Annotated in this window: 52 protein-coding genes and 1 tRNA gene (1 of these 53 cut by a window edge); 22 read left to right on the top strand and 31 right to left on the bottom strand. The window is 61.0% G+C overall.

The window, feature by feature from the left end:
- The first annotated feature begins 146 nt into the window (after window positions 1–146).
- Window positions 147–548, top strand: coding sequence for an integrase core domain-containing protein (locus ACUY2Y_RS06435; RefSeq protein WP_448325290.1), 402 nt, complete (start codon window positions 147–149; stop codon window positions 546–548).
- 70 nt (window positions 549–618) lie between these two features.
- Here ACUY2Y_RS06435 and ACUY2Y_RS06430 read toward each other — a convergent pair whose 3' ends face one another.
- Together ACUY2Y_RS06430 and chrA are read right to left on the bottom strand one after the other, a co-directional pair.
- Window positions 619–1,629, bottom strand: a complete 1,011-nt coding sequence (locus ACUY2Y_RS06430; protein WP_210574118.1) for an LLM class oxidoreductase — start codon at window positions 1,627–1,629, stop codon at window positions 619–621.
- Between the two features lie 9 nt (window positions 1,630–1,638).
- Window positions 1,639–2,838: a chromate efflux transporter gene (chrA, locus tag ACUY2Y_RS06425; protein ID WP_448325289.1), complete on the bottom strand. Its 1,200-nt coding sequence runs from the start codon at window positions 2,836–2,838 to the stop codon at window positions 1,639–1,641.
- A 52-nt stretch (window positions 2,839–2,890) separates the two neighbouring features.
- Here chrA and ACUY2Y_RS06420 point away from each other — a divergent pair, with 52 nt between their 5' ends.
- Together ACUY2Y_RS06420 and ACUY2Y_RS06415 are read left to right on the top strand one after the other, a co-directional pair.
- Window positions 2,891–3,253 carry a hypothetical protein gene (locus tag ACUY2Y_RS06420; RefSeq protein ID WP_448325288.1) on the top strand — a complete coding sequence of 121 codons (363 nt, stop codon included), beginning with the start codon at window positions 2,891–2,893 and terminating at the stop codon, window positions 3,251–3,253.
- A gap of 161 nt (window positions 3,254–3,414) precedes the next feature.
- A complete protein-coding gene (locus ACUY2Y_RS06415) occupies window positions 3,415–3,627 on the top strand; it encodes a hypothetical protein (protein WP_448325287.1) in 213 nt (70 codons plus the stop codon).
- 67 nt (window positions 3,628–3,694) lie between these two features.
- On the opposite strand, the gene ACUY2Y_RS06410 is transcribed toward ACUY2Y_RS06415, so the two are convergent.
- The 3 genes from ACUY2Y_RS06410 to ACUY2Y_RS06400 form a co-directional block, all read right to left on the bottom strand.
- Window positions 3,695–4,267, bottom strand: coding sequence for a hypothetical protein (locus ACUY2Y_RS06410; RefSeq protein ID WP_448325286.1), 573 nt, complete (start codon window positions 4,265–4,267; stop codon window positions 3,695–3,697).
- 84 nt (window positions 4,268–4,351) lie between these two features.
- Window positions 4,352–4,678 carry an antirestriction protein ArdA gene (locus ACUY2Y_RS06405; RefSeq protein ID WP_448325285.1) on the bottom strand — a complete coding sequence of 109 codons (327 nt, stop codon included), beginning with the start codon at window positions 4,676–4,678 and terminating at the stop codon, window positions 4,352–4,354.
- A 45-nt stretch (window positions 4,679–4,723) separates the two neighbouring features.
- Window positions 4,724–4,903: a hypothetical protein gene (locus ACUY2Y_RS06400; protein WP_448325284.1), complete on the bottom strand. Its 180-nt coding sequence runs from the start codon at window positions 4,901–4,903 to the stop codon at window positions 4,724–4,726.
- Window positions 4,904–5,143: 240 nt separating this feature from the next.
- On the opposite strand from ACUY2Y_RS06400, the gene ACUY2Y_RS06395 reads away from it, so the two are divergent.
- The gene (locus ACUY2Y_RS06395) at window positions 5,144–6,100 is read left to right on the top strand and encodes a DUF1963 domain-containing protein (protein WP_448325283.1); all 957 of its coding nucleotides are present in this window, start codon (window positions 5,144–5,146) and stop codon (window positions 6,098–6,100) included.
- Window positions 6,101–6,295: 195 nt separating this feature from the next.
- Here ACUY2Y_RS06395 and ACUY2Y_RS06390 read toward each other — a convergent pair whose 3' ends face one another.
- The gene (locus ACUY2Y_RS06390; RefSeq protein WP_448325282.1) at window positions 6,296–7,522 is read right to left on the bottom strand and encodes a tyrosine-type recombinase/integrase; all 1,227 of its coding nucleotides are present in this window, start codon (window positions 7,520–7,522) and stop codon (window positions 6,296–6,298) included.
- A gap of 56 nt (window positions 7,523–7,578) precedes the next feature.
- Here ACUY2Y_RS06390 and ACUY2Y_RS06385 point away from each other — a divergent pair, with 56 nt between their 5' ends.
- The 5 genes from ACUY2Y_RS06385 (at window position 7,579) to ACUY2Y_RS06365 (ending at window position 14,508) form a co-directional block, all read left to right on the top strand.
- Complete coding sequence (locus tag ACUY2Y_RS06385) at window positions 7,579–7,962, top strand: hypothetical protein (protein ID WP_448325281.1); 384 nt, start codon at window positions 7,579–7,581, stop codon at window positions 7,960–7,962.
- A gap of 161 nt (window positions 7,963–8,123) precedes the next feature.
- Complete coding sequence (locus tag ACUY2Y_RS06380; RefSeq protein WP_448325280.1) at window positions 8,124–8,330, top strand: helix-turn-helix transcriptional regulator; 207 nt, start codon at window positions 8,124–8,126, stop codon at window positions 8,328–8,330.
- Window positions 8,330–10,885, top strand: a complete 2,556-nt coding sequence (locus ACUY2Y_RS06375) for a hypothetical protein (RefSeq protein WP_448325279.1) — start codon at window positions 8,330–8,332, stop codon at window positions 10,883–10,885. Before ACUY2Y_RS06380 ends, ACUY2Y_RS06375 begins: the two co-directional genes overlap by 1 nt.
- A 41-nt stretch (window positions 10,886–10,926) precedes the next feature.
- The gene (locus tag ACUY2Y_RS06370; protein ID WP_448325278.1) at window positions 10,927–11,556 is read left to right on the top strand and encodes a hypothetical protein; all 630 of its coding nucleotides are present in this window, start codon (window positions 10,927–10,929) and stop codon (window positions 11,554–11,556) included.
- Window positions 11,557–12,813: 1,257 nt separating this feature from the next.
- The gene (locus tag ACUY2Y_RS06365; RefSeq protein WP_071569264.1) at window positions 12,814–14,508 is read left to right on the top strand and encodes a hypothetical protein; all 1,695 of its coding nucleotides are present in this window, start codon (window positions 12,814–12,816) and stop codon (window positions 14,506–14,508) included.
- A gap of 718 nt (window positions 14,509–15,226) precedes the next feature.
- On the opposite strand, the gene ACUY2Y_RS06360 is transcribed toward ACUY2Y_RS06365, so the two are convergent.
- The 12 genes from ACUY2Y_RS06360 to ACUY2Y_RS06305 form a co-directional block, all read right to left on the bottom strand.
- Entirely contained in the window at window positions 15,227–15,808 is a 582-nt protein-coding gene (locus tag ACUY2Y_RS06360) for an NADPH-dependent FMN reductase (RefSeq protein WP_448325277.1), read from the bottom strand.
- Window positions 15,809–15,847: 39 nt separating this feature from the next.
- Window positions 15,848–16,123 carry a hypothetical protein gene (locus tag ACUY2Y_RS06355; protein ID WP_070564615.1) on the bottom strand — a complete coding sequence of 92 codons (276 nt, stop codon included), beginning with the start codon at window positions 16,121–16,123 and terminating at the stop codon, window positions 15,848–15,850.
- Window positions 16,104–17,129, bottom strand: a complete 1,026-nt coding sequence (gene nrdF, locus ACUY2Y_RS06350) for a class 1b ribonucleoside-diphosphate reductase subunit beta (protein ID WP_448325276.1) — start codon at window positions 17,127–17,129, stop codon at window positions 16,104–16,106. Before nrdF ends, ACUY2Y_RS06355 begins: the two co-directional genes overlap by 20 nt.
- A gap of 52 nt (window positions 17,130–17,181) precedes the next feature.
- Window positions 17,182–19,377, bottom strand: a complete 2,196-nt coding sequence (nrdE, locus tag ACUY2Y_RS06345; protein WP_448325299.1) for a class 1b ribonucleoside-diphosphate reductase subunit alpha — start codon at window positions 19,375–19,377, stop codon at window positions 17,182–17,184.
- Between the two features lie 50 nt (window positions 19,378–19,427).
- Window positions 19,428–19,865 carry a class Ib ribonucleoside-diphosphate reductase assembly flavoprotein NrdI gene (gene nrdI, locus ACUY2Y_RS06340; RefSeq protein ID WP_302010770.1) on the bottom strand — a complete coding sequence of 146 codons (438 nt, stop codon included), beginning with the start codon at window positions 19,863–19,865 and terminating at the stop codon, window positions 19,428–19,430.
- A 169-nt stretch (window positions 19,866–20,034) separates the two neighbouring features.
- Entirely contained in the window at window positions 20,035–20,715 is a 681-nt protein-coding gene (locus ACUY2Y_RS06335) for a metal-dependent transcriptional regulator (protein ID WP_102239616.1), read from the bottom strand.
- 369 nt (window positions 20,716–21,084) lie between these two features.
- A complete protein-coding gene (locus ACUY2Y_RS06330; RefSeq protein ID WP_070362918.1) occupies window positions 21,085–21,504 on the bottom strand; it encodes a single-stranded DNA-binding protein in 420 nt (139 codons plus the stop codon).
- A 99-nt stretch (window positions 21,505–21,603) separates the two neighbouring features.
- Window positions 21,604–21,747: a hypothetical protein gene (locus ACUY2Y_RS06325; protein WP_448325275.1), complete on the bottom strand. Its 144-nt coding sequence runs from the start codon at window positions 21,745–21,747 to the stop codon at window positions 21,604–21,606.
- 165 nt (window positions 21,748–21,912) lie between these two features.
- Window positions 21,913–22,938: a DUF4192 domain-containing protein gene (locus ACUY2Y_RS06320; RefSeq protein WP_448325274.1), complete on the bottom strand. Its 1,026-nt coding sequence runs from the start codon at window positions 22,936–22,938 to the stop codon at window positions 21,913–21,915.
- A gap of 198 nt (window positions 22,939–23,136) precedes the next feature.
- Window positions 23,137–23,241: an HNH endonuclease gene (locus ACUY2Y_RS06315; protein ID WP_448325273.1), complete on the bottom strand. Its 105-nt coding sequence runs from the start codon at window positions 23,239–23,241 to the stop codon at window positions 23,137–23,139.
- A gap of 293 nt (window positions 23,242–23,534) precedes the next feature.
- Window positions 23,535–23,611 (bottom strand) — tRNA-Met (locus ACUY2Y_RS06310).
- A 130-nt stretch (window positions 23,612–23,741) separates the two neighbouring features.
- Window positions 23,742–26,711, bottom strand: a complete 2,970-nt coding sequence (locus ACUY2Y_RS06305; RefSeq protein ID WP_448325272.1) for a UPF0182 family protein — start codon at window positions 26,709–26,711, stop codon at window positions 23,742–23,744.
- Between the two features lie 86 nt (window positions 26,712–26,797).
- On the opposite strand from ACUY2Y_RS06305, the gene ACUY2Y_RS06300 reads away from it, so the two are divergent.
- Together ACUY2Y_RS06300 and ACUY2Y_RS06295 are read left to right on the top strand one after the other, a co-directional pair.
- Window positions 26,798–27,331, top strand: coding sequence for a PPA1309 family protein (locus tag ACUY2Y_RS06300; protein WP_296148077.1), 534 nt, complete (start codon window positions 26,798–26,800; stop codon window positions 27,329–27,331).
- Between the two features lie 29 nt (window positions 27,332–27,360).
- On the top strand, window positions 27,361–28,059 hold the full coding sequence (locus ACUY2Y_RS06295) for a hypothetical protein (protein ID WP_448325271.1): 699 nt from the start codon (window positions 27,361–27,363) through the stop codon (window positions 28,057–28,059).
- 29 nt (window positions 28,060–28,088) lie between these two features.
- Here ACUY2Y_RS06295 and ACUY2Y_RS06290 read toward each other — a convergent pair whose 3' ends face one another.
- On the bottom strand, window positions 28,089–29,183 hold the full coding sequence (locus ACUY2Y_RS06290; RefSeq protein ID WP_448325270.1) for a YlbL family protein: 1,095 nt from the start codon (window positions 29,181–29,183) through the stop codon (window positions 28,089–28,091).
- A gap of 91 nt (window positions 29,184–29,274) precedes the next feature.
- Between ACUY2Y_RS06290 and ACUY2Y_RS06285 the strand changes: the two genes are divergently transcribed.
- Window positions 29,275–30,735 (top strand): zinc-dependent metalloprotease, encoded by a 1,461-nt coding sequence (locus ACUY2Y_RS06285; RefSeq protein ID WP_448325269.1) that lies wholly within the window; start codon window positions 29,275–29,277, stop codon window positions 30,733–30,735.
- Here the strand turns inward: ACUY2Y_RS06285 and ACUY2Y_RS06280 are convergent.
- Window positions 30,732–31,271, bottom strand: a complete 540-nt coding sequence (locus tag ACUY2Y_RS06280) for a M48 metallopeptidase family protein (protein WP_448325268.1) — start codon at window positions 31,269–31,271, stop codon at window positions 30,732–30,734. The genes ACUY2Y_RS06285 and ACUY2Y_RS06280 overlap by 4 nt on opposite strands.
- Before the next feature lie 50 nt (window positions 31,272–31,321).
- On the opposite strand from ACUY2Y_RS06280, the gene ACUY2Y_RS06275 reads away from it, so the two are divergent.
- Entirely contained in the window at window positions 31,322–32,176 is an 855-nt protein-coding gene (locus ACUY2Y_RS06275) for a hypothetical protein (RefSeq protein WP_448325267.1), read from the top strand.
- Here the strand turns inward: ACUY2Y_RS06275 and ACUY2Y_RS06270 are convergent.
- Genes ACUY2Y_RS06270 through ACUY2Y_RS06240 form a run of 7 tightly spaced genes read right to left on the bottom strand, consistent with a single transcriptional unit; the run spans window position 32,173 to window position 43,714 of the window.
- Window positions 32,173–34,218, bottom strand: coding sequence for an ATP-dependent DNA helicase UvrD2 (locus ACUY2Y_RS06270; RefSeq protein WP_448325266.1), 2,046 nt, complete (start codon window positions 34,216–34,218; stop codon window positions 32,173–32,175). The two genes, ACUY2Y_RS06275 and ACUY2Y_RS06270, sit on opposite strands and share 4 nt — an antisense overlap.
- Before the next feature lie 3 nt (window positions 34,219–34,221).
- The gene (locus tag ACUY2Y_RS06265) at window positions 34,222–35,340 is read right to left on the bottom strand and encodes a potassium channel family protein (RefSeq protein ID WP_448325265.1); all 1,119 of its coding nucleotides are present in this window, start codon (window positions 35,338–35,340) and stop codon (window positions 34,222–34,224) included.
- A 1-nt stretch (window position 35,341) separates the two neighbouring features.
- A complete protein-coding gene (locus ACUY2Y_RS06260; RefSeq protein ID WP_448325298.1) occupies window positions 35,342–38,593 on the bottom strand; it encodes an ATP-dependent helicase in 3,252 nt (1,083 codons plus the stop codon).
- 34 nt (window positions 38,594–38,627) lie between these two features.
- Complete coding sequence (locus ACUY2Y_RS06255) at window positions 38,628–41,780, bottom strand: PD-(D/E)XK nuclease family protein (protein ID WP_448325264.1); 3,153 nt, start codon at window positions 41,778–41,780, stop codon at window positions 38,628–38,630.
- Between the two features lie 3 nt (window positions 41,781–41,783).
- Entirely contained in the window at window positions 41,784–42,515 is a 732-nt protein-coding gene (locus tag ACUY2Y_RS06250; protein WP_448325297.1) for a hypothetical protein, read from the bottom strand.
- Window positions 42,516–42,530: 15 nt separating this feature from the next.
- A complete protein-coding gene (locus ACUY2Y_RS06245) occupies window positions 42,531–43,445 on the bottom strand; it encodes a DUF3152 domain-containing protein (RefSeq protein ID WP_448325296.1) in 915 nt (304 codons plus the stop codon).
- 44 nt (window positions 43,446–43,489) lie between these two features.
- Window positions 43,490–43,714 (bottom strand): DUF3107 domain-containing protein, encoded by a 225-nt coding sequence (locus tag ACUY2Y_RS06240; protein ID WP_210574136.1) that lies wholly within the window; start codon window positions 43,712–43,714, stop codon window positions 43,490–43,492.
- An 89-nt stretch (window positions 43,715–43,803) separates the two neighbouring features.
- Between ACUY2Y_RS06240 and ACUY2Y_RS06235 the strand changes: the two genes are divergently transcribed.
- Together ACUY2Y_RS06235 and ACUY2Y_RS06230 are read left to right on the top strand one after the other, a co-directional pair.
- Window positions 43,804–45,129, top strand: coding sequence for a DEAD/DEAH box helicase (locus ACUY2Y_RS06235; RefSeq protein ID WP_448325263.1), 1,326 nt, complete (start codon window positions 43,804–43,806; stop codon window positions 45,127–45,129).
- Window positions 45,126–46,346, top strand: coding sequence for an Rv3212 family protein (locus ACUY2Y_RS06230; RefSeq protein ID WP_448325262.1), 1,221 nt, complete (start codon window positions 45,126–45,128; stop codon window positions 46,344–46,346). Before ACUY2Y_RS06235 ends, ACUY2Y_RS06230 begins: the two co-directional genes overlap by 4 nt.
- Before the next feature lie 208 nt (window positions 46,347–46,554).
- Here the strand turns inward: ACUY2Y_RS06230 and ACUY2Y_RS06225 are convergent, their stop codons facing one another.
- The gene (locus ACUY2Y_RS06225) at window positions 46,555–47,043 is read right to left on the bottom strand and encodes a hypothetical protein (protein WP_448325261.1); all 489 of its coding nucleotides are present in this window, start codon (window positions 47,041–47,043) and stop codon (window positions 46,555–46,557) included.
- A 562-nt stretch (window positions 47,044–47,605) separates the two neighbouring features.
- On the opposite strand from ACUY2Y_RS06225, the gene ACUY2Y_RS06220 reads away from it, so the two are divergent.
- Window positions 47,606–47,863, top strand: coding sequence for a WhiB family transcriptional regulator (locus ACUY2Y_RS06220; protein ID WP_076599812.1), 258 nt, complete (start codon window positions 47,606–47,608; stop codon window positions 47,861–47,863).
- 111 nt (window positions 47,864–47,974) lie between these two features.
- Window positions 47,975–48,049 (top strand): 50S ribosomal protein bL37, encoded by a 75-nt coding sequence (locus ACUY2Y_RS06215; protein WP_095066802.1) that lies wholly within the window; start codon window positions 47,975–47,977, stop codon window positions 48,047–48,049.
- A gap of 75 nt (window positions 48,050–48,124) precedes the next feature.
- On the opposite strand, the gene ACUY2Y_RS06210 is transcribed toward ACUY2Y_RS06215, so the two are convergent.
- Both ACUY2Y_RS06210 and ACUY2Y_RS06205 read right to left on the bottom strand, forming a co-directional pair.
- The gene (locus ACUY2Y_RS06210) at window positions 48,125–48,379 is read right to left on the bottom strand and encodes an anti-sigma factor (RefSeq protein WP_259900886.1); all 255 of its coding nucleotides are present in this window, start codon (window positions 48,377–48,379) and stop codon (window positions 48,125–48,127) included.
- Window positions 48,379–48,954 carry a sigma-70 family RNA polymerase sigma factor gene (locus tag ACUY2Y_RS06205; protein ID WP_210574141.1) on the bottom strand — a complete coding sequence of 192 codons (576 nt, stop codon included), beginning with the start codon at window positions 48,952–48,954 and terminating at the stop codon, window positions 48,379–48,381. The genes ACUY2Y_RS06210 and ACUY2Y_RS06205 overlap by 1 nt, the downstream gene beginning before the upstream one ends.
- A gap of 45 nt (window positions 48,955–48,999) precedes the next feature.
- Between ACUY2Y_RS06205 and ybaK the strand changes: the two genes are divergently transcribed.
- The gene (gene ybaK, locus ACUY2Y_RS06200; protein ID WP_448325260.1) at window positions 49,000–49,470 is read left to right on the top strand and encodes a Cys-tRNA(Pro) deacylase; all 471 of its coding nucleotides are present in this window, start codon (window positions 49,000–49,002) and stop codon (window positions 49,468–49,470) included.
- Between the two features lie 5 nt (window positions 49,471–49,475).
- On the opposite strand, the gene ACUY2Y_RS06195 is transcribed toward ybaK, so the two are convergent.
- Window positions 49,476–50,168 (bottom strand): SOS response-associated peptidase, encoded by a 693-nt coding sequence (locus tag ACUY2Y_RS06195; protein ID WP_448325259.1) that lies wholly within the window; start codon window positions 50,166–50,168, stop codon window positions 49,476–49,478.
- A 43-nt stretch (window positions 50,169–50,211) separates the two neighbouring features.
- On the opposite strand from ACUY2Y_RS06195, the gene aroA reads away from it, so the two are divergent.
- The 4 genes from aroA to ACUY2Y_RS06175 all read left to right on the top strand — a co-directional run.
- A complete protein-coding gene (gene aroA / locus ACUY2Y_RS06190) occupies window positions 50,212–51,483 on the top strand; it encodes a 3-phosphoshikimate 1-carboxyvinyltransferase (protein WP_448325258.1) in 1,272 nt (423 codons plus the stop codon).
- Window positions 51,476–52,492, top strand: a complete 1,017-nt coding sequence (rsgA, locus tag ACUY2Y_RS06185) for a ribosome small subunit-dependent GTPase A (protein WP_448325257.1) — start codon at window positions 51,476–51,478, stop codon at window positions 52,490–52,492. Before aroA ends, rsgA begins: the two co-directional genes overlap by 8 nt.
- A 195-nt stretch (window positions 52,493–52,687) precedes the next feature.
- The gene (locus ACUY2Y_RS06180; protein WP_448325256.1) at window positions 52,688–52,948 is read left to right on the top strand and encodes an ArsR/SmtB family transcription factor; all 261 of its coding nucleotides are present in this window, start codon (window positions 52,688–52,690) and stop codon (window positions 52,946–52,948) included.
- A protein-coding gene (locus ACUY2Y_RS06175) for an MFS transporter (protein WP_448325255.1) crosses the window boundary here: on the top strand, window positions 52,948–53,415 show its 5' end (the start). The gene runs 666 nt beyond the window's last position; only the first 468 of its 1,134 coding nucleotides appear in the window; the start codon lies at window positions 52,948–52,950; its stop codon lies beyond the right edge, outside the window. The genes ACUY2Y_RS06180 and ACUY2Y_RS06175 overlap by 1 nt, the downstream gene beginning before the upstream one ends.

Below are 53,415 nucleotides of genomic sequence, written 5' to 3'. Positions count from 1 at the left end.
GCTATATTGAAGGAGCGAAAGCCACCGGGTGGAAACAAGCCATCAACCAACTAGCCGTGGCTTACCCCGACCGATTCGCGGACTACTTGTAAACCAAACCCCCGCACACAAAGAATCGGACACTCTCGCTCTTTGCATCCCACAACGTGACTGCGTCGTTTTCACGTCCCTACACCAGCAACGACAACCCCCACATCGAATCGGTATTCCACACATTGAAAGGCCGCACCTACTACCCGCACTCCTTCGCGAACATCACACAAGCCAAACAATGGGTCGAGCACTTCGTCACTGTCTACAACAACCGCCCCCACGGAGGCCTCAACGGATACACTCCCAACGCCGTCCACGACGGCACATGGCGCACCCACCACAAGACCCGCTACGACGCCATCAACAAAGCCCTCGACAAAGGATGGATCACCACACCACCAACCACCGTGCTGAAACCACCCCCACCAACAACCAGCATCATCCGCACAACGACAGCAACACAGCCACAATCGACCACCATCAACACGAACCCAAAAATGTTCACAACCACTTGACAGTGATCGATTGCCGCGGGAACCAAATCTGACCTGGGGTTTTAGGTCCGAGGCCGCGGCCGGGTTGAATCTAGATCCACTCGTCCTCGAGCGCGGGGATGACGTGCCCGATCAGCTCGTCGATCTGCTCCTCGGCGGAACGCTTACTGGAGCGGAAATTGACCATGACGTGGCTAATGCCCACATCGCGCTGCGAGCGCAGCAGCTGGACCAGGGCGTTGCGGCCGAGACGGTAGCCGAAGCTACCGCCGCTGGCGGGGGCGTCCGGGTCCTCGTGCAGGTCGAGCCACAACGATTCGGCGAAGGGCTTGAACGCCGCCGGGGTCCCGGCCACACCTTCGCGGGTGGCCCAGTCGGCCACCGCGGCGTTCCAGTTGCGCACGTTCTGGCGCTGAACCTCCAAGCCCTTGTGGTACATCAGCCAGCCGTGCGCGTGCTCGGCACGCCACTCGAGGGTCTGCTGGCAGGAACCGGTGGCGAGCAGAGGCACCTCGCGGGCCTGGGGTTTGGGCACGACATCGGCTCCACCCATCTTTCCGCCGGACCAGCGGATGGGGGTGTGGGAGGTGTGGGTGGCTCGTCGATAAGTGTCGATTCTTTCGCGGAACTCTTCGTCGCGCTTGCCTTTGTCCTGGCCGAACGCAGGGAACTCCTCGGGGCGATCGCCCGTGGCCACGCCGAAGAGGAAGCGGCCACCGCTGAGCCGGTCGATGGTGCCTGCGCGCTTGGCCATGAGCAGCGGGTGCTGGAACGGCACGACGATCGCCGCGGTGCCCAGGGCGATGGTCTCCGTGTGCGCGGCGAGATAGCTCAGATACATCCACGGGTCGTAGACCTGGCCGACATCGCCGAAGGTTTCGACGCGGAGCGGAATGTCGCGCACCCAGATCGCGGCCACTCCCCCGGCCTCCGCTTTGCGGATGAGGCGCAGCTGGTTGTCCAGACTGTCGACGGGGTTCTCCTCCGCGTCCTCCTCAATGGGGAGGGTCAGGCCGACTGTGAGTTCGCCAGGCTTGAAGGTCTGCTGGAAGCCGGGAAGCTCCCAGTGCGGGGTATCGGAAAGCGAAAACAGCGGGTTCATGCCGCCAGCCTAGAGCACCGCCCAGCCGACGAGCGCCGCGCCGATGACGACCGCCCAGGGCGGGACTTTCCACGAGGTCAGGGCGGCGTAGCAGACCACGGCGATGGACAGAGTGACCACGCCGGTGACCCCGGCGGTGAAGACCGGGGTGTACAGCGCGGCACCGAGAATGCCGACCACCGCGGCATTCGCTCCAGCCAGAGCAGCACCTGCGCGTGGCATCTGGCGGATGCGCTCCCAGAACGGCATCGCGCCAAGTACCAAAAGCGCAGCGGGCAGGAAGATCGCGATGGTCGCGATTGTCGCACCGAGCGCCCAGTTCATGCCCTGCGCGCTGGCGCCGAGGAAGGACGCGAACGTGAACAGCGGGCCTGGCATCGCCTGCGCGGCACCGTAGCCGGCGAGGAAGGTGTCATGGTCGACAAGCCCCGGGCCCACTGTGACCGTCTCGAGCAGCGGGAGCACCACGTGGCCGCCGCCGAACACAAGCGCGCCGGCGCGGTAGAAGGTGTCGAAGATGTCCGCGCCCGTCGTGCCGATCAGCTTTGCCACCAGCGGCAGAACGAACAGCAGCGCGAAGAACAGCACCAGGCAGACGATGCCGAGCGTGCGTGAACCGCTCTCCGCCTGGGGGTCTTCCTCCGGATCCTTCTTGTCGCGCAGGAACGCCAGACCGGCCACAATACCGATCACAATCGCGCCGACCTGAATCAGCGGATGCGGCACCAGCAGCACGAGGACGAGCGCCGCCACCGCGATCGCGGCGTGAATCTTGCCGGTGACCAGGTTCTTCGCCATCCCATAGACTGCCTGCGCGACGACCGCGACAGCCGCAGCCTTCAAGCCGAGAAGCCAACCAGCCTCGCTAATATCACCCAACTGCGCCACGCCGAGTGCGAATGCCACCATGACAAGGACCGACGGCAATGTGAAGCCGACCCACGCCAAGAACATGCCCAGATATCCGGCGCGCTGCAGGCCGATCGCCATCCCCACCTGGCTCGACGCCGGCCCCGGCAGGAATTGGCACAGCGCCACGAGGTCGGCGTACTGCTTGTCGCTAAACCACTTCCGCTTCTCCACGAATTCATCGCGGAAGTACCCCAGGTGCGCCGTCGGACCGCCAAACGAGGTGCAGCCGAGCCGCAGGAAGATGCGGAAGACATCCCGTGGGGATTGTTTGTTCAAATCAGCGCGGGAAGTGGACATGGTCTCAATGTTTACCAGAGCAAACATCTCCCGTCGCGCTAGTCTTTCAACCATGGACCGGGCCGCAACGAGGAGCTACTACGCACAATCGCTTATCGACGATTGCCCCTGCCCCTACTGCCCCTTCTTCCGCGAGAGGGTCGCAGCCGCACACCCTGAACTCGCGGAGCAGCTCAGCGTACTGGGAATCGACATCTCGTACCCCTTCGACCTGCCTCTCCCCCACGAGGAAGACGGCGTGAGCCACTACGACTACGCCACCTACATCGTCATGGGCACCTGGACCGACGCCGATGCTGCTGCGGTGACTGCCTGCGAGCTGGAGACGACTGACTCGCACCCGCGCACGGGCATCGACGCTGAACACTCAGTGATTCTGGCGGGCCCGTTCGCGATTCCCGGCACCGTCGACTGATAGCGAATTGCTTAACGACGTGTTAACGGAAGTGAATCAGAGGAGAATTCTCCGGTCCCCGAATGCGCGCACCTGAAAAAGTTCTTAGTCTTCTATGTGACCAACCTGTTTGTTGGCCGAATCCTATTCACCGCATTTTCCCGTAAGGATCGTTTGAAGCGGTGAAGTTGGGGAAGACCAACTCTGCTGCACAACTGAAGCGCTCGAAGAAGTTCAAGAACCAAGCAAAGAAGGCCATCCTGAGCGGCATCGACGAGCGTACTCGGGTGGATACCTTGCTCTCCAGCGACAAGGAGATGCTTGAGGGCGTAATTGAGGCGCTGGCCGACATCATGGCGGCGGCGAAGGAGATGGGCAAGCTCGACAAAATGTAGATCGGGCAGAAACACGATCCCCGTGAGGTTGAACCTCGCGGGGATCAGTTGCTCCTAGCAGGCGCGGTTAGCGGTGCAGCACGGCGTTGTAGATGACCATGCCCTGTGCATCCTCGCGTGGGAGCTCAATGCGGACTTTGCGCAGGCCCTTGAGCTCGACGTCGAAGTTGGCAGTCTCGCCCAAGCGGATGGTCTTCTCCTGGAGCACCGCACCGTTGCCGATGACCTGGACAGTGCCCTCCTCACGCACCAGTTTAGGGGTGGTTGTGTCCCAGCCAGCACTGAACGTCAGGCGCTTGAACCCGGTGTCGGCGAGGGGGCGCTCGACGTAGGTGTCCTTGTACCCGTGCGCGTCGTACATAGCGATGCTGTCAGGGTACTGCTTGCCGTCAACGGTGACGGTCTTGCCGACGATGACCGCACCGCCGCGCTTGAGCTCGTCAGAGACAAGGTTTTCGGTCTTCGGTTTCACGACGGAGTTCTCGCTGCTGCTGAGCGGGTTCTCGCCCTCACCAGAAGGGTTGACAAGGCCCACGATGGCGCCGATAACGGCAACGAGGGCAACGATGGCTCCGGCGATCTGCGGAATCATGTTCTGGAAGTCACGCAGCAGGCGGTTGATGTCTTGCGGGTTGGGCACGGTGGCGGTCCTTTGCAGTCCTCAAAAGCGATGTTTTCTGACCATTGCTATTAAAACTGCTGGCAGTGCCCTGTGCAACCGGTTCTAGACACGCGCATCGTAAATCCACACGGCACCCGCTGTCATGGCAGGTAGCACGTGGTAGTCCATCTCCAGATCCTTCAGCCACTGCTCATAGTTGAAGTAGCGTTCCTGGCCCTCTGTCATACCGGCTGTGGGCTTAAGCTCGCGGTACTGGCCCCAGCCGTAGTCGGCAAAGCTGCCATATTTGCCCTGGCATGCCGCCTTGAAGCGCGCAATCTCTGGTGGCTCGGCGGCATCAAGCACATCGTAGCACCAGCGCATGCAGGCCAGCCACTGGCTATCGTCGCCCAGCTCCACGTATGCCTTGCCCCACGGAGCAGCATCCATGGGCTGCATCTCGCCGCTGCGTGGCATGTTGTTGGTGTCGAAGCATCACAGCTCGTCATGCGCGCTCTCACGTTCAACCTCGCGCCTGAGGCGCGTGGGTAGGTAGTCGTGCACGCTGTAGATGGTGACGTCTTCGGCGTGTTCGGCGTCGACAGCCTTTACCGCCGATTCCTTATCCAAGACGATCGCGGCATGTGCACCTGAACCCGGTTGGATGATGCACACCGACCAAGGATTCCAGTACCATCATTCCTCGTGGCGCAAACTCATCGGCGACAACGGCGGTGTTCAGTCGGTGTCGCGAAAAGCCAACCGCTAAGACAACGCGGTCATGGAGAACTTCTTCGGGCACGTGAAGACCGAGATGCACGGGCCCGGCCCCTAAATATCTGTTGCAGCATGCTTTCCCCTGAAGGATAATCCCTGATCAAACACTTCATTTCCCCAGAAAAAGGACCATCCTCCATGTCGAGTTTCTCAGCACAGGTTCAAGCGCTCCGATCGATGATCGAGTCCGGAGAGCACATTTCCGAAGACACTGATAGCCTCATCCAACTTGCTAAACCAGGCGTCACCCTTCCCTACTTCACCACCACTCCCACCGAACATGGTTCGTATTTCGGCGGCCGGCCGTATCTTCCGGAAGGTGCGACATGGCCCATCGCAAAGAGCGGCCAGCCACTGCTCCACATCATTCAGCTCAATCTTGCGGATATTATCGGTCATGTGCGTGCGGAGGGCGCGTCGGAAAGCGAAGCAACTCTCGACGGATTGATTCCGGAATCAGGAATTCTTCAGCTCTTTGTCGGCGCTGATCCGCTCTACGGCGGATTCGACGCTGGTTCGCCAGGCGACGGCATGGAAATTCGCTACATCCCTGAGCCTGCGGAAGGCTTTGGCAACCACAGCTTCCCTGGTCCTCATACCGCGGAACCTGCTGTCTTCGATAAAGAGCACGAGGATTATTGCTCCCCATTCAACGAGGATCTTGAGGCGGTTATGAACTCGCCGATTTCCTTGTCGAGTGCAGTTGCAATGATCCCTCCCACTGACCAAGCAGTGTATGAGGCTTGGGAGTCCGAAAAGGACGATGACTTTCTTGATAACGATGACTACTTTGACGAGCTAGTTGAGTTGCGGGCCACAGCCAGAAACCAAAGCGACATCATGCTTGGTGGTTTCCCCGCTTTCACACAAGACCCTACGCAGCCTGATGGGTACGTTCACTTCCTAGAAATCGATTCCACATATGTGGAAGAGAGAGAGCTCCCCTTCGAGATCATGTGGGGTGATTTGGGTGTGGCCCACGTATTCCTCCACCCAGACGCATTGAAGAAAATGCACGCCGGCGAGGCCGTGGTGTACCGCTCCGAAAATACTGGCACGACCGAAGGTGCTGTTTTTTACTGGGACTGCGGCTAGCGGGTTAATTAGCAGAAAAAGACCCCTACCAGCATTTGTGCTGGTAGGGGTCTTAAGTTGGTAGCGGGGGCCAGATTCGAACTGACGACCTCTGGGTTATCGGATTACATTCGAACCTAACTGGTGTTATTCGATTCTGACCATGCAGTTTAGGTGCGTTTTCTATCATTTAGAACCATTTAGAAACATCCAGAATCATACCCCTAGTGCACCATCTAGTGCACCACCCTCAAGCGCGGACTGCATGGCCGAAACGTCGGTGAGATCGGTGTAGTTTCGGGCGTTCATAGCTTCAGTATGACCGAAGAAGGCACTGCGGATCTCAGCAGGAACGCCGCGAGCGATTGCGCGGTTGTTGAGCACCGTGCGCCACGCGTGTGATCTCATGGAAGAAACGGCCGGGTCTTCGAGTTGGACGCCTATGTCTTTGTAAAGCGCCGCACACGCCTTGACTGCGTTATCCGTCCGCCAGTGCGAGTGCTTGTCCCCCGGTGCCGGAAGGAGCGGATCGCCGGGGCCGATTGTCTTGATTCGCTCTAGCCAGATTTTCTCACACCGCGCATCAAGCATCGGCACGGTACGCCCCCGGTGAGTCTTGGAGTGTTCTGCATGCACCGTCACCGCGAGCGAGTCTTGTGTGACAGTCGCGTCCTCACGGGTAAGGGAGAGTGCTTCGCTAATACGCAGGCCCGTTCCCGCCTGCAGCACGGCCAGCGCCACGGTGATTTCGTGCTTCTTAATGGAAGTATGTCGCCTATCCGTTCCCGGTGGAATTGGCCCGGAGGTATCGCGTGCTACAAGATGATCAACCACTGCGTCGTACTGTGCATCAGTGAGCGCGTGCGACTGGGTTGGCTTACTCCCCTTGCGCGTATCCCCGAGATCAATAGAGATACCCCTCAGCGGGTTGTGGTCGATAATGCCTTCGCGGATCAACTGGTCCAGAACGTACTTACTCAGCACAGTGCGTGCCTGCCGTGCAGACTCGGCACCGTGGTCACGGCCGATATCTTGGAGCGCTCGCTCAAGAGTCCTGAACCTCACGGCGTCGCCGATGGTCAGCCCGTCTAACTGTCGGCGTAGCTGCGACAGTGCCAGCTCATAGCGCTTCTTCGTATTGGGCCTCAGACGCGCGGCACTTACGGCTGGTTCGCTGACCTCGTCGATGAAGACTGTTATGCGTCTTGCTTTCGTCCAGTCACTTGTGGATGTGTTGAGATAACCGTCGATCATCTCTTTGGCTTTGGCCCGAAATTCGCCCTTCGTTGCCGCCCGGACATGAAACCGTCTGGAGCGTCCTTCCCAGTTTTTGACGGTAAAAAATTCGTCAAACGGTCCTCGCGTGCGCGTGTCAAGGACGCGTTCAACAGTATCTTCACCCGGTTGAAGAGGCGCCCTCGATGCTTGCTGTTTCTTTGCCATGCACACAACCATAGCACCACTTTTGTATAGGTTCGAATAATGGTAGGGTTGAGTGCATGAATACACCACGACCTGCCCTCTGGGATACTCCCGAACTGGTACAGCTCCGCCTTGATGATGGTGCGACATCTGTAGAAGAGCGGGAAGCTGAGCGAGCAGCTCTTGCACGGGACCTCAGGGAGATCAACGCTCGTCTTGAAGAGCTGCGTGCTGCGATCAAGGCTGCGCGAGGCGACAGTGCGCTTGCCGCCAATAAGCGTGGACTCAAGACGCTAAAGAAGGCACTGACTGACCGACTACGCGAGCTTGAACATGGTGGGCTGCCTGCTCCTGGCATTCAACCTGGAACGCCCCTGCCGGCCTACGCTGGTACGCACTGGGGTACGTCCTCAAAAACAGATCTCCCCTTCAACGATTGGTTCCCGCCCCTGTTCAAATGATGGAGATTGGTCTAAGATGATCGCCAGCCTTCCGGGCATCGCCAGCGACGTTCCGCCCTCGAAGTAAGTGGTGTAACACGATTTAGAACCGGACATGAAAATAGCTCCTAAGCGCGAACTGCGCAGGCTGGGGCAAATTTTCCATGTCAGGAGAATCTATCGTGTCTATTCACGAAGACACCCCCCGCCTTTCTGTCAAGCCGACAACCGCCGCCGAGATGCTCGGCCTCTCGCGGGGTACTCTTGCCAACTGGCGCACTGAAGGGCGAGGCCCCCGCTACATCAAATCTGGCAAGCACATCCTCTATCGCGTCAGCGACCTTGAAGCTTGGCTCGATTCGCAACCGTCGATTGGCGGTGCTGCGTAATGACACCCAGAGGAAAGTCCCCCGCTGCGGCTAACAACGGGGGCTGGAGTATTGATACTTCGGTTTCAAGCGTATCGCCGACCATTGCACAGCGTTATGCTCAGATTGAAAATGATGCTGAAGGGTGGTCCGTAAGGCTCGTCAACTTCGCCTCCGACCAACGCGGTGACAGGTCCGATTTGGCAGTTGTTTTACACCGCGAAAACGGTTGGTTCGACTTCGCCAAGCGCCTAAATCACGGCACCAAATTAAAAAATGATGCCATCTACCATTCGAACATCCACCACATATCTGCATGTCAGACCATTCGAACGCAATCAGGCCAAAATACCCTATGGGCGGGCAGATTGGCTTGGCCTGAAAGGCCGGGCCAATCTGAAACCGGTGCTGCCGACAGTGACGCTGTGCCCGTTGTAGATTTTGGATCTTTGCCGTCGGTTCTTGCGATGGGTACTGGTAAGACTCATCTAGTACTCGGTTATGACACTGAGTACAACGTTGCTGTCGATGGAAAGTCCCGTGAAATTGTTAGCTACCAGTTCTACTGGGTTGACATCCTTGATGGTTCACAACACGAAGTTGTGATCATGCCTTTGGAGGGTCAACGGCTTGAAGTTGCTGACTGTCTCTATACGGTTTCGCTTGCTGGGGGCTTTCATCGGTACGCTAACGGTTTCAAGGATGTCGGGAAGGTCGGGACTGCTTCGCTCGATCCTCGCGGTGTACCGCGTCGCGACCTTGACGATGACCATGTCCGTGACTCACTCTTTCACAAGTTCTCGGTCCGCATCGTGTTGGTGGGTCACTATATGAAGGTTGACGCGACTGCTTTCCGCAGGCCGAAACGTCGTTGCGATGACATCCTCCATCGGCTTACTTCTGCCGGTGGTGGTTTGGTAAGCCTTGGTTCTGTCCGCGTCGTGCGTACTAGTGGCTATGGCAGCTCTAGCCGACTTTTCCCTTTCAGCGTCATTTTCCGAGACACTCGTAATCAGGCTAGTCCTGATCACAAGTCCCTTGAGGCTCTGGGCGACGCCTGTGGCGTGCGAAAGCTTGACGTAGGTGATGACATCGCCGACATGAAGAAGTTGTCTCGCGATGACCTACAACGTTTCCTTGACTATTCAGCCAATGATGCGCGTATCGTCGTGCACTATATGGCCAAAGTGTGGGGGTGGAATGTTGTCCCTCCAGTGACCATCTCGTCTGGTGGTGCCGCTGCCCTCAAGTCCGGGATTACGGACTACTGGGTTTTGAAACATTTCATCAACGCTGATGCTGTGCACGATGCTGTTGAGGAATCGCCGAATGGTGCCTCCAACGCGTTGTTTCGCAGGAATTTTCAGGGGTTGAAAAAACGTAAAACCGAACTTGAATGCGACGATGACTTGCAGTATTACGCGCGCCGTTCCCTTGAACCTGTTGACGGTGACGCCCGTGATGCTCATGGGAACTGGGCTGACGCGTTCTGTGGTGGGTACAACGCGTGCCTTGCTCCTGGTGCACACTTCTACAAGACCTATGACTGGGATCTGAAGTCTGCTTATCCCACTGCGATGTCCTGCATCATTGATCCCGATTACTCGGATGGTGGTGTAATTGCTCGCACCATTGAGAAGCGTGAACTCACGCTTGATGACTTTTGGCTAGGGCCGTTGACACCGTTTGTGGGGCATGTTGGCTGGGTCTTTCCCGAGTCTGTGATCGTGCCGTGTCTACCGGTCCGGCGCGGTGACTCGTTAATCTTTCCACGCACGTCTTACGGCTGTGGTTTTGGTGATGACGAGGGGGATTCCCTCCGGCTTGACGAGTGTGGGCTTGATCCCGACGGCGTAGACCGTGGCGGGCGTGATTTCACGCGTGAGCAGCTCAACGCAATTGTTGACGTTGTTGGTGGTGGCGAAGATGGTGTGTTCCATGGTCAGACCTGCTCTGCACCTGAAATCTGGCTCGCGCTCAAGCTTGGCGCTCGCGTGTTCTGTCAGCGCGGTATTGAAATGAAACTGTTGGGTCGTGAAATAGACGGTGAAATTGAGTATTCCCGTTCGCTACGGTTTGCACTCAAACAGATGGTTCGTGACCGTGCTACGGCGAAGCGTGACTTTGGTCCGAAGTCTCTCGAAGAATTGACTATCAAGGTTGCGACGAACTCCTGTTATGGCAAGTTGGCCCAAGACGTTGATGACCAGAATGGTTGGAATGCCTATGCCGAGGAAATGGAGAACATCGGTGGCTCGGCGGTGACATCGCCCTACCATGCCTCGATGACCACCTCTCTGGTGCGTGCAACGCTGCTCGCGGTCGCTAATCAGGTTGAGATTCTCAGTGCAACTACCGACGGTGTCATCACCTCCCATGGCGATTTGGAAAGTCTCGACCTCTTCGGTCTGGCAGATATTCTCCGCGATGCGCGACTTGCTCTTGCAGACGATGATTCCATCTGGGAGATCAAGCACGAACAGCATGATCTGATCAACCTCGCGACGCGTGCCAACGTGTCCCTCGAAGAGGGTGGCGTGCTGGCGAAAGGGGGTGTCAAAACCCCAAAACGATAACGCGCGGGAGTAGTGAGGAGCGGCAATACTTCCGTGACCTCGTGCTATCGCGCACTTCTAAAGTCCCTAATCCATACTCCACCTTCCCCTCGTTCCGTGAGCTCTCGCGTTCTGAAGATCGTGTCGACTGTCTGCTGAAAAGCCTCAATCCATCGATTTCGACTCTGGACTTTGATCTCAAGCGTGAACCGCTGGTTGAGTCTGGTGAATCCGTTGATGTTGCCGGGCATGAGCTTTTTGGTTTTGACACTCGTGCCTGGGCCACGGTTTACCATTATGACAAGGCTCGTAGCATTGGCCAGCACATGCAGAATCATCGGCCTGGTGCGTTCTCGGAAACCGGGTGTTTACGAACTCGCGAGGAATGGGAAACCTTTCACCGGCGTTACCGATCGGGTCGTCATCGTCGTGTGCGCACGGCCGGGTCTGCACTGCTTTCCGAGATCGTCGCCGCGCATAAGACCGGTCTGATTAACGTACCCGCGCTCGCTTCGAAACGACTGAATGTTGCTCAGAAGCTTGAGTGGTTGTGTTCTCTTGGTCTTGGTGAATTTACACGTAGCCAGTGGGAACACATGTCGAAGAAAGCTCGTCAGAAATCTGTTCTCGACGATGCCGATCTCGGTGTTGTTCGTGAGTTCCTCGACACTGTCGATGGTGGTGTTGCATGACCCTCTTTCAGCCCGCCCGTGCACCGCCGTGTGTAGGTGGCTCGTCAAGAAGTTTTCGGACCGTAATCGAGGAGAACGCACCATGATTTTTCGATACAATCCATCGGATCCCTACCACGCTGAGATGTCTGCAAGAATGAAAGCCGCTAGCGAGAAGGCTAGACGGACCCTCCGTAAGGTTGAGATGTTAAAGGAGGAGACCGCGCTAGCCCTACAAGCTATCAAAACGCGTGATAGTTATGAGTTTGTCCGCGACCGTGAGAACGATCAACGGTAGCCTCGTGACTGTGTGATAAAACTCCGTCTTCGCGTACCGCTGTAGCGGTCACTGCCCCTCCGAAACCCCGTCCTCGTGGCGGGGTTTCGCTATGCCCGGAGGCGTCGCCGTAAGGCTGCAGTGACGGATCTGTACACGGTCTCAAGAAGATATTCCGTGGATTATGTTTTTCATCTGGTCGTCGTCGGTGGCAACCGCTTACGAACCGATTTTTTACCGTCTGAGCAGCAGCGATGACGGTTTTCATGTGCCGCAGCCGTTTTTCACTGCCGAAAAGTGAAAACCAGTATAAGGGGGTGCGACGCCGGTACATCGGTATCGAAGCGGTGTTATCGCTGGTCACAGTGCGTAAACACATCGCTTCTATAGCGACGCCGGGCCGGTTTGAGTCGAAAGGTGAAAACCAAGTATAAGGAGGTGCGACGCCGGGACTTTTTTGAAAAGTCCCATTTTCACTGTGTGAGCAGGGAAAACGCACCGCTTACATACCGGCGTCTCAAAATGTCCGCGAAAAGCGTGTCATGCGAGCGCCGGTGAGATACCTGTGCGATGGATATTGCACGGGTTATGAGAGTGAAAAGCTCTGCCAAGCAGCGCGAAAAGTGCTGCGCAGGCCCTGCCCTGCTACGGGACCAAGGAGATCGCCACAGCGCATCTTCGCAGGTCGCGTAGCCTTTTCACACAAGGCGAAGCGGAAAAAGCCGACCGAATAGGGAGGGTTTTGTAGCTTCGCTATTGCCCGCTGCAGGCGCCCCCGTGAGACCTCAGTTATCCGAGCTTGCGAGGTGGATAGACTAAGGTCTTTAGGGGGCTAAAGAACTTCAATTTTCTGGGGTAGAATCGTTTGGGACGGCAACGCAAGGGACCCGAACGATTCTTAGGGGACCCAGGAAATTGAAGTTCGCCATGTTGGCGCGCACTTGGAGGGGTCGAAGACAGAGGCTCCGAGTGCGCGCCAACATCTACAGGAGGTACGCGATATGTCGAAGACATCTACAGCGCAGAAGGGACGCGCAGCGTTCAATCTGCGCCATCTCCGCCGCGACAACTGCGGCGGAGACACGCGAGGAGACCGCAAGCGACTCCTCAAGGAGGCGATGCGAGAATTAGATCCGCAGGATCTCGCGCATCAGGCCGCGATGAATAGCAATATCGTCGTGGCCGATGCGCATTTGAACGTTCCGTTCGTCAACGACGGCAACGGCACGTTCCGACGCGCTGCGTCCGTCGAGGAGGTCTTGGCGTACCAAGACGCCCGGATGGACGGCGTGCGCGTACAGAAGAACAGTTTCGAGACGTCTCTGTTCGTCGTGCATCTGCCGAAGTCGATGTGTGTAGAGGTCCCCGACTTCTACACCAGCACTGTGGACGGCCGTGAGGTGAAGCGCGCACGGCTTGTCGCACGGGACTACGACGAAGCGAAGGAGTACCTCGAAGAGTCGATGCGCTGGCTCGCCGAGAACTTCATCCCCGGCGGCATCGATGCCGTAGCCGGTGGGGATATGAACTTCGACGAATCAACGCCACACATCCAGTTCCAGGCTGATACGTTCTCGCCGAAGCCGGATGATCCCGACAAGCTCCGCTGCCGGCCCGGCATCGCGTACAACACTGATGAGTCGGTGCGGTACATATCTGGCCCGAAGAAGGGCAAACAAATCTCCGGGAACCAGAAGTTCATCGACGCGCAGCGTGGACTTCGAGAGCACATGTACGCGTTGGGTTACCCGGTAGAGCTAGATGTGTCTGAACGTCACAATGAGTCGCTGAATCTTGACCGTTACGTCGAACAGCAGGACCGGGAGCGCGACCTTGCGAACCGTGAGGACGAGGTGGAACGGAAGCACAGCTCCGTACAGCGAGATGTCGATGCTGCAGCGAAAGACCGCAAGCAAGCTGCAGAAGAACTCGAACGGGCGCAGCAGGCCCGTGAAGAAGCCCAGCGTGTGCAGGAAAATGCTGAACAGCAGGCTCGCGAGGTTGCCGAGCGCGTACTCAAAGAAGCACGCGAGAAGGCCGAGCAGGACGCCGAAAAGATTCGTGGTGATGCACAGAAGGATGCTGAACAGGAGTTGGGTCTTGCCGAGGCACAGGCGGAAGAGTTGCTGGACCGTGCCAAGGAGGTTGAGAGCGCCGCCGAAGCCAAGCTCAAGCGTGTAGAGCAGGAAGCTGAACAGCTCCGCAGCGAAGCACGCGAAAAGGCCGAGCAAGAAGCCGAGCAGATCCGCAGTGACGCACGCAAAGAAGCTGAGCAGACGCTGGGTCTCGCTGAAGCTCAGGCAGATGAGCTGCTTGACCTTGCCGAAGAATTCGGCAGTGAAGAACATGATGAGGCCACACGTGACGCTGCAGTAACGCGCGAGGAAGCAGAGCAGGAAGCGAAGATCATCATCGAGGAAGCAACGCAGTCGTTGCAGGAGATTTCGCATGTTGATCAGGACTTTTTGCGGGTCGAGATTGACAGCAACCCAGAGATGAAGCAACGGTACCGCGAGATCGTCATCGACCGTACTCAGGAGGAAAGTGCTGCAGTACTGCGTCGCGCGCTGGAACGCATCGCTAAGCGCCGCCAGCAGGAGCAACAGCGCGACCACGACGGTGACAAGGAGTCCCCCGACGGTGGCAAGGAGTCTCCCGACGGTGACAAGGAGTCCCCCGACGGCGGCAAGCCGTAGATGGGGGTCTCCCCTGCCCTGTATGGCCCTGTAGCGGCCTAACAGGATGTCGCCAGGGTCAGTGTCCAGCGACAGCGCTAAAACCGCTCTAATTCAGCGAAAATCGAAGAATTAGAGCGGTGTTTTTTGTGTGGTGGCAATCCTGTAGTGCAGTGAAATGGCGCGCGTAGTGGCGCGTCTGTTGTGCTGCTGGTTGTGGAGGAAAGGTGCGTGGCTACAGCGCTGTTAAGTGGGTAGTAAATGAGCGCGTAGAAAGTGCAGCGAAAGTGCCTACAGAATGCGCTGCAGAGTTACAGCGTCATTTAAGTACGCAATAGAAGCGCTAATGAAATGACGTGTAATTTAACTGCGCAATAGAAGTGCTAATGAAATGACACGTCATTAAACGTGTCATTTAAGTGGTCAACGTAATGACACACCACTTAACTGCGCAATAAACGCGCCAATTAAGTTACGCGCCACTACAGAGTGTAGTGAAGTGGTTGATCTAGCGGTGTGTAGGTGCGCCAGCGTAGTACGTAGCGAATTGGTTCGTAGACCATGCAGTAAAACAGCGCGCAAAAAGAGCAGTGTGTTGCGCTGTGAAATGTCGGCGCGCTTGGAGCTGTACCGCCGCCATTCCCCCACAACGTCCGTACTGCGGCTTTGACCTAGCCACCGCCCTTTAGAAGCCTTCAAGTACTTCGTAGAGGGCGGTGGCTAGGGTTAGTCGCCGTCGCTAGCTGTGCTTGGCTGTTAATGTCATGTCGACCAACCGCAGGAAGCGTATAACGTAGTCTTTGACAAAGCCTGCGGTGCCTTCATTGAGATGGCCGGAGTCTTCGAAGAGGGTGGGGGATTGGCCAAGGAATACCTCGGGCTGACCAGGAAGCGGCATATCGAAGTAGGACAGGGCGAGCCGGAGGTTCTTCTGTGAACTGTAGCCGCCCATGCGGCCTACAGAGTGGCTGATGATACCTGCGGGAAGGTTCTTCCACGCCACATCTGAGTTGGGCTTAGAGCCGATGTCCACTGCGTTTTTGAGGCAGGCAGGGATAGTGCGGTTGTTCTCTGGCGTAATGAAGAGGATCCCGCTCGAGTTCTTGATGGTCTCGCGAAAGGTGGTGTACTCAGCCGGAGTGGGCTTGTCCGTAACGGCGGGGTCATCGTAGTCGAAGTCATAGAGCGGCAAGTCACGGATTTCCACGATGTTTGCCTCGTAGCCTTCAGGGATCATCGTGAGCACCTCGTGTGCAATCTTGCGTGCAAATGACTCTCGGCGCAGGCTGCCGACGATAACGCTGATACGTGGGGTGGTCATGGTAAACCTTCTTTCTTAGTTGGGTGTAGGGAGACGTGGTCAAGGGAGAAAAGGCTTGCAGCCAAAGGCCGGTGGTGGGCCGGCAGCGTGGGCGGCGGTGAGGAAGCCATCTACTTTGTCTCCTTCTTCATGGCGGAAGTACAGTTCGATGAGTCCTAGAAGCCCCCCGAGGACGGCCTCTCGTGCGGCGGATGTATTCAACAGCCGCATGGCTGCGGGTTGGTTTCCTTCGCGGATGGCTTCAAAAAGCGCGATGGTCTCAAGCCAGCTTCCTTGGTCCGGTCGCGGAAAAGGTTTAGAAATCCCAGTCATCATCACTCGTTTCTTCAGCAGTACCAATGACATAGGAGGAACCAGATCCGGAGAAGAAGTCATGGTTCTCATCTGCTCCGGGGGCTAGGGCCGCGAGGATTTCTGGGTTCACTTCCGTTTCTTCGGGCGGGAAATAATCCGGGTAGCCCAAATTCATGAGTGCCTTATTGGCGTTATAGCGAACGAACACGGCTACATCATCCATGAGTCCCAAAGGCTCATATAGCTCGCCGGAATAGGCCAGCTCTAGTGCATAAAGCTCTTCGAGCAAAGAAATGGTGAAATCATGCATCTCCTTCTGCCGTAACGGGGTCGTGGATTCCAGACCGCGCTGATATTTGTAACCCGAGTAGTAGCCGTGCACTGCCTTGTCACGCAGAATGAGGCGAATCATGTCTGCCGTATTTGTCAGGGTGGCGTGGACAGAAAAGTGCAAGGGAAGATAGAAACCCGCGTAGAGAAGCAGCGAGGAAAGCAGCGTCGATGACACCTTGCGTTTGAGTGGATCCGGCCCAAAATAGTGCGCGAGAACTTTCTTGGCGCGTGCCTGGAGAAGGTCGTTATTCACCGCCCAGCGGTATGCTTCATCAATTTCTTTCGTACTGCTCAGGGTAGAAAACACTGAAGAGTATGAACGGGCATGGACTGACTGCATGAAGGCGATGTTGGTATACACGGCCTCCTCGTGTTCGGTGCGGGCATCTTGAATCTGACAGATTTCACCCACGGTGGCCTGGACAGTATCCAGGGTGGTGAGTCCCGTGAACACCCGCATGGTGAGGTTGCGTTCCTCGGATGTCATCTTCTGCCACGCCGGGAGATCATTAGAAAGCGGGACCTTCTCTGGCAACCAAAAGTTGGCGGTGAGACGGTTCCACACTTCAAGATCCTTTTCATCGCTCACCCGGTTCCAATTGATGGCGCGGATGCGGGCTGAAGGATCATGCCGGTAGCTCGGCGGAGTAACTGAAATGCTGGTTAGTTCAGCACTATTCGATGTTGAAGACATAGCTTCTTTCTTTCTGAGTGAATGGTTGTGGACAAGGGGGAGGACCGTGCTCCTACAAAGCACAGGAGACGCAGCCTTCGACCTCGGTTCCTTGGAGCGCGGATTGGCGTAAACGGATGTAGTAGAGGGTCTTGATTCCGGCTTTCCAGGCATAGATTTGTGCCTTGTTGATGTCCCGCGTGGTGGTATCAGCGGTAAAGAACAAGGTCAGGGAAAGCCCTTGGTCCACGTGTTGGGTGGCCATGGCGTAGGTGTCGATGATTTTTTCGTATCCCACGGCGTAGGAGTCATCGAAATACTCCAGATTGTCGTTGGTCATTTCCGGCGCGGGGTAGTACACGCGCCCCAAGCGGCCCTCCTTGCGTATTTCAATTTTGGAGGCAATTGGGTGGATGGACGCGGTGGAGTCATTGATGTAGGAAATTGATCCAGTGGGTGGAACTGCCTGCAAGTAGGCGTTGTAGATGCCGTCTTGCATCACTTGATTCTTGAGCCGTAGCCAATCCTCGCGTTGAGGGATCTGCACGCCTGCTTCATGGAAGAGCTGTTTTACGTGTTCAGTGGCTGGCGCCCAGTCTTGGTCGATGTATTTGTCAAAGTAGGCGCCAGTGGCATAGGTGGATTCTTCGAAGCCTGTGAATCGTTGACCTTTTTCAACCGCGAGTGCATGGGATGCGCGGAGCGCATGGTAGGTCACCGTGAGGAAATAGATATTTGTAAAGTCCAGTGCCTCGGCGCAGCCATAAGGAATACGCTTGGAAGCCAGGAAGCCGTGGAGATTCATTTGGCCCAGACCAATGGCATGCATGGAAGCATTTCCGTGAGCGATGGAGGGAACAGCTTCGATATTTGTTAGGTCTGAGACCTTCGTGAGAGCGCGCACCGCGGTTTCAACAGTTTCCCCAAAGTCCGGTGATTCAAAAGCTTTAGCGATGTTGAGCGACCCTAGATTGCAGGAAATATCCTGGCCAACGGTGGTGTAGTCACCCGAAGCTCCGTAGGTCGATGGCGTGTTGACCTGGAGGATTTCGCTACACAGGTTGGACATATTGATATGTCCTTTGAGGGGATTAGCGCGGTTGACCGTATCTTCAAAGAGGATGTAGGGGTATCCGGATTCAAACTGAAGCTCAGCCAGCGTGGTGAAAAACTCGCGGGCCTTAATGGTCGTGTGAGAGATTCGCGGATTGGCAACCAGCTCGTCGTAGTACTCGGTGATGGACATGTCAGACATGGCTACGCCGTACTCGCGAGCGATGTCATACGGGCTAAAAAGATGCATATCCTTGTTCTCTTTGGCCAGCCGGAAGGTTATATCTGGAATAACAACCCCCAGCGAAAGAGTCTTGATGCGGACTTTCTCATCGGCATTTTCCCGCTTAGTATCCAGGAAGCGAAGAATATCTGGATGGTGCGCATGCAGGTAGACGGCTCCAGCGCCCTGCCGGGCGCCCAATTGGTTGGCATAGCTGAAGCTATCTTCGAGAATCTTCATGACTGGGACTACGCCGGAAGCCTGGTTCTCAATCTTTTTGATCGGGGCTCCGGATTCGCGCAGATTGCTCAGCAACAGGGCCACTCCACCACCGCGCTTTGATAGTTGCAGTGCAGAGTTCACGCTGCGGCCAATGCTCTCCAAATTGTCTTCGATTCGCAGGAGGAAGCAGGAGACCATTTCGCCGCGCTGGGCTTTGCCTGCGTTGAGAAAAGTAGGGGTGGCGGGCTGGAAGCGTCCGGTCATGATGTCATCCACCAGCTTTTCTGCGAGCTCTTCGTCGCCCTGTGCAAGGTATAAAGCTGTGGTGGCGACGCGTTCTTCGTAGCCTTCTAGGAATCGGGAGCCATCAAAGGTTTTCAGTGCATATGAAGTGAAGAACTTAAATGCGCCGAGGAAGGTGCGGAACTGGTGCTTAGCTCGATGAGCTCTGTCATACATGGCGCACAGAAAGGCGTCATCATAAAGCTCAAGGAAATCCCGCTCGTAGTACTCATTATCAACCAACCATTCCAAGCGTTGCTTGGTGGAATCGAACTGATGCATGCGGGGAGCGACATGGTGCGTGACATAGTCTTGTGCTGCCTGAATGTCCTTGTCAAACTGGATTTTTCCAGAAGCGTCGAACAAGTTCAGCTGCGCGTTGAGTGCGTGGTAGCTCTTGCGCTTGCCGACACCGCCGGCATTGTCTGCTGAAGCGGTGCGGGGCGTAGCGCCAATAGTCTGTGTGGGGGTGGCATCAAGAGGCCACATTGTGTTTTCCAATCTGTGTGATGCGGATGTGTTCTTCATCTTGTGGGGGATTAATGGGGTGTCATCGTTAGCTGCTTTTGCTGCTCCCAAAACTTGTGAAGGCCCTGTTTTACGGCGGCAATGTCTCTCTGGGTGCCGAGAAGCTCGAAGTGATACAGCTCCGGTACGTGGCACTTGGCGGAAATGATGCGTCCGGCGACGCAGTAAGCACTTCCGAAGTTGGTATTCCCTGAGGTAATAACGCCCCGGATAAAGGAGCGGTTGATTGGGTCATTGAGGAAGTCGATGACCTGTTTGGGGACTGCGCGTTTGAGCGAGCCGCCGCCGTAGGTGGGAACGATGAGTACGTACGGGTGTGATACCTGGATCATCCCGGTTTTCTTGGGCCGCAGTGGAATGCGCACCGCGGGTCTATCTAAGCGTTCGACGAATCTTTTTGTGTTTTCAGAAACGCTAGAAAAGTACACCAAATCTGGTGAGTCTGACATGACAATCCTGCTCATCCTGGCCTTAGCCATAAGTGGGATAGGTGATGATCGAAAAGATTAACTACGCACTACCGTAGTTATAAACTACGCCGCACCGTAGTTACAAACTACGCCGCACCGTAGTTTTTAAAAGGGCAGGTAGGGACAGGATTAATGAGAAAGGGAAAGACTACAGGCTGTGGTGTGCTACAAACACTGCGTCCGTAGCTGGGCGCCCAAGTACTACCCACTGAGTACTGTCGGCTACCTGTACTTCGAGCGATTCTGAAAAGGGCGTTCCTTCGCGCGTGGTAAGAACAGCCCCAGTGACGATGCCTTGCTCTTTGAGGAAGGCCAGCAGTTGTGGGTCGGAATCAGAAATGCGTTCCACGGTCACCTGCGGTTGTGCGCCGCTGTCGGTGAGACGGTGCGCACTGGGGATAGTGATCTGTCCATCAACCGTAGGGATAGGGTCGCCGTGTGGATCCCTAGTGGGGTAATTGAGGAACTTATCCACGCGCTCTATGAGCATGTCAGACACCGCGTGTTCAAGATTTTCGGCTTCATCATGGACCTCGTCCCACGTATAATCCAATGCTTGAACCAAAAAAGACTCAAGCAATCGGTGGCGGCGCACCATGACCAATGCGTACTGCCTGCCAAGTTCGGTTAACTCCACAGAGCCATAGGGCGTGTGTGACACGAGCCCTTGCTTCGACATTTTGCGCACTGCATCGGAGACCGAGGAGAGCTTGAGTCCCAGCTGTTTCGCTATAAGTGTGGCGGTAACGGGCTCGGATGACCATTCCTTTAGCCCCCAGATAGCTTTCAAATAGTTCTGGGTACTGGTGGACAGCTCAGAAACAGACATGAGTAAATGTTAACCCAGCTTCCGTATGCGCCTTAGGCGCTGTGCCCCAACGCTCATAGCGAACAGAGGCCAAGTTTGAGAGGAATGCCGGTAAGGTGGGGCCAGTTAAAGCATTCTTCACTTGAAGGAGAACCACTAATGTCTGAGAAGATTTCAATGAACTTGAAGTGCGCCAGCGTAGTGCGTAATGGAATGGCTAGTACACAGTGCAGTAAAACAGCGCATGTAATGGCTCATGTAATGCACTGTGTAGAGACAGAGCGTCTGGAGCAGGAGTATCAGCGCTCCCGTACTGGACGGCGACGGCGTTATGCGTGGTCTGTGCTGAAAAAATAACCCCGCAGGTTTCCCTGCGGGGTGTTGTTGCAACTAGAACGGCACTTCTTCAGAGTCATTAGCAGCAGCGTTATCTGCGCTGTTCTCGCGTCGTGCTGCTCGTGCCTCAGACTCCTTCTTGGAGTCGATCAGCTGCACAGTGTCGATGCGCGCTACCAGCGGATAGTGCTTGTTGCCGTCCTTATCGGTGTAGTTGTCAGTCTTCAGCGAGTAGCTCACTGCAACGCGATCACCAGCGCCGATGCATCCGAAGACGCCGAGGTTCTTGGCGTCAGCCACGTAGCCAGTGAGTTCGACAATCTCTGATTCCACCTTGCCTGTGGACTTGTTCTTGAACGTATTACGTGCGTAGACGTTGAGCTTCACCGTCGCACCGCCGTTTGCGTGCTCAAAGATCTTCGGCTCGCGTGCTGCGTTGCCAACGATGGTGCCATTGTTAAACGGGTTGGACATTGTGATTTCTCCTTATATGAGTGAGTGTGTGATTGTCTTTCAATTGTGTGTTTGAGCAGCGGCTTTGCTGCTGCTGTAAGTACTGTTACAGCCCTGGCGCTACAACACCGCCCAGGGCAGATGTGCCCCTGCCGCTTCCAGGTCGCGTAGCTCTTGCGTCGCACCCGGATCGGCGTCCTCGCCGTCCATGCCGTCGCTCATCAGGTAGAGCAGCTCTAAGTCTTTGTGGGTGTAGTGGTACATAGCGTGCCTCCGTGTCGTGAATTGATTCTCAATCCGCTTTTTGGAGACAGCTCTGCTGTCGGGGTGCTTCTCCCCTGCTAGTAGAAGATGAATGTCTTCCCTGTTCACGGCGCTGCCAGAAGAAAGAAACCCCGCTACAGCGTTAACTGCAACGGGGTATGGAAATCAAGCGTCAAACAGGATATGCCGCGCCTTCACGGCCCCTTCGTACACGCTCGTGATGAGCTTGCGCCCTAAGCCAAGATTGATCGCCCGAGCCACCAGTGAGGGAAAGTTCTCGGTATCACTTAGCTGGGTCGCTCGGTGCGCAGCCACGCCAGCTAGACCCGTCTGGCCAGTGGCCTGTGCCAGTACAGCGACAGTCGCTGTCACCTGCGATCGCATCCGCGTCCAGTCTCGTGGCACGGCACGCATGAGACGCTCTGCGAATGCCAGGCCTTGCTGCGGCTCTTCGAGCAGAGCTGCGATGAGCGGATCTCGCAGCATAGGGGTGGTAAAACACTGCAGTCCGGCGCGGATGGCACGAGTGTTAGCAGGGTCAGCGATACCCACTGTTGCCTGCTCGCACTCACGCTGCAGTTCATGTCGGAGGAAAGGCGGTTCTTTCTCAAAAGCCTCAACGTCGGCGATAATGCCTTCATACTCGACATCGCCGATATCGTGAGCCGCGCTGTCCAGATGCTCTTCCAGCTCACCGCGGGACAGCGCTGGTAGCTGGCCGGTGTCAAGGATCATCTGCTGCAGTGCAGCCGAGCTTGCCACTTCGCTGACCACGCCGCTGCGTGCTTCTGACAGGCCTTGCTGCTGGTACACAGACCACCACCCAGTCCCGGAGGTGATCTCTGGCAATTGGATGATGGCAAGCACTGTCGGCAGTGGTGAGTCCTCACTGAGCAGGAACTTCGCCAGCTCATCTGCAGCGGTTGGATCTGCGTTGACCACGTAGGCGATAACAGCGTCTGTACCGAGCTGCTCTGACCAGGCCGTGAACTGATCCTTGTTATTGATCAACGTTTCCACAGCGTCGTCGAGATCAAGCCGGGCGAGCGGGCTGAGGGCGAGATGTGGTGAGTCCTCGTCGTGCTTAAAGAACGCGAGGACCAGGGAGTCTTGCGGATAGAAACCAAGGATGCCGGGGATGTTGGCGAGGATGTCGCCGTGGGAAGTGAGGGTTTGAGAATAAGCGGACATGTGGAGCACTCCTTGCCAAATACGGGATGTGTAAGGTCAGTCCCGTATTTGGTCCCGGCTCTGCCGGGCTATGTCCCCGCATCCTCGCTGTACAGCACCTCCACGTGCTCAGCGCGTCGCTAGTGCTTACTTGGTGCTCGGCTTGCAGGACAGTGGCACTAGCGACGCGGTCTCGTGAATGGAGTGTGGCCCCTCTTCTTAAGCGTTGCCCTTAGCACGGTTGTGAGACTTGCAGAGCAGCTCGCAGTTGCCCTCTTCAGTCGAACCGCCCTTGGACCATGCAGTGACGTGATCGGCGTCCATTTCTTTAAGCGCCCAGATCTTTGCTTTCTTCTCGTCATGACCAATAGCGCAGCCCCCCCGACGCACAGGCAGATTTCCCCCGAACTGCCGGCTCCCGTGGCGTTCCTTCGTTGCTGCCGTCCTAGCAACCACTAAGCAATGCCCCGAAAAACATGCGCCGTTTTGTTGGCGTGTCACCATCGTGCCTGGTGCAGGATTTTGGGCCTAGTGCACCATCTAGTGCACCAAATGGCGATTTTGACTGGAAATAAAGAAAGCCCCTACCAGCGTTTCCACTGGTAGAGGCCGGAAGTTGGTAGCGGGGGCAGGATTCGAACCTACGACCTCTGGGTTATGAGCCCAGCGAGCTACCGAGCTGCTCCACCCCGCGTCGGGCGACTTCTCGCCTGCTGCCGCGATCGGCAACGGCGTTAACTATACGCACGACGCCATAAAAGGCCAAATCCCCTGGCCAGACAAATTCCGGCCAGGGGATTGTTCACCCTTTGTTCACCGTGGGACTACTGGATGTTCTGGTAGTTCTCCACGGCGCGGTCGAGCTTGTCCAGGGCACGGCCGTACTCCTCAAAGGAGCCGTCACGGGCATCCTCGATGCCGCGGAGGGCATCGTCGATGTCCTTGAGGGCGCTGTCCTTGTCGCCGCCGGACGGGGCGTCGTCAGGCTTGTTCTCGTCGGCGGGCTGCTCCTCGCCGTCTTGCGGCTCGGCCTCGGTATCGGGAACGCCTTCGCCGGCGATGCTGATGTCCTGGGCTTCCTTAGCGTCGATGCCGACCTGGCTTAAGGCCTGCGAGACGGTCGGGGCGTAACCCACGCGGTCCTTGTAGAAGACGAGCACGCGCAGCAGCTTCGGGAAGGCGGAGGCCTGGTCCTTGCGCTGTGAGTAAATCGGCTCGACGTAGAGGATCTCACCGTCGCCGACCGGGAGAGTCAGCAGGTTGCCGTTCTTCAGGTCATTCGAGCCTTCCCACAGAGTGCGGTCGCGGGCGACTTGGTCGGACGACATCAGGGAGTCCTGAGCCTGCTTCGGACCCCGGGTCTGCGTGTTGGTCGGCAGGACGCGGACGGTGATGTGGCCGAAGTTCTCCGGGTCGGAGGACACAGCCATGTGGGCGGCGAGGAACTCACGGTTCAGGCCGCGGTACGGGGTGATGAGCTGGAAGGACGGATTCTTCGTCTTCGGGTCAGCTGCCACGACGTAGTACGGCGGCTGGTTCAGCTCGTTGCGGCCTTCCGGCGCGGTCGGGTCGTTCGGGACGGACCAGAAGGCGTCGTTGTTGAAGAATACGCCCGGGTCGGACACGTGGTAGCGGGCCAGCAGCTCACGCTGAACCTTGAACAGGTCCTCCGGGTAACGGAGGTGCTCGCGGAGATCCTCGGAGATCTCCGACGACGGGTGGACAGTGTCCGGGAAGACGCCCATCCACGCCTTGAGAACGGGGTCCTCCTCGTCGAAGGCGTAGAGGTCCACGCTTCCGTCGTAGGCGTCGACGGTGGCCTTGACGGAGTTGCGGATGTAGCCGACCTCGTTGTTGACCAGACGCTGGTCAGTACCTTCCGGGTTCAGTGCGTCCACCGTGGTGGACTGCAAGGAGGTGCGGGTGGAATACGGCAGCGCCGACAGCGTGGTGTAGCCGTCGACAACCCACTTGATGCGGCCGTCGATAACTGCGGGGTAGGTCTGCTGGTCGGTGGTGAGCCACGGCGCGACGCGCTCCACGCGCTCACGCGGGTCGCGGTCGTAGAGGATGCGGGAATCGTCGCCGACACGGTCGGACAGGATCAGGTTGAGCTCCTGGTACTTGATCGCGTAGGCGGCGCGGTCGATCCAGTTGCCGATGCTGACACCGCCCTCGCCGTCATAGGTGAACTGGGTGCCGTCGGTGTCGTACTCGAGCGGGCCCTGGCCCACGTCGCCGACAACGGCGTAGTCGAGGCCGTCCTCGGCGGAAGAGATGACCGGTCCGTAGTACACGCGCGGCTGGTCCACACGGATGCCCAAGTCCTCAGCGTCCTTCTTCTCCGCGGCGTTCTCATTGGCCTGCAGGTCGGAGACGGTGAAGACAGGGAGGCCGCCGCGAGTGGAGCCGGCGTCCTGGGCTGCTTCGTCGACAATGCTTGCCTGCGCGGCGACGAAGCCGTTGCCGTGGGTATACACGGTGTGGCGGTTCAGCCAGTCCTTCTGGTTTTCCTGCAGAGCGTTCGGATCGAGCTCGCGGGCAGCGACGACATAGTCGCGCAGTTCGCCGTCGACCGTGTAGCGGTCCATGGCCAGGCTGTCCGGGAAGCCGTAGAAGTTTTTGAGCTGCTGGTTCTGAGTGAAGGTCGGACCGAGGATGTCCGGGTCGAGAAGACGGAGGTTAGAGATCGTGGCGGAGTCGTTGCCGACCTCGCTGTCGTCGGTCTTCTCCGCACCCCAGTTGTTCTCGTAGGTGACTTTGTCGTCGGTAAGCCCGTACGCCTCACGGGTGGCCTCGATATTGCGGGCGATGTACTCGGACTCGCGTTCCTGGCGGTTCGGGTTGACGGAGAACTGCTGAAGCAGAGCCGGCCACGCCTGGCCGATGACCAGGGAGGACAGGACCATCAGCACGGTCGCCATGACGGGGACGCGCAGATCCCTGAACACCACAGAAGCGAAGAATGCGGCAGCGACCAAGATCGCAATGACCATGAGGATGATGCGTGCCGGAAGCTGCGCATTGATGTCGGTGTAGGAGGCACCGGTGAAGATATCGTTGCGGTCGAACAGCAGGCTGTAGCGCTGCAGCCAGTAGTCGAGCGCTTTGACCAGCATCCACAGACCAGCCGTGACGGCGAGCTGGATCAGCGCCGGACGGGAAATGTGGCCCTTGGTGCCTGCGGCCTGACTGGCGATGCGGATGCCGCCGAGCAGGTAGTGACCGACCAGGCCGACCAAAAACGCGACGACCAGCAGCATCGACAGCACGCTCACGATCGTGGTCAGCGCCGGCAAAGCGAAAGCGTAGAAGCCGAGGTCGCGACCGAACTGGGCGTCCGTGGAGCCGAATTGGCCACCATTGAGCCACAGCATGAAGGTGCGCCACGTGCTCTGCCCGAGGAGACCGGACACCAGACCAACGGCGAGCGGCACCCAGCGCAGCAGCGGGCGGAGGCCGGACTGGATGGCGGCACGGTTGACCGTCATCGGCGAATTCGGGTCGCCCAAAAAATCGTCATCACGTTCGCGTCCGCGCCATGCGAAAAAGGCTGCGGCCCACGTGATCGCGGCACCGACCAAGCCGAAGATCACAAACAGCGCGACGCGCGCCAGGATGGTTTTCGTGAACACCCCGCGGTAGTCCAACTCACCGAACCAGCGGAAGTCGGTGTACACACCGACCAGCATCGGAACGAGGAAGAGCACCAGGGCGATGAGCCCGAGGATGATCGCGAATCTATTCGAGGACTTCCCCGGCTTTGGGCGGGGGCGGTTGAGGCGCGTGGCCAAAATCCAGCTCCTTATCAGGCTTGTGGCATTCTATTAAGCTCTAACACTAAATTGTTCAACGCCTAAAAGACCAGAAGGGTTCCCTCTTGCCCCAGTTACAACGCCCCCAGCAGGCTCTGAACAAGGCCATGATGGAAGCTGTTGAATTCGTCCACGCCGAAGGGTGGGATGCCTCCCCTACCCTCTTCGCGCTGGTGCCCACGGAATTGGTGGCGGATCAGCTCGCCTCGTTGGAGGAGGAGACAGCATCGCCGCTGACGTTGATCGTGCAGGAGGACATGCCGGAACACATTCAGCCCGGTTCGGATGAATTGGGCGATTACCTCACCCGTTTGGTGTGGCCGGAGGAGATCGAGGGGCTCGTGCTCGCCCAGGAGATCATGTTCAAAGACACCGCTGACGCTTCAGCAGATTCCGCGCGCCCGGCGCGGTTGTTCTCCGGTGTGCTGCGCGAGGAAGGCATCGAGCAGACCTTGCTGCAGTTGCGCCCGACAGAGGAGGAATTGGAGGAAGCAGGCCCCTTCGCGCAAGATGAGATTCAGTTGCGCGGCGGCCCGGGCGTCGCACCCGCCGTTCTGGGCGCGCTGCGCTACAGCTTGGACAACGAGGAAATAGACTAGAGCACGTCCGATCAAAGGAGTCCCCTGCCGTGCTGTCCCCCACGCTCACCCGCCGCACGTTCGCCCGCCGCGCGTGCATCCCCGCCGCGCTCGTGCTCGCTCTCGGGCTGTCCGCTTGCTCGTCGAATGAGGAAGAACCCGCCGAGCCGACCACGGAATCGTCAGAGGCGCCCGAGACGACAGAATCCACGAGCAGCGAAGAGGAATCGGAAACAACGACAACCTCGACGACATCGCCCGCGGCAGAAACCAGCAGCAAGGGCCGTTGGATGAACGGCGGCGGCAGCGCGGACAAGCTCGAGGAAGTCCGCGAGACGTTCGCGTCGCTCGCGCCAGAATCGCTTTTCGACGCCTTGGAGACCTGCACCGAGACCAGCCTTCGCAGCTCGTATGACTGCAGCGGCAAAGAGATCGGCCAGTTCCAGTTCTTCGAATCCCAAGCCATGGCGAAGGACACCGCGAATGTCTTGGAGGGGCTGAAGAGCTCCACCATCGTCGAGGAGACCGAAAACCAGCTCGTTGGCTGGAGCATGATCGGCCGCACAGCCGTCATCACCGTCGTCAATGTTGAAGAAGGCAAGGTCCTCCAGCAGATGATGTCGTCCGAGATGGAGGATCCGCGCGACCGGATCTACGAGCTCGGCCTCGCAGAAAAGGGCGCGGACGAGTCCGAAACTGCCTCCTCCTCCGAAGCCAAAGAAATCGCCTCTACCTCGAAAAATGCTTAGTTAACTCCCCAATCGTGAGCGCTCCGGCCCTACTCAGCCTCGCAGGTCTGTACTTCTTGGCCGGTAGAGAAGTCGTGCATGGCGCTGATGGCGTCGTCAAGCGTGCTTACTTTGGCGACGACCATGTCGCCGCTGTCGACCTTGCGTGCTTCGGCGCAATTCTTTTCGGGCGCGAGGAAGAGCTCGGCGCCGCCATCGCGCGCGCCCTCGATCTTGTGCGTGATGCCGCCGATGGGGCCGACGGTGCCGTCCTCCCGGATGGTGCCGGTGCCTGCGACATTGCGGCCGCCGTTGAGCTCGCCGGGCGAGAGTTTGTCGATGACGGCGAGCGAGAAGATCATGCCGGCGGACGGGCCGCCGACGTCGTTGAGGTTGTAGGTGACGTTGATGTCGCCGGCGGGCTCGGACGTCATCGTGACACCGAGCAACGGCTGGTCCTTGTCCTCCGGGTTCGTGCCGAGGGTGATCGTGGTGTCTTGCTTATCGCCGTCGCCGCGGACGAAAGTGACGGTCACGTCATCGCCCGGCTTCTTCGCGCGGACCTTGTCCTGGATCTGCTGCGGTTCGGTGACCTCCTCACCGTCGATCGCGGTGATGGTGTCGTCGGGTTTGAGCGCGTCCGCTGCGGCGGTGTCAGGCAGCACGTCGTGGACGATGACCTTCGTCGGCTCACCCAGGTGCTTCATTGCGGCGACGGTCGCGGCGGCCTCGGATGCGACGAAGGAAGCCTCGTTGTGCTTGCGCATTTCCTCGTCGGTCATGTCTTTGGGGAGGATCTGGCCGATGGGCACGAGCGTGTCGTTGGAGAACAGCCAACGGCCGATCGCCTGCCCCATCGTCATGTTGGTGCGCACGGACACTGTGGTCATGTCCAGCGAGCCGGAGGTCTCGTCGACCTCGCCGCCTTCGATCTCAATGACCGGGGTGCCCTCCACTTCAGCCAGGGTATTGAACGTCGGGCCGGCGCTTTCCGCAGCGTACGGCACTGTCAGCTTGATCGGCGTGCCCGGGATTCCGCCGAGCATGAGCATCAGCGCCATCACCGCGAGCGGGATGCCGCCCCAGATGGCGGCGCGGCGGGTCGAACGCTGGGCATCGGTCTGGTCTGCTGCGGGATTTTCCACGGATGTAAAGCCTACATTGTGCCCTCGTGTTCGCTGACAGCGTTCCTCCCATCGTGGACCGGCCCTGATACTCGCCGGTAGGCTTGCCACCATGGTTAACGGATTCGGGTTCTCTTTCCCCAACGACGACGATCGCGACCGCGACCGCGATGACGACCGCGACGGCGGTCGCGGCGACGGCGACGGTCGCAATGACCGCGGCGGCGACCCGTTCGGCCAGTTCGGCTTCGCCTTCGGCAGCGGGGGCACCGCGAATTTCAGCGGCAACCTCGGTGACATCCTCGGCCAGTTCGGCGAGATGCTCTCCGGCATGAGCCAGCAGGGTCAACCGGGCCAGCAGGGTCAGAAGGCTGAGAAGCCGAAGCGCGATCCGGTGAATTACGACGTGGCGCTGCGCACCGCGCGCCGGTCCATCAAGGAACCGAAGGGCATGACGGCCAACGACCGCACTGCGGTGACGGAATCGACCCGCTTGGCCAATTTGTGGCTCGACGATGCCTCTTCCCTGCCCGATTCCGGTGCGCGGGCAGAGGCGTGGAGCGCAGACGAGTGGCTGACAAGCACCCTGCCGACCTGGAAGCGCTTGGTCAGCCCTGTCGCGGAGCACATGGACCGCGCGCAGCTGGATGCGATGCCGGAGCAGGCCCGCGAGATTTTCGGGCCGATCACGCAGATGCTCGGTCACTTCAACTCCATGAATTTCGGTGCCAAGCTGGGCCAGGCGCTCGGCGATCTGGCTAACCAGGCCCTGACGGGCAACGACTTTGGTCTGCCTGTCGCGCCGAGCGGCGTGATTGGCATCGTGCCGAAGAATATCGAGCCGATTTCCGACCAGTTGTCGGTGCCGGGCCAGGAAGTTCTCGTGTACGTCTCCGCGCGCGAGGCCGCTCGCCAGCGCCTGTTCACGCACGTGCCGTGGCTGGTGGAACGCATCGTGTCCTCCGTCGAGGAGTACTCGATGGGCTTGGAGTTGGACACCTCCCACATAGAAGAGCAGCTCCGCAACCTGGACCTCGAGTCGGGCGACCCGGCCAAGCTGCAGGAGGCTATGCAGGGGATGCAGGACATGGACATGTCCCCGCGCGTCACCTCGCGCAATGCCGCAGCTGCGTCCCGCTTGGAAACGCTGCTCGCGCTCGTCGAGGGCTGGGTCGAGGTCGTGGTGGAGGACGCGCTCAAAGAACGCATTCCGTCCACGACAGCTCTCACCGAGTCGTGGGCACGCCGCCGCGCAACGGGCGGTTCGGCTGAGCATGCATTCAACAACATTGTCGGCATCGAGCTCGGCGCGCCGAAGACCAACGAGGCCGCCGAGCTGTGGCGCCGGGCCACCACCGCCGTCGGTGTGGACCGCCGCGACAAGGTCTGGGACCACCCGGACTTCCTGCCCACGGCGGAGCACTTGGATAATCCGGCGGCCTTCATCGACACGCTCCTCGACGATGCGCCGGACGCCGATTTCGACGAGGAGATCGCCAAGCTCGAGGAGATGCTCGCCAATGAGCAGGGTCCGAGCGAGGATGAGCGCGGCAACGAGCAGGACGACGACTAGCGCGTACCGAACCGCTGGTAGGCCTCAAGGTAGCCCTTTGCACGCTCAGCGCGAGGGGCGCGGTCAGCCCATTGCCAAAACTCCGGCCCGTGGCCCGGAATGAAGGTGTGCACCAGCTCATGCACGACGACAGCGTCGACAACATAATCCGGCACATCGCGTAGACGGTCGCTGATCCGGATATCGCCCGTGGACACGGTGCACGATCCCCACTGGGTGTTGTGGTTGCTCGCCCACCGCACGGTACCGATGCGCGCTTTGCCGTCGAGCACCTGCGCATTCAGCTTCTTGGCACGCGCGAGAAGTTCGTCGTCGGACACGGCATTCGAGGTAGTGCGCCGTTTCAGCTTCGCCAGAATCTCCTCGACGGCCTCGCGCTCCTCCTTCGCGCTGAAACGCGCGGGAATCCGCACTTCGATGCGCTCCCCCACGTGCCGTGCCTGCACGGTACGTTTCCTGCGCGCCGACCGGATCACATCCACGCCTTCGGGCGGCCACGCATCACTGCCCGATGTCGACTGAAGTAGACGTTTCATTGGTGCGTCGGCTCTCGTGCAGTGGAATAGTGAGTGTCAGGGGGGAAATCATGCATTTAGATGATTCAACATTAGTCACGCTCGGTCACGGGGTGCACGTTCTCACGCGAGGGGACACGGCTGTGCAATTCGGCCTCGACGCGACACGTAGCGGAATCGTGGACACGCGCGTCGCACCGGCGCTCGCTATGTCACTGCGCAGCACGAAGTGGCCGCTGACAATCAAGCAATTGCAGGACCAGCTCGTGGGCGAGTGCAGCGTCGATTCCACAGCGGCACGCTCGCTTATCGACGACTTGTGTGCCTACAACATTCTCATCCCCTCAGCCCGGACCACAGTGGCGCTGCTGGGCGCCACTCCCCTCGCTCAGGAGATCAGACGGGTGCTGGAGGCTTCTGGTGCGACAGTGCGGATTCGGCTGGCGGGGGAAGACACCCGCAGCTTTCTGAAACGGATGGCCGGCGCACCGCTCATCGTGGTTGATGGCGGAGGCGAATACGTGAAGTGGAGCCGGCCCCTCAAGGAGCACCGCAATTGGGTGGTTCCGGTGCTGTCCTTCGATTCGCGGGTGATCATCGGGCCTGTTGCCCGCCACCCGAGTCATGCGTGCGGCATGTGCGCGCACATGCATGTCAGCGACCGCGACGACCAATTCCGTGCGGCCGCCGATCAGTTGGAGATCCAGCCGCGAACGATCGATCCGGTCATCGCGGCTGCCGGGGCAGCAGCAGCGGCGCTGACCGTGCGCAGATTGGCGGGCATCCCGGACCCGCCCGGGATTGTGGGTGAGATGCCGAGCGCCGGGTGGGCAGCGGTGGTCGACCCGCTCGGCGCGCAGACGGTGTCGCTGCTGGACATGGAGCAGCACCCGCGGTGCCCAGTGTGCATCTCTGTCGGGAGTTAGCGGTAGTCCTCGAGGACATCTAAGAGATCGTCGCCGTACTGCTCCAGTTTCGCGGGACCGATGCCGGAGATGTCCAGCAGCTCATTCTCGCTCGCGGGCATGGCTTCCACGACGGAGAGCAACGTCGCGTCGGTGAAGATCATGAACGGCGGGATCTGGGCCTCGCGTGCGGTATCGAGGCGCCACTGCTTGAGCGCCAAGAACGCGGATTCGTTGTACGTCGGCTCGCAATCCTCGTGGCGGCCCAAGCTCTTCTCCGCTGGGGTGCCCAGCTGGTTGCCGCACACACGGCAGCGTTTCGCGCGCTTGAGACGCTCGGGGGCCTGCTCGACATCAAGCTGCGGGGCGATGCCGTCGAGGAAACGCGAACGCTCGCGGGACGCGCGGCCACCCTCCTGCCGGGCCAAGGACCACGACAGGTGCAGGTGCTCGCGAGCACGGGTAATGCCCACGTAGAACAGGCGGCGCTCCTCTTCGATCTGGGCGTCGCCGGCCTTGATCGCGTGCGAGATCGGCAGGGTCTTCTCCACCAGTCCGGCGAGGAAAACGGCGTCCCACTCCAGGCCTTTGGCGGCGTGGAGGCTGGCCAGGGTCACACCGTCCACAGCTGGCGGCTGCTTCGATTCCGCACGCTGCCGCAGGGAGGCCAGCACGCCCGGCATAGAGGTGGCTTCGCCGGTACTGACAATGTCGCCAATGAGCTCTACCAGGGCATTGAGCGTCTGCCAGCGCTCGCGCTGACGTGCGCCCTCAGGTTCTGTCGCAGACAGCCCCAGCGGCGCGAAGGCGGCTTTCGCAACAACCACCGGGTCGTCCGGGAGATCAGTGCGGTTTACGGCAGAGACCAAGACATTGATCGCTTCGCGGATCTCGGGGCGGGTGAAAAAGCCTTCGCCTCCGCGGACCTGGTAGACAATCCCGGCGTCGGAAAGCGCCTGCTCGAACACGGCCGATTGCGCATTGATGCGGTAGAGCACCGCGATCTCTTTAGCGGGCGTGCCGGACGCGATGAGCTTTTTGATCTCGGCGGCGATATCGCGCGCCTCCGACGGCTCATCCGGATAGGACGCGAACGTCGGTTCCGAGCCCGGCGCACGCATGCCCTCGAGCTCGAGGCGGGTGCCCGCTTCCCTGCCGGTGGCCTTGGAGATGACCGTGTTGGCGAGCTCGGTGACCTCCGGCGTGGAGCGGTAGTCGCGCTGGAGCTTGACCACGGTGCCGTGCGGGTAGGTGCGGGAGAAATTCAGCAGGTAGTCCGGGGTCGCTCCAGTGAAGGAATAAATGGTCTGGTTCGCGTCGCCGACGACGGTGAGATCGTCTCGCTGGCCCAGCCAGCCCTCAAGCACACGCTGCTGGAGAGGGGTGACGTCCTGGTACTCGTCCACCACGAAGGTCTGGTACTGGTTGCGGAATTCCTCCGCCACCGCCGGCGCATTCTCGAGCGCTCCCGCGACATGCAAAAGCAGGTCGTCGAAATCGAGGCCCATGCCATCCGGGCTGGTCTTCGACTCCTCGTAGCGCTTGTACACCGCAGCGACCTTCTCCGCTGAAGTCGGCGGTTCGCGGTGGGTTTTCTCGATGGCCTGCGCATAGCTTTCTGGCGTGACCAGGGAGGCCTTCGCCCACTCAATCTCGCTGAGCACGTCGCGGACGAGTTCCTTGTCCGGCTCGAGCCCTACCGTGCGTGTGGCGCGTGCGACGAGCGGGAATTTGTTGTCGATGAGCGTCCACGGCAGATCGCCCGCCACTTGCGGCCAGAAATAGCGCAGCTGGCGCAGCGCCGCGGCGTGGAAGGTGCGGGCCTGCACTCCCCCGATTCCCATCAAGCGCAGGCGGTCGCGCATCTCACCGGCGGCGCGGGAGGTGAACGTGACGGCGAGGACCTTCTGGGGGACGACGAAGCCCTCGTCGATCAGATGCGCGATGCGGTACGTGATGGTGCGGGTCTTGCCTGTGCCGGCACCCGCGAGAATGCACACCGGCCCACGGGGCGCAGTAGCGGCGACGCGCTGATCCTCATCGAGCTGACTGAGGTCGATCACGCTTTAATCATCCTCTTCCTCATGCCGAGCCTCGTCGAGATCGTCGGGATTCTCTGGCGCATAACGGATGTACAGCAATTTATCGCCCGGCTCGACAGTCTCCGCCTCAGGCGAATCAAGGCGGTACAGCTCACCGGAGCGGACCACGCCGAGCACGATATCGGCGAGGTGGCGCGGGTTGGCACCCACCTCATCGTCAAGGATCGGGCGCTCTGACACGGTGAAGCCAGCATTGGGGCTCAGCAGATCTTCTATCATCTCCACCACGGTCGGCGTGTTGGTGGCGATGCCGAGGAGGCGACCCGCGGTCTCCGAAGAGATGACCACGGAATCCGCACCGGACTGCTCCAGCAGGTGCTGGTTTTCGGCCTCGCGGACAGAGGCGACGATATTCACGCCCGGGTTGATCTCGCGCACGGACAGGGTGACCAGCACGGCAGTGTCGTCAGAGGACGGTGCGACCACCACGGAGCGGGCGCGGTTCACACCGGCGATCTTCAGCACATCCGACTTTGTGGCGTTTCCGTGAACGCACACCAACCCGCGGTTCTCCGCATGCACGAGAGCTTCGTTATCGCCGTCGATGACGACGATATTGGAGGGCGACGCGCCGTCGGCAAGCAATGCCTCGACAGCGGACCGGCCCTTGGTGCCGTAACCGATGATGATGGTGTGGTTGCGCACGTTCTTCCTCCACCGTTGAAGTTGCAGCGTCTTGCGGGAATCCTCCGTGAGCACGGACAGCGTCGTGCCGACGAGCAGCATCAGGAACGCTACACGCAACGGAGTGATGATGAAGATGTTGACCAGCCTGGACGTTTGCGTCACCGGAGTGACGTCGCCGTAGCCGGTGGTGGACAGCGACACCGCCGAGTAATACACGGCATCGATGAATGTCAGCGGCTCAGAATAGGCATCCTTGTCCATCCACACGATTCCGGCGACCAGGATCATCAGGATGATCGCGTAGATAAAGCGCCTGAAAATCAGCGTCCACGGAGTCGCCCGCGCCTCCTGCGGCAGGCGGATGACGTTGATGAGCGCATGGTCGGGCAGCGCGGTGAGTTCTTCACCGCGCAATCGGCTGCGGAAAGAAATCCGCGGCTGAAACGAAAACGCCATATCACGACTCTAAACCGGCCGGGGCCGCGATTCGCAGCAAGCCCTCCAGCTCCCCACGTTCCGGCAGGTCACTGGGCGAGAAGTCCTCGCCGGTGCGGACGTAGAAGAACACCGCGCGAATCGGCTTGCCATCCGCGGCGATCCGGCGCCAGGCTTCGCGGTAGACCGCCAATTGGAGTTTCGCCGCGCGCATCTCCGCCGCCTGGGGTTTGTTGCCCGTCTTCCAGTCGACGATGGTCCACCCGCCGTCTTCGTCCTGGAAGACCGCGTCGATGCGACCGCGGACAGTCGAAGTGCCCAGGTCGATTTCAAAGGGGTGCTCGATGTGCGCGGGGGCGCGCGTTGCCCACTGACTGGCGGAGAAATTCTCCTTCAGGCGGACCAACGTGGCGGCATCGACGTCGGGCTCGAGGTTGCCGGGCAGTTCATCGTCGTCAAGCAGGGGGCGCGCCCCGTAGAAGCCTTCGATCCATTCGTGGAATGCTGTGCCGCGCTTGGCGTAGGCATTCGGCTTGAACGGCACGGGGCGGCGGGCGCGTCGGGCGAATTGCTCGGGGTCGGCGCGCAGAGCGACGATGTCGGACGCCGTGAGCGTCGCCGGCATGACCACGGGAACGGCGGGACGCTGGGCGGCTTCGTGTTCTTCAATGAGCGCTTCGGTGTCGCGCTCCCACAGCGAGTAGAGCTCGCCATCGGCCAGCTCGGGCAGCTGCTCGCGCGCGGCGCGGACCTGCATCGCGGCGGTGACACTCGCGGGGTCGGCGGCATAGTGCGGCCACGTGCCTTCGCGGGTGGTGCTGGGGGTCTCTTCCTCTGTGTCTCCGCCCTCCCACCAGTGAAGGACCTGTGTGGCGGGGGTGTCGCCGGGCTGCATGAGCACATCTTTGAGCGCGAGGAAGTGCGGGTACGGGTCGGCTTGCTTCGCGCGGTCCGGCACCGTCGCAGAACCGGTGACCATGAGGCGTTCAGCGGCGCGGGTGACAGCAACGTAGAACAGGCGGGCCGATTCTTCTTCGAGCTCTGCTTTCTTGGTCTTTCTGTACTCGTCGGTGAGTTTCTGGAATTCGCTGCGGTCTTCGGCCGCGTCGAAGACGTCGTAGGCGTCATCGGGGACGTACTCGACGAAGGTCAGGAAGGTCTCGGTGGTCACGCTGTACGTCTGGGTGTCCGCGTGGACGACGGCGACGGTGTCCCACTCCAAGCCCTTCGCCTTGTGGGCGGTGAGGATCTGGACACGGTCATCGCTGGTGGTCACCGAACCTGGCTCGAGGCCGTCCTCGTGCTCGGCGGCAAGATCCAGATACGACAAGAATCCTTCGAGGTCCGCACCCGGATAGGACGCGACCACCTCGGCGAATTTGTCCAGGTGGACCGTGCCGGTGTTGGACGGGCGCGCCAGGACTTCGATGCGGATGCCGAAGATGGAAACGATGTCATCGAACAGGTCCGGCAGGCGCTTGCCCAGGCTGCGGGTGCGCAGGGCACGCAGCTTCGCCGCGAGAGCTTGGAGGCGCACCAGTCCTTCGGGCGAGTACCGCTCCGGCTCGCCCAGGTCGGCGACCGCATCGCCCAAGCCCACACTGCGCTCGTTTTCGCCGACTGCGTTCTCCGCGTTCTCGATCAGCTCCTCGAGCTGTACGCGAAGCCGCTCACGCGGATCAGTATCGGCGGGCAGCTCGTCCACGGCGCTCGTCCGGCGCTCGCCAGCGAGATTGGTGGCGCGGCTGGCCAGAGCCGAAATATCTTTCAGGCCCAGCCCGCACGCAGGGCCGGCCAGAATGCGCAGCGCCGCGGCCGAATCCTGTGGGTGGACCAGCATGCGGGCCACAGCGACGGTGTCCGCCACCTCCGGCACAGTGAGCAGACCGGCGGTGCCGACGATCTCATAAGGCACGCCGCGCTCTTCTAAGGCCTCCGCGATGGCCGCGGAGTGCTTGTTCTTGCGAACCAGCACGGCTGAAGAAACCGGTTTGCCCGCGTTCACACGGTCGTTGTAATCGGAAGCGAGCATGTCTGCGACCACTCCGATCTCTTCGTCCTCCGTGGCGTAGAAGCCCAGTTCCACACGGCCTGGCTGCGCGTCCGGCTTGGAGGTCAGCGGCTCGACGGCGCGCTGTCCGCCCTCCGGGGTGCCCAGGACCGCGGCGGAGACATTATTCGCGGTGGCGAGCACTTCCGGCGGATTGCGCCACGACGTGGTCAGCTGCGCCTTCGGGGCAGGTGAACCGTCCGGCAGCGGAAAATCGTCGACGAAGGCGGCCAGGTTCGCTGCCGTCGCCCCACGCCAGCCGTAGATCGCTTGCATCGGATCGCCCACCGCGGTGACGGTGAGCGGGTGCGCGTGCCGGGATACATCGTCGCGGTTCTCTCCGAAGAGGCTGCGCAACAGCACGCGCTGGGCGTGCGAGGTGTCCTGGTATTCATCGAGCATGACCACGCGGAAACGGTCACGCTGGGAGGCACCCACCGCCGGGTGATCAGCCGCCATCTGCGCCGCCACGGACATCTGCTCGTTGAAGGTGACCACGCCGCGCTCCCGCAGCTCGCGGCCAAGCTCGAGCGACATATCGGCATACGCGCGGCGCAGCTTCTGCCGGTCCACCCACTTCTGCACCGTCTGGTTGTATGCCTCCCCTTGGCGTTTACCGCGGGGCAAGCCAGCGAGGTTGGCCACGAAGGCATCGGATTCCTCCGCGATGCGCTCGCGCGGGAAGAGCTCATTGCCCATATTGGTGACCAGCCGCAGCAGCGTCTCCACGACAGTGTCCATGGCGGGGTTCTCCCCCACCCCGGAGAGCAATTCGCCACCGTGGTTGTTCACTACCTCCCACGCGATGGCGTGAAGCTCCGCGTCGGTGATCAGGCGCGCATCGGGCTCGACGGGAACGAGCAGGCCGTATTCGCGGATCAGGTTGCCGGCGTACGAATCATAGGTGGACACCGTCGGCGCAATGGCTGTAAGCGATTCCGCGAGTTTCCCCGTCGGGTCGAGGCGGCGCACCAGCTGTTCGTCGGCGGCGAGCTTCTCCAGGCGCGTGCGGATGCGTTTGCCCAACTCCTGCGCCGCCTTGCGGGTGAAGGTCAGGCCGAGGACCTCCTCCGGGCGGACATAACCGTTGGCCACGAGCCACACCACGCGCGAGGCCATGGTCTCGGTCTTGCCGGCACCAGCACCGGCGACGACGAGCAGCGGGCCAGGTTCCGCGCCAATAACGGCGGCCTGCTGGTCGGTGGGCATGAATTTCTCGCCCATGTAGCGCCACAGCGTTGTGGGTGGGACGACAGTGCTAGCCACGGGTGGTCACCTCTCCTTCGGGCTGGGCCGGGCAGATCGATTTCAGTTGGCAGAACGAGCAGTGGTCGCCGGTGACAGCACGCAGGGTGGGGCCCGTCATTTCGTCGACAAGCGGGCGGATCAGTTCCGCGAATTCGTCGAGCTGCTCGGCATCCTTCGGCGCCTGCGTGCGCACGGTGGGCTTCTTCGCTTTCGACGCAGGAAAGAACAGGGTTCCGCCGCCGACGTCCAGTGGTTTTTCGCCCGCGCCGGCGGTGACCACTGCGCCATCACGCCACACACCGCGGCTCAGCGCGAGCTGATAGCTGAGCAGCTGCGGGTGCTCGTCGACCTTCTTCTGCGCCGTCGCATTCTTCCCGGTCTTCAAATCCACGACCTGCACCGGGCCGTCACCGTCCGCGTCGCCCTCGCGCTCCAGCCGGTCAATGCGCCCGCCGATGGCTAGGCCCGGAGCGACCTCCACATGGACCGGCACCTCCACGCCGAGCTGGGAGAATGTCCCGCGAGTAGAGTCGATCCACTGCCCGCATCGCTCGAGCACCGCAGTGAATTCAGCCAGGTCGTTGGCTTCCTTCCACGGCGGAACGCTGAAGAGTGCACGGTAGGCGGCGATCGTGTCGGCGCGGGCGAGATCTGGGTCCACACCGTTTCCGAGCGCCTCGAAGAAATAGTGGATGAGCGTGCCGCGCGTCATCGCATCGTTGACAGCGGGCGCGATCTCGCGTTCCAGCACGCCGCGCATCGGGCATTCCAGCAGCCCCTCAATGCGCGAGGGCGACAGCCGCTTCGGGGGCGGCAAGGGCTCGCTTATCGACGCCTCCGTTGTCCCCCACCACTGCCCCGGGTCCGCCGCGGCGATACCGACCTCCGCCAACCGCGCCAGCTGACGTGCCGCCTGCAAGCGTGTTTGTTCGCTGGATGCCTCGTCGGTGAGCGCACGGCGTAGTTCCGCCACGATGTCTTCGACTGCCAGCACCCGAACTGCGTCGGCATCGGCGCGCACCTCACTGCCGACGGTGTCGAAGAGCGCTGGCACCTCCACGCCCTCCGCGGCGACGCGCTCCTGCGCAGTGATGGGCGCCGCAGCGATCTCTTGCGGGACAATCCCGAATTCCGCGGCGAATTCGGCGATGAAGCGCGAAGGTTCCACCACCTCGTCGCCGTCCTCCGAATGCACCGCGGTGACCACGACCCGGTCGGTCGCGCGACTGACCGCGAGGTGGAACAGATGGCGCTCCTCTTTCAGGCGGTCAGCGATGTGGGAGACCGGCGTGGCTGGGTCGATCCCTTCGTCCACTAGGTCCACCAGATCCTCCTGGCGCATGAGCGTGCCAGTCTCACTGAGCGTGGGCCATGACAATTCCTGGACCCCGGAGACGATCACGCGCTTGAATTCGCGCCCCGCCGCACCGTGCGCGGTGAGCAGCGGCACGGCATCCGGGGTGGCGGTGCGCCGGTCGCGCACGCCGGTGGGCAATTCCTGCTCCTCGATGTGCGCGATAAAAGACTCCACGGTGGCACTCGGGCGCCGCTCCGTGAAATCGCCTGCGGCGTCAAACAGCGCCATCATCGCATCCAAGTCGCGGTCCGCCTGCGAGCCTGCGGCACCGCCACGCAGCGCGATCGCCATGAGGCTGTCCGCCAGTTTCGTCGCCGACCAGATCGCCCACAGCACGTCCTCGACACTGCCGCCCTCTCCTAGAGCCGTGCGCCCGGCCTCGAGCACGCTGCGGATGCGGTTCAGAATCGCAAGCTCCCGATCCGTGAGCACCGAGCCGAAATCGGGCAGCTCTTCGTCCAACGCGAGCAATTCCGAGAGCGTCACTTCAGCGCGGGTGTCCGGCTTCCACCTGCGCAGCCCACGCAGCAGACGGCGCAGCGTGACCGGGTCTGTGCCGCCGACGGGCCCGAGCAGCAGATCACGCCATTGGGCCATGCTCAATGGTTCGGTCAGCGCTTTTAGACCCAACAGCATCGCAGCGACGATGCGCTGTTCCGCCAGCACCACATCAGTCGGGTTCACTGCCACTGGAACACCGGCTTGCAGCAGCGCCCGGCGCAGCGACTCGATCATCCCCACCGAGCGCACCACCACGGATATATCGCGCCAGGCCACGTTCTCTTCGAGGTGCCAACGCCGAAGGCGGTCCACCACCGCAGCGTGGTTGACAGCAGTACTCGGTGCGATCACCGCTTCTGCTGTCGGATGGCGCTTTGTCGCCCCCAGATCGATCACTTCTGCGCCGTCCAAGTCCCGGAAGAACAGCGGGGACGCACCGCGGAAACGGAAGACCGACTGCTCCTCGTCGCCGCCGATGACAGTGAGCTCTGCTTCCTGCGCGAGCTGGCGTACCAGTTGAGCCGAAGCCGGATCGAGGTGCTGAGCGTCGTCGACGATGACGGTGTGCCATGTGCGCGGTAGCGGCGCCCGCACGGCGGAGGCGACTAATTCCGATGCCGAATAGCTGCGCGCACCGTAGAGAGCCATGACGTCCTGGTACTCAGCGAGAAAATCGCCCGCCGCCGACCAGACCGGAATCCCGTGACGCTGCCCCAAGTCGCGCAGGTCGCTCGGCGTGAGCGTGCGCTCAACGGCGCGGAGCAAGAAATCGCGCAATTGGCGGGCGAAACCGACCATCGGCAGCGCAGGGCGCAATTCTGCCGGCCACGTTCCGCCACCGTCGGCAGCATGGCCCTGCAGCAGCTCCCGGATGGCGAAGTCTTGCTCCGCGCCCGAGATCAAACGGATCGGCTCCGCCTCCGCGCTGTGATCCTCATCGCCCAACCGCACGAGCGCGAAAGCCAGCGAGTGAATGGAGCGCACAATCGGTTCATCGGCGACGAAACCGGAGGCCGCGAGCCGGTCAGACAACTCCGCACGCACCCGCGCACCGGGTTCCTTGGAGGCGGTGAGAAACACCACGCCGGCTGGGTCAGCCCCACCGCGGATTTTCGCCACCGCAGTGTCGATGAGGAAACTGGTCACGCCCGCACCGGCCGCACCAGTGACCTTGAACGCCCCGCGGGAGGGAAGCTCCACCGGCCAGACGCGCTGGTGAACAGTCCGTTCCCGGCCCACCAAATAGGCCTGCGGGTGCGGCGGGAGATTCAGGCCTGCGTTGTGGGCGTCGTTCGGCTGCGTCATGCCCTACAGTGTGGCATCCGCCCCGGACACGAGCAGCCCCCGAACACGCTCAATCTTCGAACCCATGTTCGATAATCCGCCGAATTCCCTGTTCAGAATCTCTCGATAATCAAGTGCGCGCTCACACATGAATATCAAGTCGGGCACATGGGACCACCTGCTCAGCACGGCATCGTCGACGGCGTCGGCCAAGAGGCCGTCGATAAGCGTCAGCGCTGCGCTGTAACCGTGCGGCCGCGCGCTGTCGGCGGGGACGAAATCGGTGAGCGCGGGCGGCAGGGAGCCGGAAAAGAGACAGCACGCGAGGAAATCGGTGTGCACGAACTGCAATTTCTTGCCTTGCGGAAGGCGCCCCTTCCATGCGGCGCGGTCAGCGCGCGCCCATGCGTCGTTGCGCTCGAGCTTGGGGGCGGGGAAATAGGACACGGCGTCGTCGAACCGAAGAGCCGCGGAAATCGCCTCGTCAACGCGGTGCCCCGGCTCGCCCTCGACGTAATCGGTGGCGTGGAAACCCGCGACCGTGAAGCGGCCGTCAGTGGAGCGGACCGGGCGGGCGACGCGGACGCCGGGAACCGTGACTTTCTCCCGCACCTTCGACGACCATGCGGCGTGCGCCGGCGCTTCGGAAATGACAATGCGACCGAAACGCACTCCGTTGCCCCACTCCGGGCCAAGCGGGAGCGGTTGCGACTCATCGACCTGGAACGACGTTAGAACATGCCCCGGAATCGTCATCGACACGCCCCTCCCCTAGACCGTCGCCGGACGCGGGTACGGCCACGGGTTGGCGCGGCACGTGTCGTCGTTATCCGGGTAGACCTCTTCCGGCGCGAGCTGGAACAGTTCCTTGTTATTCAAGCTCAGCGTCTGCTGCATCATCACCGGGGCGAGCTTGCCGTCCTCACCGCATGGCTCGTGCTCCGCGTAGCCCAGCGCGTGCCCCACTTCGTGGTTGATCAAGTACTGGCGGTACATGCCCAAATCGCCGTTATACGGCGCGGCACCGCGGACCCAACGGGACTCGTTGATGATCACCCGGTCACCGTCCGCTTCCGTATAGATACGGCAGGACGTCTCGAGCCCGATGTCACTTCCGCAGGTCTCACGAGTCGTGCCCACGGAGGTCAGCTGGATGCGCAGGTCCGGATCATCGGACGAGGAGACATGCTCGAAACGGAATCGCGGATCGTTCGTCCAGCCGCGCGGATCCGACAAAGTGGCGTCCACCATCGCAGCGAAAGAATCGTCGCCGCCGTAGCTGGAGGTGTCAATGCCGTCTTCCACTTCGGTGGAAAAGCGCACGACCTTCTCCTCGCCCTTCCCGTGATTCATGCCGAGCGAGCCGACGGGCCGGTACGTGCCCTTGCCCTGCTCGGCGAACGGGCCACCGGGCGGAAGCTCCGTCATCGCGACCTGGCCTTCCGGCATGTCCGGCACCGTCACGCGCGGCTCGTCGGTGGTGTCCTCAATCCCCTCCGTCCCGCGCGAGGTCGTCCCAACAGTCTCCCCCGCAGGAGTGTTGACGATGCTCCAGATCACCAGCGCAGTCACCACCACCAGCACCGGGATCGCATAAGCGCGCCAACCGTAAGCATCGGCGAATCGCGCGAACGCGGATCGGTCCGCCCCGCTGTGGCCAGCGGCGGGTTCGTAAGCGCCGTCCATGCGGCCGTCGGGGTGGTAGGTCATACGTTCAATCTATCGTGCATTTAGCCGGAAAAGCCGACAGCACGCGGGGTGGAGTTGCCCAATTCGACGTACAGGATGCGCTCGGTACGCACGACGTACTTCATACCGCGCTCGTCGTCGAAGGAGACAGTCGGAGCGCCGGACTCGATCGCCTGCGTAACTTCGCCGAGGATCTCGTCCTGCCCCTTCGGGGAGGAAATGGAGAGTTCGCGGTGGGAGTCAGCCAGTCCGATCTTGATTTCCATGCTGTTTTTCGTCCTTTACTTTTCGCTCTATTCTTCGTGCCGTCGCCGGCGATGGTCATATTGTAACGAGGGGCAGTTAAGATGTTCACGTGCCCGATCGTTCTGTACAGCAGCCCCAGCAGCCGCCGACGTTCGCCGAGCTCGGCGTCGCCGCGGAGATCGTCGGGGCGCTCGCAGACAACGGGATCGAGCGGGTCTTTTCCATCCAAGAGCTCACCCTCCCCATCGCGTTGACCGGCCGGGATTTGATCGGCCAGGCCCGCACGGGCATGGGCAAGACTTTCGCTTTCGGCGTCCCGTTGCTGGACCGTGTCTTTGACGACGCCGCTATCGAGGAGCTCAACGGCACCCCGCGCGCACTCGTGGTCACGCCCACGCGCGAGCTCGCCGTTCAGGTGGGCGAAGACCTCACGCTCGCAGCGAAAAACACGCCCATTCGCTTATCGACGATCTATGGCGGCCGCCCCTACGACGAGCAACTCGCCGCCCTCAATGACGGTGTCGACGTCATCGTCGGCACTCCCGGCCGCCTTCTGGATCTTCACCAGCGGGGCGATCTGGACTTAAGCCACGTGGCGATTCTGGTTCTCGATGAAGCCGACGAGATGCTCGACCTGGGCTTCCTCCCCGACATCCAGAAACTGTGGGCTGCGCTGCACCAGCCGCTGCAGACGATGCTCTTCTCCGCCACCATGCCGGGGCAGATCCTCACCCTGGCACGGTCGATGATGAATAAGCCGCTGCACATCCGTGCTGAGGCCACCGAGTCCTCCCAGGTGCACGACACCACCAAGCAGGTCGTATTCTGCTCCCACAAGATGGACAAACCCGAGGTCACCGCCCGCATTCTTCAGGCCGACGGCCGCGGCAAGACCATCATTTTCACCCGCACGAAGCGCACCGCCGCCGATGTCGCCGAAGACTTGGCCGGCCGTGGTTTCCCCGTCGGCTCCGTTCACGGTGATTTGGGTCAGGAAGCCCGCGAGCGCTCCCTCGAGGCTTTCCGCAACGGCACAGTGGAGATCCTCGTGGCCACCGATGTCGCCGCCCGCGGCATCGACGTCGACGATGTCACCCACGTGATCAACTACCAGACTCCTGACGACCCAATGACCTACGTGCATCGCATCGGCCGTACCGGCCGCGCGGGCCGCACCGGCACCGCCGTCACCCTCGTCGGTTTCGATGAGGGCGCGAAGTGGAAGCTCATCAACGACGAGCTCTCACTGGACACGCCTGAACCCCCGACGTGGTTCTCCACCTCCCCGGAGCTGCGCGACGCCCTCGATATTCCCGACGACGCCCGCTCCAACGTCGGCCCGGCCCGCCCCGTTCACGGCGTGCGCAGAAAGCGCGGCGATTCCCGTCCCGACCGGAACCAATCCCGATCTCGATCCAAGAGGAGGCGACGGTGAGTAAAGCTACGCTACGCCGCACCCGCGGCGACCTCATCGCCACTGGCGTCATCACCGCCGTGTCTGTTCTTGCCCTGCTCATCGCGTTTTTCACCGCGCCGATCCGCAAGGACGAGCTCACCCCCGCCGCTGAGGAGATCCCCAACGGCGGGATACTCGCCATCGCCCCGAATGACCTTTCCGAGGGCCCTACCCTGCACGACGACGCCCCTAACCCGCGCCCTGTCACCGTCGCCGGCATGATCGCCACCTACGACAAAGACAGTGGCACCATCACCGCCTCCACCCCGGACGGCGAGGAGAAGTGGAGCTACACCCGCGGCCCCGAACTGTGCGGCATGGCTTCTGCATGGGATGAAGTCGTGGCTGTCTACCGCACCAATATCGGCTGCGGCGATGTGGTGGCCATCAAAGCCACGACCGGCCAGTATTCCCACACCCGCTCCGCGATCGCGCCCGAGCAGGTCGCCATGATCTCCTCGAACGACCGTGTCGGCTACGCCGCCCCGTCGCGCTCCGAGATCTGGCGCAACGACCTTGTCCGCACCGTCGAATACGGCGAGGTCGAGGCCCCGCAGGAGCCGGACTTCCAGCCCAACGAGGGCTGCACCATCACCTCCGCGCTGACCCGCACCGAATTCTTCGCCGTCACCGAGAAGTGCGAGGACGGTTCCTGGCTGCGCATGCAAAAGGCCACCCCGGAGGACTCCCGCAAGCCTGAGCTTCACGAGTCCGTCGAGATCGCCGACAACGCCTACCTCGTCGCTGTGGGCCAGGAAGCCGCCGCCGTCTACGGCCCGGGATCCTCGAAGGTCACGTCCTATAAACAGGACGGCACCCAACTGGCCAGCTCCCAGGTACCCCAGTCTGACCTGCTCAGCGACTCACCGATCGGGATTGCCACCGTCCAAGTCGCCGATCTGCCGCACCACATGAGCTACTTCGACGGCCAGAATCTCATGCTTCTCGACCCCGAAACCCTCGAAGTAACCACCATCTTCTCCGACGCTCTCGGCACCGGCTTCGGAGCCGGCGACCGCCTCGTCTACCCCACCGCCGAAGGCATCGCCGTGGCCAATTGGGATACCCAATCCGTCGACCACGTCATCCCCGTCGACCGCCACGGCTACACCGGCCCGGTCTCCATCGCCTCCGCCGGCGCCACCGTCGTTGAAAAGCGCGGCACTGAGATCGCGGTCCTCGACCTCGTGCAGTAGCTCCCCCGCCCCCGCTCCGCTCAGCGCGCCGGGCACCAGGAGCCCGGAGCCCCCTCGCGCCACCGCCGGTGATTCTGTTTACATATTCGCCCGATCAGCATAGGAGCCAAAACGCTCTGAGCAGGAACTATAGCCAGGCACGCATATCGCGGATGTAAACAGATTCACCAGCCCCCGCTCACCAACGCCCGCTCACCCGCAACCAGCTCTATTTACCGCGCCGCGCATCGAACGCGGCAGTGGCCCACTGGGTGGACACCGGGTGCAGCGCGCACACGAGCGTGATCGCGGCGGCGAGGAGGGTGATCACGCCGATCGACGTCGCACCGCCCATGAACATGTAGAAGGCGATGCCGAGCAGCAGCACGTTCATGAACACGATGATGCTGCGGCCCCACTGGTTGCCGCGCAGGATGTTGATGCCGCCGTAGGCCATGGGCCCGAATGTGCACAGGATGAACAGCGCGGTGCCGACACCGACCAAGGCGAAGGCGGAGGTCTCGGACTGGACGAGGGATTCGTCGGCACCATTGGTGATCTGCACATACGCCAGGTAAATGCCGTAGCTGATCGCCACAATGCCTTCGAGCACGGCCATCACGGCCGCCGCCTTCATTAGCGCGGGTGCTTCCGCCGTCGCGCGGGCGGCTTCAGGGCTGGGCAGGTTCTTCTTCGGTTCCGGGGCGTTCGCATTCACGCCTTCATCCTAAAGCCACGGCAGTCGCGAGCCCGAAACCCCGCCCCGGCAGCCAACCCAAACCACAGGCGATTTGACGTAGTGCATCCGGTCACATCTCACAGCATTGCTTGATATACCCTGTTCACGCTATTTTCAGCAGGCGTAGACCTCCCCGCCACACCGCCCCGCAAGCCCCCGAAACAGATAAAAACCGCGGAGAAATTATGATTCCGGTCACAATTTGGCGTTTACCCCTAGCGGGATGTATGTAAACGTGTCATTATTCTCGGGTAGCAAAAACAAAGAGCTAGTTACCTAGCCACTAACTCCAAGCCACCACGGAGTTAAGTTCCGGTAAACGGAAGACGGGTCCCGAAGCCACCGGGAACACCGCCCGCTCATCGCCGGAAATCATCTGCTTGCGCAAACCCTGACCCAAGCCAGGTTTCATTGTCGCGCCACCGTGCGCGCATTCATTCCTGCGCCTGTCGACGGGCTTGTTAGTGGTGTGCACGCTTCATGACATTTCTCGACATCCGACGCACTACCTACCCGAAGACCCAGAAGGAGACTGATCACCATGGATTGGCGCCACGAAGCAATTTGCCGCGACGAAGACCCCGAACTGTTCTTCCCGGTCGGTAACTCCGGCCCCGCACTGTCCCAGATCGCACAGGCCAAGCTTGTGTGCCACCGCTGCCCCGTCACCTCCCAGTGCCTGAAGTGGGCTCTGGAGACCGGCCAGGATGCCGGCGTCTGGGGTGGCCTGTCCGAGGAGGAGCGCCGCGCCCTCAAGCGTCGCAACAAGCAGCGCAACCGTCAGCGCGTCTCTGCTTAAGCCACGCGCGAACCGGCCCAAAAGCGGACCAATTACCGCTGCCGGGCCGGTGCCCGATAAAGTGGACTGACAGTTAGATCAGTTCCGTATCTTTGGCCCAAGGAGGTCGTTATGAGCAAGCGTGGTCGTAAGCGCAAGGACCGCCGCAAGAAGAGCGCTAACCGCGGCAAGCGCCCCAACTCCTAAGAGTTGAGCGCATACAAGAACTCCTTCCCACCGAATACAAGGTGGGAAGGAGTTCTTTGGTTTTACACCTAGCAGCTACTCGTATCGCCGGTAAGTGATCGAAATGGACTGCACAATGCGTTGACGCAGACCCTCGGGCGCCTGGTCCTGGCAGTTGCAGCGGCGGACGATCTGGCGGATCTCAGTCTCAGATTTGAGCCAGGCAAAGCTCTCGGGGCAGGTCTGGATGATCTCGCGGATCTCGGCGACTCGCGCCGCAGGGGTGTCGGTATCGAAGTATTCGCAGAGTAGCGCGTGTGCGCGTGCTGGTTCGATATTGCAGTCGCCCATTATTTCTGCTCCTCCAGACCAATACCTTGTTCGTTCGCCACATCTTTCAACAGTTCGCGGAGCTGTTTTCTTCCCCGGTGGAGTCGCGACATGACGGTGCCGAGCGGAATGTCCATGACTTCGGCGATTTCTTTGTACGCCAGGCCTTCGACATCGGCGTAATAGACGACCATGCGGTAGTCGTCGCTCAGCGAGTTCATGGCTTCGGCGATTTGCGCATCCGGCAAGTTCTTCAGCGCCTCAACCTCGGCGGATTGCAGGCCGGTCGAATCGTGCGAGCTGGTGGTGTACAGCTGGCGGTCGGTGACATCCTCGGCGGAGGTCTCGATCGGGCGGCGCTGCTTCTTCCGGTACGAGTTGATGTACGTGTTCGTCATGATCCGGTACAGCCACGCTTTGAGGTTCGTACCTTCTTTGAAGGAGTCGAACGCTTTGTAGGCCTTGAGGTAAGTCTCTTGCACCAGGTCTTCAGCGTCTTGTGGGTTGCGCGTCATGCGCAGCGCGCCGCCGTAGAGCTGGTCCAGCAGCGGCATCGCCTCCTCGGTGAAGCGCTGTTCGAGATCGGTGTGGGCCATGGGTGCCATCTTAGCGGTGATCAGCGAGCGCTAGGCTTGGCGCCTATGGCAGCGAAGACTCAGGCATTGGAAGCCCTCAAACAAGCTGGAGTGGACCACGAGGTGCTCAGCTACACCGCGGGCACGGACCATTTCGGGGAGCATGCGGTGGAGCAGCTGGGACTCGATGCCACGCAGACGCTGAAAACGCTGGTCATTCACCACGAGCGCGAGTACGCGGTCTGCTGCGTACCGGTCGCTGGTCACCTGTCGCTCAAGCATGCGGCGAAGGCTCTGGGCTGGAAGAACGCGGAGATGGCGGACCCGAAGGTGGCGCAGCGCCTCACCGGCTACATCGTGGGAGGCATCTCGCCGCTCGGCACGAAACAGCAGTTGAGCACGCTTATCGACGCCTCCGTCGCCCACACCGATACCATCACCGTCTCGGCGGGCCAGCGTGGTTTGTCCATCGCGATGTCGCCGACTGATCTGGCAGAACTATGCAGTGCCCAGTTCGCGGATATCGCGGCTGAGTAGCACTCCTACCCCACTGGTTCGGTGCTCATCGGGCCGTCGCCGGTGAGCTCGGCGTGTTCATTGCGGATATTGCCCACTTCCTGCGCCGCCGGGCGCCACTGCAGCTGATCGGCGACGCGGGAGGGGTGGACCAATTCGAGCGCCTCCTCCGGTGAACCGTGCACCCACTGCTCGATTTCCTCAGGCTGCAGGAAGAGCGGGAGGCGGTGGTGCAGCCAGGCCATATTATCGGTGGCGTCGGTGGTGACCATCGTGGTGGAGAGTTTGTCCAGCCCGGTCTCCCACAGCGCGGCAGCGTAGAGCAGGCCTTCTTTGGGGCGCACGAAATACGGCTGTTTGCCGGTCTTCGTGCTGGCATCGGCTTTCCACTCGTAGTACCCGTCGAGCACCATCAGGCCGCGGCGGGCTTTGAAGGCGGAGCGAAACGAGGGCTTCTCGGCGACGGTCTCGCCGCGAGCATTGAACAGCGGTGGGCCGGTCTCGTCCTTCTTCCAGGTGGGGAGAAGGCCCCAACGGGCAGAGTCGATCTGGGCTTCAGCACCGTCGACGCGGATCAGGGGCACTTGCTGCGTGGGCCCGATGTTGTAGCGCGGCGGCGGGGTGCCGTCGGGCGCGAGCACTTCGGTCACGCCGGGCAGCGTGCCGACGGCCGCGATCAGGTCGTCGCCGGTGGTGAAGAGAACGAAACGTCCGCACATGCCTTCCCATTATGCCCGCGACTAGCTCGGTAGGATGGCCCGCATGACGCAATTGTGGCCAGCGCCGTTTCACCCCGAGCCGTTCACTAGCACTGTGCTGGTGCCCGGCTCAAAGTCGATCACCAACCGGGCGTATGTGCTCGCTGCTCTCGCCAGCGAGCCGAGCACGCTCGTGGGGGCACTGCGTTCGCGCGACACGGATTTGATGCAGGGCGCGCTCGAAGCCATGGGCGTGGAATTCACTCTCGACGGCGACACGCTCACGGCCACGCCGGGCACGCTCACGGGCGGCACAGTCGACTGCGGTCTCGCGGGAACGGTCATGCGTTTCATTCCGGCAGTCGCGGCATTCGCGAACGGCGCGGTCCACGTCGACGGCGATGAGCAAGCGCGGGTCCGCCCAGTGGCCACAGTGCTCGATGCGCTCCGCGATGCGGGAGTGGACGTTGAAGGCACTGCCCTCCCCTACACCGTCAACGGAACGGGGTCGGCGAAGGGAGGACGGATCGAGATGGATGCGTCGAAAAGCTCGCAGTTCGTCTCGGCTCTGCTGCTCGCGGGCGCGCGTTTCGACGAAGGCCTCCACATCGTGCACACCGGCGAGCGGGTGCCGTCGACACCGCACATCGAGATGACTGTGGAGATGGTGCGCGCCGCCGGCGTGGAAGTCGAATCCAGTCTGACGGAATGGATCGTGCGCCCGGGCCCGATCAAGGGCGGCACGTGGGTGATCGAACCGGATCTGTCCAATGCCACGCCGTTTTTGGCTGCGGCGGCTGTCACCGGCGGAACGGTGAGCGTACCGCACTGGCCGACCACGACGAACCAGGCCGGCGACGTCATTCGGGACATCCTGACAAACATGGGCTGCGACGTGCGCATGAGTGGCGAAGAGACGGACAAGACGCTCACCGTCACGGGCCCGAAGCCCGGTGAGCTGCAGGGCATTGAGCTGGATATGGGCGATATCGGCGAGCTCACGCCGACGGTCGCGGCGCTGGCCACGCAGGCAGCCAGCCCAAGCGAGCTGACCGGCATCGCGCACCTGCGCGGGCACGAGACGGACCGCCTGGCCGCGCTCACCGCGGAAATCACGGCGCTCGGCGGCCAGTGCGAAGAGCTTGACGACGGCCTGCGCATCACCCCCGCTGCCTTGCACGGGGGAACCTGGCATTCCTACGCCGACCACCGCATGGCCACCGCCGGCGCGATCATCGGGCTGACCACCGACGGCGTGGAAGTCGAAGACATCGGCACGACGGCGAAGACGCTGCCAGGCTTTGAGACGATGTGGACGGACATGCTGCATGGCTAGGCGCGGCGGACGGGACTTCTCCAGCTACGACGAATCGGACGTGAAAGTCCGGCCGGGCAAGGGCTCGCGCCCGCGGTCAAAAGACCGCCCGAAGCACAAAGATGCAGTCGTGGGCTTGGTGATCACGAAGGACCGCGGCCGCTGGGGCGTCGTGCTGGAGGACGGCACGCGCGTGGTGTGCATGCGCGCCCGCGAGCTGGGGCGCACGTCGATCGAGGTCGGCGACCGCGTCGGCGTCGTCGGCGACACAAGCGGGGTGAAGGACACGCTCGCCCGCATCGTCAAGCGCGAGGAACGCACCTCCGAGCTGCGCCGCACCGCCGACGACACGGACCCGTACGAGCGGATCGTCGTGGCCAATGCGGAGATCCTGCTGATCGTCTGCGCTGTCGCTGATCCCCCGCCACGCACAGGCTTCGTGGAGCGCGCGCTCGTCGCCGCATTCGTCGGCGGTGTCACCCCGGTTGTCTGCCTGACCAAATCGGATTTGGCGGACCCCGGCGAATTCGAAAAAGAGCTCGCGGATTTGGACGTGGAGGTCCTGCGCACGGGCATCGACAACGATATCGCGGCGTTGCTGGGGCGTATCGACGGCCGCCTTTCCGCCGTCATCGGCCATTCCGGTGTGGGCAAGTCGACGCTGGTCAACCGCATCGTCCCGGATGCCAACCGCGAGACGGGCGAAGTCTCCGGCGTGGGCAAGGGCCGTCACACGTCCACGCAGTCGGTGGCACTGGAATTGCCGGATAGCCACGGCTGGATCATCGACACCCCCGGCATCCGGTCCTTCGGCCTGGCGCACGTCTCACCAGACCAGGTGATCGAGCCCTTCCCAGATTTGGCGGAGGCGGCGGAGCGCTGCCCGCGCGGCTGCACGCACGCCGGTCCCCCGGCGGACCCGGAGTGCGCGTGGGACGACTTCGACCCGGACTCCGTCATCGGAAGACGTGTCCAGGCCGTGCGGCGCCTGCTCGTGGCGCTGCGGATCAACGAAACAACCTATGACTAACGACTGGTATTAGGCCAGCTAGATGAACTGACCGTGGACGTTGATTGAGGTTCAGGAAGCCTTTAAGTTTGTGCAGTAATTCTTGCACGGTTATCATGCAGGAAATACTGCACGATTCTTGGAGGTTCAATGTCACCGCGCGAGTACCAGCACCCGAAACCCGATGAAATCACTTTGGCCAAGGTGCTAGCTGCCTTGAGCGACCCAACCCGGCTGGAGATGATCCATCGGCTAGCCGACGGGCAGGAACACGACAGCCGCGGGCTCGCAGACGATCTGCCTCGGTCGACGCTGACCTACCACACACGCATGCTGCGTGAGGCTGGAGTGACGTGGACCCGGGGTGAAGGACGCGCGTGTCTGATCCGGTTGCGGCGCGACGATCTGGATCAGTTGTTCCCCGGTGTGCTCGCGGCTGTTATCGCCAACGCAGGTTCCGAAGTGGGTAAGGAATGATGAGTCGGCTGTGGCCCTTCGTGTTGGGGAGCGTCGCGCTCGGCCTGGATGCCTACGTCGTCGCAGGTCTACTTCCTGCCATCGCCTCATCGCTGGGTGCACGGGAAGCTACTGTCGGACTGGGCGTTGCGGCCTTCACAGGCTCCTACGCGATCGCTGGGCCTCTGCTGGCCGGGCGAGCCGGACAGCAGTCCCGGCGTAGCCTGGTCATCGCCATATTAGTGTTCACAGTTGCGAACTTGGCTACGGCCCTGTCGCCGACAGTGTGGCTTTTCCTGGGGTCTCGTGTGGCGGCTGGCGTGGCAGCGGGCGTGTACTCACCACTGTCGTCCGCAGTTGCCGCAGAGCTCGTGGGGCAACATCGTCGGGGGCGTGCACTGGCTTTGGTTCTTGCCGGCTTGGCAGTGGGTACGGTGTTCGGAGTGCCGATCGGTCTGGCCCTGGCGCAGCAGTGGGGTTGGCGTGCC

The sequence above is a fragment of the Corynebacterium sp. 20-84 genome (assembly GCF_053479455.1).
This window is presented reverse-complemented; position numbering and strand designations above follow the sequence as displayed.

Coding starts and splice junctions, on each gene's coding strand:
- ACUY2Y_RS06240 (WP_210574136.1), bottom strand. CDS start 43,714: ATGGAAATCAAGATCGGACTGGCTGACTCCCACCGCGAACTCTCCATT.
- ACUY2Y_RS06320 (WP_448325274.1), bottom strand. CDS start 22,938: ATGTCCGCTTATTCTCAAACCCTCACTTCCCACGGCGACATCCTCGCC.
- nrdI (WP_302010770.1), bottom strand. CDS start 19,865: ATGTCAGACTCACCAGATTTGGTGTACTTTTCTAGCGTTTCTGAAAAC.
- ACUY2Y_RS06255 (WP_448325264.1), bottom strand. CDS start 41,780: ATGACGCAGCCGAACGACGCCCACAACGCAGGCCTGAATCTCCCGCCG.
- ACUY2Y_RS06315 (WP_448325273.1), bottom strand. CDS start 23,241: ATGGACGCCGATCACGTCACTGCATGGTCCAAGGGCGGTTCGACTGAA.
- ACUY2Y_RS06245 (WP_448325296.1), bottom strand. CDS start 43,445: ATGGACGGCGCTTACGAACCCGCCGCTGGCCACAGCGGGGCGGACCGA.
- rsgA (WP_448325257.1), top strand. CDS start 51,476: ATGGCTAGGCGCGGCGGACGGGACTTCTCCAGCTACGACGAATCGGAC.
- ACUY2Y_RS06385 (WP_448325281.1), top strand. CDS start 7,579: ATGAATACACCACGACCTGCCCTCTGGGATACTCCCGAACTGGTACAG.
- ACUY2Y_RS06405 (WP_448325285.1), bottom strand. CDS start 4,678: ATGGATGCTGCTCCGTGGGGCAAGGCATACGTGGAGCTGGGCGACGAT.
- ACUY2Y_RS06285 (WP_448325269.1), top strand. CDS start 29,275: ATGGTTAACGGATTCGGGTTCTCTTTCCCCAACGACGACGATCGCGAC.
- ACUY2Y_RS06355 (WP_070564615.1), bottom strand. CDS start 16,123: ATGATGACTGGGATTTCTAAACCTTTTCCGCGACCGGACCAAGGAAGC.
- ybaK (WP_448325260.1), top strand. CDS start 49,000: ATGGCAGCGAAGACTCAGGCATTGGAAGCCCTCAAACAAGCTGGAGTG.
- ACUY2Y_RS06365 (WP_071569264.1), top strand. CDS start 12,814: ATGTCGAAGACATCTACAGCGCAGAAGGGACGCGCAGCGTTCAATCTG.
- ACUY2Y_RS06395 (WP_448325283.1), top strand. CDS start 5,144: ATGTCGAGTTTCTCAGCACAGGTTCAAGCGCTCCGATCGATGATCGAG.
- aroA (WP_448325258.1), top strand. CDS start 50,212: ATGACGCAATTGTGGCCAGCGCCGTTTCACCCCGAGCCGTTCACTAGC.
- ACUY2Y_RS06275 (WP_448325267.1), top strand. CDS start 31,322: ATGCATTTAGATGATTCAACATTAGTCACGCTCGGTCACGGGGTGCAC.
- chrA (WP_448325289.1), bottom strand. CDS start 2,838: ATGTCCACTTCCCGCGCTGATTTGAACAAACAATCCCCACGGGATGTC.
- nrdF (WP_448325276.1), bottom strand. CDS start 17,129: ATGTCTTCAACATCGAATAGTGCTGAACTAACCAGCATTTCAGTTACT.
- ACUY2Y_RS06250 (WP_448325297.1), bottom strand. CDS start 42,515: ATGACGATTCCGGGGCATGTTCTAACGTCGTTCCAGGTCGATGAGTCG.
- ACUY2Y_RS06325 (WP_448325275.1), bottom strand. CDS start 21,747: ATGTACCACTACACCCACAAAGACTTAGAGCTGCTCTACCTGATGAGC.
- ACUY2Y_RS06375 (WP_448325279.1), top strand. CDS start 8,330: ATGACACCCAGAGGAAAGTCCCCCGCTGCGGCTAACAACGGGGGCTGG.
- ACUY2Y_RS06195 (WP_448325259.1), bottom strand. CDS start 50,168: ATGTGCGGACGTTTCGTTCTCTTCACCACCGGCGACGACCTGATCGCG.
- ACUY2Y_RS06430 (WP_210574118.1), bottom strand. CDS start 1,629: ATGAACCCGCTGTTTTCGCTTTCCGATACCCCGCACTGGGAGCTTCCC.
- ACUY2Y_RS06280 (WP_448325268.1), bottom strand. CDS start 31,271: ATGAAACGTCTACTTCAGTCGACATCGGGCAGTGATGCGTGGCCGCCC.
- ACUY2Y_RS06205 (WP_210574141.1), bottom strand. CDS start 48,954: ATGGCCCACACCGATCTCGAACAGCGCTTCACCGAGGAGGCGATGCCG.
- ACUY2Y_RS06420 (WP_448325288.1), top strand. CDS start 2,891: ATGGACCGGGCCGCAACGAGGAGCTACTACGCACAATCGCTTATCGAC.
- ACUY2Y_RS06210 (WP_259900886.1), bottom strand. CDS start 48,379: ATGGGCGACTGCAATATCGAACCAGCACGCGCACACGCGCTACTCTGC.
- ACUY2Y_RS06260 (WP_448325298.1), bottom strand. CDS start 38,593: ATGGGCGAGAAATTCATGCCCACCGACCAGCAGGCCGCCGTTATTGGC.
- ACUY2Y_RS06360 (WP_448325277.1), bottom strand. CDS start 15,808: ATGACCACCCCACGTATCAGCGTTATCGTCGGCAGCCTGCGCCGAGAG.
- ACUY2Y_RS06330 (WP_070362918.1), bottom strand. CDS start 21,504: ATGTCCAACCCGTTTAACAATGGCACCATCGTTGGCAACGCAGCACGC.
- nrdE (WP_448325299.1), bottom strand. CDS start 19,377: ATGTGGCCTCTTGATGCCACCCCCACACAGACTATTGGCGCTACGCCC.
- ACUY2Y_RS06335 (WP_102239616.1), bottom strand. CDS start 20,715: ATGTCTGTTTCTGAGCTGTCCACCAGTACCCAGAACTATTTGAAAGCT.
- ACUY2Y_RS06265 (WP_448325265.1), bottom strand. CDS start 35,340: ATGGCGTTTTCGTTTCAGCCGCGGATTTCTTTCCGCAGCCGATTGCGC.
- ACUY2Y_RS06220 (WP_076599812.1), top strand. CDS start 47,606: ATGGATTGGCGCCACGAAGCAATTTGCCGCGACGAAGACCCCGAACTG.
- ACUY2Y_RS06390 (WP_448325282.1), bottom strand. CDS start 7,522: ATGGCAAAGAAACAGCAAGCATCGAGGGCGCCTCTTCAACCGGGTGAA.